This is a genomic window from uncultured Jatrophihabitans sp., from assembly GCF_964244045.1.
Taxonomy (GTDB): Bacteria; Actinomycetota; Actinomycetes; order Mycobacteriales; family Jatrophihabitantaceae; genus Jatrophihabitans.
Genome location: NZ_CAXTHK010000032.1, coordinates 1 through 41,678, shown reverse-complemented (window position 1 = coordinate 41,678; position 41,678 = coordinate 1). Strand labels below are relative to the sequence as shown.

Below are 41,678 nucleotides of genomic sequence, written 5' to 3'. Positions count from 1 at the left end.
GCTTCCACGAGTTGCTCGAAGACGATGACGCGTTCGCTCAAGCCGTAGCCGAGATCCCCGGCAGCAAGAAGGAGGGCGTCTGGCAGAACTTCTTCGAGGCCAATCCATGGATCCTGGGTCTGAGCCTCAACGGTCAACTGCTGACCAGCTGGGACGACGAGAAGCTCGAAAAGATCGTCGCTGGGCGCACCGTAGCCGGGGTCGGCAAGCGCGCGGACGCGCTGCTCGCAACATCGGGGCGAATACGCTCCATGGTGTTTGCCGAGTTCAAGACACACCAGACGCCGCTGCTTAGTACCGAGTACCGCGATGGCTGCTGGGCTCCGTCAACCCACGTTTCGGGCGGCGTGTCGCAGGCCCAGGGGACCATCCACCGCGCATCAACAGCCATCGGCGAACGCCTTGCGCTTCTGGATAAGGACGGTGCTGAGCGACTTGGTGAATTTGGCTATCTACTTCGGCCGAAGTCGTACCTAGTCGTCGGCCGCCTAGACGAGTTCGTTGGTGCCTCGGGTGGCCATCACGTTGATAAGGTCCGCTCGTTCGAGTTGTACCGTCGTCAGCTCGTCGACCCTGAGATCGCGACGTTTGACGAGTTGCTCGCCAGGGCGGATTGGCTCGTTGCCTCATGAGCCTCGGGCGTTGCCGTTCCCGAATGCGCTCCTCCCCGTGGTAGCGAACGATCCAGGAGCGATCGTCACCACCTGCACGCAAGCGATCCTTCGCCGGCACTCGTAGGACGACTGGAATCGCGTTCGGAAGTACCTGCCGTCAGCCCGCCACCACCTGCAAGTGCAGTGAACCGACCCTCGAGATCCCAGCAGCGGGGAATCGGCTGCCGGTTGTCCCTATGGTGTCCCCATGGTCCATGGCATGTTTTGCGTCGAGCACGCAAGGCACGAGCACCTTGTGGACGCGACGGCTGTCTGTGACGGCCGGAGCGTCTGCCCCGATCACGCCGAGGCTGCTCGGCACCTGGTCCCGATCGCATCGACCGAACAGTCTGGCCAGTGCCAGTGGTGCCGTCTGGCGCACCATCGTGCCTACTTCGTCGTCGATCAGCTTGCGCTGTGCGTTCGGCATGCTGCTGACGCGGTGTTCAAGGAAGACGACATGGGTGCGCACAATATGGCGCACGCGGCCTACCTCAGCCTCCGAGCTGCCGGAGTGACGGACGCCTACTAGCCCGATGGATCGAGCGCCAGCCGAATCAGCGATGACATTCCGGTAGACGATCCGCCAGCAGGACAGTGAAGTCTGCGCAGTGTGCGGCAGCTGCTCACTCGGGTGACGGGCTACGTCTGATCGGCGAGGGCTGAACCGTCGCGGCCGATGAGGTCCACACGGTGGATGTCCAGTTCGCGTGAGTGAACCAACACGGCCACTCGCGCGCCCAGCCGATCCGGATCGCCATACAGGACGAGGTCCTCCCGGGTCCCGTCCGATAGCGTGATGACTACTGCTCGGACGTCGGCTGTAACCCGAGCGATACAGATGGCAGGCGCATCATCGCTCGAGCCGGTGCAGACGTTGACACGATGGCCCGGTTCGATGGCCGGCCCTGCGCAGCCCGATCCCCATGGTGTTCGTCCGTCGGGAAGCGAAAGCTCGACGATGGTGTGCAGGTCGTCCGCGTCACCCGATACATCCAAGGAGCCACGAGGCGCCTCCTACGGCGACACCGCGAGCAAGAATCGTCATCGGCACACCACTGGCCCGACGGTCTTGGTACCACGCTGCCATCGTGTCTGACGCGCACTCGGTCCGCCACCCGCGACGACGGAGTCCGACTCTTCGGCGAGCAGCCGCCATGACGCAAAGCTGAGCTACTCAGCTGCCCGCATCACACGCAGCGCGCACCGCTGTCGATTGCCCACGTCCCATTTAGCAGCCGCACCGCATGCAGCGAAGCCGAGCCGTCGACGAGCGTCGCCTCACCGCGACCGACCTTCCCGGGGTCAGCCGCCACCCACACCGACGACTTCGTCCCAAACCCCGCCACTGCGCCGCGACGAACGAACAATTGAGCAGCCCCCACCGGATCTGGGCACCTCGGAACCCCTCGGCAAGCGATAACTCAAAGCCGCTGCCCCGCGTCCGGCATGGAAGCGGCGCAGAGCGCACCGTGGGCTCCAGCGGCTTCGACCTCGGCCGCACCGTTGTCGACAACGGCGTCGCCACCGGAGTAGTCGATGAGGCGTGGCCGACCGTCACCTCGCCCCTGCCCGCGCAACCTGACACAAGGACCGCGGCCGCCAGACCAAGAACGTCGCTCCCGCGCGCGTCCTCGACCCAGCCGTCATCGCTGCGTCCCTCCCACGCTTACCCAGACACAACTGCCGCCGGTTTTGTTGCCCAAACCGCTCACAACACCCACCTTCGAACATTCGGACTACGTAGGCCACCGGTTTGTTCACCCGAACATCGGACATCATCGTCGTGAAGGTCTTTCTGGCTGTTCTGCGGCTCGGCCCCTACGGCTTGATCAGGGTGATGGCGACCGGGGCTGAGATCACAGCGTGACGAATGTTGCTCGTGTCCAGGTGCAGGCCATACCTACCCAGGGGCAATCGCGGCATCTGGTCGTGATTGATACCGATACAGGCAGGAAAGCCTGCGGTCACCCCGGCGTGCGGGTCCTGAGAGCAGGACCGGTAGGTCGTCTCGACGGTGCGCGACAATCGCGTAATTCCCGGGTGGATCGTGTCGTTGGCGCAACCGACGGTCGAATACGCCGGGTCGAAGGGGATCGCCGCCGAGGCAAGTCCCGCGGCGAGCCAGCCACTACATTTTCCTGGAACTGGGAACGTGTGGCCGAGGCCATTGACGAGTACGACGCTGGCGATGAAGTCCCGCTCGTCAGACGCGACCCGGGCGGAAGGCACCTGGACGTAGATCTCGACCTTTCCACTGACGGATGGGTAGTGGGTCGCCAGAGCGCGAGTCGCGGTGCGGCTGGGCTCGTTCCGGGGCTCGGTGCGGGTGTTGGATGCTGACTTACCAGGGTGTGAGGACACGGTGTCCGGGGCCGAACTGCACGCGGTCGCAGTGAGTGCGAGCGCCGCGACCGAGGCCGCGATGAGCGCGACCGACTTCCTGCGGGATCCGACCTTTCGACGTCGCACAACATCCTCCCTGAGGTCTTCAGCATTATGACGTGGCGGACCCGTCGTTCGGTTCCCGCTGCGGGCACGATCGCCCTGGGTCGAGAGTCAGCCCGAGGAAGGGATTCAAGTCTTGCCTGCCGACCGCGGTTGGACTCGACCGAGGCAATGCAATTCGGCACGCTGCTTGGGGATTGGACCGTGCGCCGGAGGATGCGAGGCTTGATCAATGCATCAAGCGAAGAGCGCTGTGCCGCCCGAAGGACACGGCTCCGAGGACGAGTCGGCCGCAGCTCTTGCGCGTTACCGGGCCGCGCAGCGCAAGCCCCGCATCGTCTACGCGGCGGCCATCACTGTCGCCGTTGCCGTGCTCGCCGCCCTCGTCGCTGTCGCCTACTCCCGCGGCGAGGCCAACAACACCACGTTGAGGACGGCTGCACGCGCACCGGCTCCGGTGCGCCCGGAAGCCACCACGCCCGCCCCTCAACGCCAATGGACGAGCAGCGACACCGCTGCCTTGGGCGTCCCGATCGCGGGCGGCATCGTCGTCACCTACAGCTCTCACACGATGCGCGGGCGCGATGCACTCACCGGCCACGTCCGCTGGTCCTACACCCGCTCCGATCGCTCGATGTGTGCCGCGATCCAGGCCGGCGGCGTCGCCGTGGCCCTGTATCGGTTGTCCGGAAATTGCGACGAACTCACCGCCCTCGACGCCCAAACAGGTCAGCGGCGATGGACACGGACCCTTGACGAGGACGGAGTCCCGTTCATCGGCACCGCCAGATACCAGGTGCTGGGCCAGGAACTCATGTTCGTGTCCGACACAGCGATCTACGCCATTTCGGCCTCGGGCAACCAGTACGCCGGTAACGACACCGGAGGCGTGGACTACTGGGTGTTCAATCACCCGGGCTGCACCATCAGCAACGCCGTGCTCGGACAGAGCGGAGCGTTGATCAGCCAGACCTGCCGCGGCCAACGATGTGCTGGGCTGACGCATTGCCGCAACGGCTCCCAACTGCTGCTGCGGCCCGCGATGAATCCAACGGCGCGGCGAAAGGGCCCGCGGCGAACCCCGACTTCGTCACCTGGGACATCCCGACAGCAGCACTGATCCCCGCGACAGCCAGCAACTCCGTCACCGCCCTCGAGCCCCTCGCCGGCCGGCTCGCGATCCTGAACTCCCGGACCGGCTCGACCGAACATACAATCGCACTGCAACCCGGACGCGATCTCGCCGAACCGGTGTCGGACACCCCGACCAGCGATGCCGACCTGATCTGGGTCGGCGGAACGACCTACGCGCTCCGCGCCGGCGAATCCACCTTCGCCTGGCACGCCCGCACAGCCGGCCCCCCGACCGTCTCCCCGCCTGACACCGTCACCGACCCCAACGTATCGATCAGCCTCGCCGGCGCGCGACTGTTCGTCACCGGCACTCGCAGCGCCGTCCGACTCGACACCACCAATGGCCTTCCCGCGAGCCGATACCCGCAGCCGGTGACACCAACAGGTCGGATCTACCCGCTCGGGGACGGACTGCTCGCCTCCGGCCCCAACATCAGCTACTACGCCTAACGCCGACGTGTGTCCCGACCGCCGGTCGGGACAGGCCGATCCGCGACCGGGCGTCACGCGTAACTGCTCGCGGCAAGCACATTCGCTTCTCTATCCGCTGGTCGGTGCTAATCGCTTGATCGCGACGATCGCACCGCGCTTATCGCGGCCGACGAGCGTGCTCGACATCGATGTGACCTTGGGGGGTACGACTCCGATGGCCCAGCCGTTGGCGGGGTTCACGGTGAGTGCGTAGCTCTGTCCGTCCGGGTAAACGAGATCGATGCGGGTGATGGCCGGCAGGGTGGTGTGGGCGACCACCTCATAAGTGAGCGACGGCCAGGGCCGGCCAGCTGCGCTGAGACCACCGCTGAATTTTTCCGTCGGTGGTTTCGGATAGTTGGCAGGGCGTTTCGACTCGCACCCCACAGCGCCGTCCTCCTGCCCGTCTGGACCTACTGTGCGAACGTCTTGGCAGGTCTGGCCGGCTGAATTTCTCGCTATCCAGACCTGGTCCCTGATGCCATTGGCGCTGACGTGCTCGACGAGCATGCGCACGTCGGTGACCTTCGCGTCAGGAGCGCTGACGGAGTGAATAGCCCGGATCACCCCGGGTGGGGTCACCCCCAGCGCGACGGCCACCCCGCCAGCGATCAGAAACCCGAGTGCGCCCGTACCTACCGCGACCTTCTTTCGACGAGCCAGACCGAAGCGCGACCTGCTGACCGTCCTTCCGAGATCGGAAGCGTGGCTCAGTATGTCGTCCCGCATTGCCAGTGCCACGGGGTCCAAGGTGTCCTGCGAGTCGTGGGCCGGCATCGGATTGGTGGAGGCGATTCGGCCCAATACGGCGTCGTCTTGAATGTTCACTGAGTGCGCTCCACTGTTACGCCCGAAGTGGCAGGGTGAGGTTGGTCGTCGGCTCGGTCGGCGACTTGCAGATCGGCGGCGAGCCTGCGGCGAGCACGATGCAGGCGAACGGTTACTGCGGATTCGGAACAGCCCAGCACGAGCGCTGCGTCACTCAGCGTGACCTGTTCCCAGCACAGGAGTCGGATGACCTCTAAGTCTTTGCCGCGCAGGCGGGCCATCGCTGAACGAGCTCGATCGACCGACGTGATCAGCTCGCTCGGATCCCTTGGTCCCGATGTTGTCCTGGCATCTTCCGCCAGGCGACCCCTCAGCCCAGACCTCCGTCGGGCGCTGCGGCGATAGTTACCCACCGCGTTCCACGCCGCTCTATAGAGCCATGGCAATTCGGGAACCGGAACCTCGTCGAGCTTCGTCCAAGCCAACAGAAATACGTCCGCGACCAAATCATGTGCATGGTCGGCAGGTACGCGCCGGGCGACGTACCGGAGGAGCAACGGGTAGGTGCTTTCGAACGGTTGCTTGAACCGCTCATGTCCGTTGTCGACTTCGGCCACCATGACCTCTTTAGGTCGCCATCTGCTCGAACCTTATGGTCGAGGAGAGATTGGACGGCGGGACTCTCTGCAGGCGTGAAGTCGCAAGCGGACCCGCCAGCGGATGCTGCCGGCTCTGGCCAGCTTCTATCGGCAGCCGGTCGCTCAGCCCCGTAACCGGATCCTCTTGCGAGATCCGGCGACCACGTTCGACAGCCGGCCGCCGAGCCGTGGTCCAGTCGTTGAGCCGGGCGTCGGCGAGCCGTCGAACGGGACGTATCCAGCAGTCGTTGACCAACCCCGATTGACAGTTCCGCGTTGCTCCATACTGGCGTGGTGTCGCTGTGGCCGGTGCAAGTGGCGTCTTGGCAAATCGAGTGTTGCGGGACGCCGCCGTCGGTGGGTGACGTCGTGGAATGGCAGCTGTCCTGGCTCTCGCCACAGCCGGAGTCCGACTTCGCGGTCCGTGAGGTCACGTTCATGGAGGCGACGGCGCTGCCACGCTCCGGCGCAGTTGTCGCGGACTCTGGCGTGGTTCTGCAGGCGGGGGCGTTGGCGGCCTGGTGGGACGGCGGCACCGTCCGCACCGCCCCGTTTCAGTTGCGCGGCTACCTCGTCGAGGATCACCACGGCTCCGTGCCGGATAACCTCCCGACCACCCGCGGAGTCGTGCGCCAAATCGATGTGGCGACCTGCGCCTACCGCCGCGAGTTCGCGGGTGGCCGAAGCTGGGTGCCGGTGCCTGGCAGCGAGCGGCTCCGTCCGGTTCGGAAGAGTCCGAAGTGGTTTCGCCACGACCTGCCGCGGGATGACACAACGGCGGCTGGCGAGTTGGAAACTGGGCTGCTCATCATGCTCGACGTTGCCGACCGCGAGGTCGACGCCGACGAGCAGCGGGTCTAGCTCGGCACGTCGCACCTAAACGGAGTCACCGGAGTTCGGCTGTCACGCGTCACCAGATGAGGATCGACAGCTGGGGCAGCGCGGCCGCAGTGTGGTGGCGCCTGGCGCGGTCGGCCCTGACGAGGACGCCGCCACCCGGGCACACCGCGTGCTGATCGTCGACTCGTCGGTGACGAACGCCGTCACAGCTCGTCGCCGGTCGCGCGCGCCCGGATCGAGGCGAGGACGAACAGGGCCGCGACGACGGCCGCCAGCGGGTACGAGCTCTGCACGGGCACCCGGAAGACGGTGAACCGGTGAATCATCCCCTGCGTGACGAGGTTGATGATCACCAGGTAGGCGGTGAAGAAGACGGCCGCGGCCCGCGCGCGCGAGCCCAGCGGGGCGGCAGCCAGCCCGGCGATCCAGGGCACGAACCAGACCCAGTGGTGCGACCACGACACCGGCGAGACCAGGCACCCGGTGATACCGACGATCGACACCGCGAACGGCTCCCGGCCGTCGGCCGAGATCCGCACCGCGATGCCCAGACCCACGACGAGGATCGGAACGACGAGCGCTGCCCAGAGCGGCTTCGCGACGCCTGAGCTGGTGAGCCGTTCGGCGACACCGAGCACCGACTGGTTGCTGGCGCGGGTGATGTCACCCAGCCCGGTGCCCCGGACAAGCTGTCGGTCCAGTACTTCGTCGAGGAGTGCGGCAGCAGCAGCCACGACCCGCCGGTAACGACGGCGAACGTCACGGCCGCAGTCCCCGCGGCTCGGAACCGTCGGCGCAGCAGCAGGTAGCCGACGAAGATCGCCGGGGTCAGCTTGATCGCGGCGGCGAGCCCGACGAGGACACCTTCACCGCGGGCTCCGCGACGTCCGACGAGATCGACCATGACCATCGCCGCGAGCAGCAGGTCGACCTGCCCGTTCCACAGGGTGGTGCGGACCGGCTGGCATCCGACCAGCGCCACGACGAGCACCAGCGTCGCCACTGTCGGCGTCCGGCTCAGGCGGCGCAGCAGGTCGCCGTCCGAGAGGCCGATGAGCACGGTGAGCGAGCCGAGCGACAGCAGGGTCATCAGCACGATGTCGAGGCCGAGCGGCAGCAGCGACGGACCCGCGAACAGCAGGGCCGCGAACGGCGGGTAGGTGAAGCCGTACTGCCGCACGCCGACATCGGACGAGTACAGGTCGTGACCGTGCAGCACCGCGCGACCGCCGGCCAGGTACACCTTGAGGTCCAACACCTCGGTGCCGTTCAACAGCCGGCGACACGGCCACAGCACCGTCAGCATCAGCATCGCGGCCACCACCGGGCGGGTCACGGGACGGCGCAGGTCGAATCGCGGACGGGTCCGCGCCGACCCGGGTCGAATCACGCACAGAAGATAGCCCGCGCCTCGGCACCGGCCGCCGCTCGGCACCCCCGTTTGTACGGCGGTGGAGATCGACTGACCGCGATGTCAGAGTGCCAGGGAGGCGACCATGTACGCAGCCACGCTGGGCAGCCGAACGACGCCGTCGACCTCAAGCGCCCGAGCGCGCTCTCGCATCTCGACCTCGATGCGCGCCTGCGTCGCCACGTCCTGGGCCAGGTAGGTCTCACCGATCGACGCGACTCCGCTGCTCACAGCCGCCCACAGGTCGTCCCAGGCAACGGTCCACACCCACTCCAGTTCTCGGGCGACGACAGTGGTCAGGCCGGCCGCGGCAGTCAACGCCTCGAGCCCCGTCGGCGACCGGTCGAAGTCGACTTCGGCGGGTAGCCGCTGGCCGGACACCGGCACCGCGCCGGCTGCGGTCAACGACTCGGAGAACAGCACAGCCTGGGCGGTGCGCCTCCCGGTCCACGTGGTTATCGCCACCCGACCACCCGGCCGGACGACCCTGGCCAGCTCACGCACGGCAGCGCGCGGATCCGGCAGGTGGTTGATGACGATATTGGCGGTGACGGCGTCGTAGGCGGCGGACGGCAGGCCGAGCTCGGGCAGCGACATCTGCTCGACGTGCGCTTCGGGTGCCTGACCGCGGGTGAGCTCAACCATGTCCGGATCTGCGTCGACCGCCACCACCGACCGGCCCGCTGCCGCCGCCGCACACGCCAGCGTCCCGGTGCCGCAACCGACGTCGAGGTGATCCGGCCCGAACGTGTCGGCGAGCAGCACGTCAACGGTGCCTGCACAGAGCGTGGCGAAGGAGCGCCGGTAGGCCGCGCCGACCCCGCTCCAGCGGGAGCTAGCCGACATGGAGGGGAGATCGAGCGGGCGGCAGCACCGTCCGAGTATCCCGTGCTCCGCGGGTCACGACGCGCCCCGCCGACGCGCTTTCGTGCCTAAGATGCGTCCCGCGCGGCTCGACGCGGCCCCGGGCCGGCGCCGCGGTCCGCACCGGCGACCCAGGGAGCGTTTCGATGCCTGCACGCGACGCCGACGACTCCGCGCGGCCACGTCCGCGCCCCACCTCGGCCGAGGTGCCGACACCACCCGCGAACCCTTGCTATGCCATCGCCGCACCTACACGCGGGTGACGCCGCCGGCGTGACCCGCTCGACCGAATATGTCTTGCGTCAAGTAGTGGCAGGGACGGCTTGTGTCACAAGCGGACCCGTCATCAGGACGAGAGCGACCCCTTCGGTCGTAACCAGCTCGCTGATGATCTGGTGTCCCGTTAGCCCTGCCCGGAGGATTCCCGCACGGGTGCGCCAAGCGGGGCGGTAACTTACGCGCCGAGACAGGCCTGGCGAGGTGTCCTTGTCGTCGAGGGCCTGGTGGGGTCGGATGCGGTTGTAGATGTCGCGGAACCGGGCGGTCTCCGTGGCCAGCGCACTGCGGTCGTCTATCGGTGCGTGAACTGGTGCCCGTGCTCAGCGGGCCGACGAATTGTTCAATGACGCCGTTGGTCTGCGGCGCGCGGGTACGGGATGTGGCGCAGCATCGGGCCTTCGCCGGCGAACGCGGTTTTGGTAAGTCTCGCCCCGGAAGCACGAGCCGTTTTCGGGCACGACGCCATCGGTGCCGAGACGACGTCGAGGACCTCACCGGTGGTGGCGTCGACCAGCTCTAACTCGCCGCTGTCCTCGCGTAGATCATCCAGGTCTAGGACACCTTGAGCTGAGCGTCGGCGACCACAGCGTGCAAACAGGCAAGTGCATCCGAGCCGCGTCCTGTCGGGGTGCGAGCACGGCAGGCACAAGCAGCAGCCGCGCCTCCACGGGCACCGGAGAACAAGCCCTGAATTCACTTCTTACTGCGCCGTCGCGCCGTCTGCCTGCGCCCAGATCGCGGGCGTGATGCGGTCGACGCGCCAGCCTGCCTTCGCCAAGGCCGCGGTCACCGTCGGCTCATCATCGGCCTCGACGAGGGCGAGAACGACGTCGTCGGCAGGGACGACCACAGCGCAGACAACGTGCACGTCCGCCGGCACCGCGGGCAGTGGCTGCGCCCGCCCGGGGGTCCCTGTGTCGTCGTACCGCTCGACGACGAACAGTTGGCCCGTCACCCGCCCTACTTCAGCTTCGGGATCATTGCGCGTATGAGGGCGACGGTGAAGCTGTCGGGGAACGAGTTGTCGGTGGCGGAGATCGTCACGTTGCCCACCCGAACCACCGGGTCGTCGCCGTCGTCGTACGCCTCATCGCCGAGTCCGGTGGTCCTCGTGTCGTTCGGACCCACATGGAACGATGCCGCCGGCTGGAAGCGGAAGGTGGCGACGCCCTCCTCGACGCCGTCGGCGATCCCGAACTTGCAGCTCGGATCAGTGCCGGACTGCAAGGTCGCCGTCAGCTTGTAGACCGTGGACGCGTCCTGGAGCTGGTCGAACCCCTCGGCGTGCCCGACGCGGTTCGCGTCGGCCGGGGTGAGCAGGGAGCAAGGGTGCAGGGCGGCGAGGTCGATCGACGGGCCTGCCGGGGCGGACGACGTCGGGCTCGGCGCGGTCGCGGCCTTGATCTTGGAGTACTGGGCCTGGGCCGCGGAGCTGCCGCTCGAGCCGCTGCTGCTGCAGGCGGTCAGTACAACCGCAGCGGCCGCCAGCACCGCCAACGCGCAGGGCTGGGTGGTGGACATGGTTCGTGTTGATCTCGTGGTCACGAAGTCAAGCTAGGTCGAGCCACACCTTTGACGAATCAGTCGGTTCCCTACGTTTGCCGCGGCGTCGGTTGAGTTGCAGCCGGGGCGACCCGCGTAGGGAAACGCCCGATTCATCGGGGCTCCCGTAGACCTAACTTTCTGACGTGGTCGACAACCGAGCGACGCTGCGCCGACGCTGTGCGCGTTTGCCAAAGCTGCTGGTGCCCGTGGTGACCGCGGTGGTGATGCTGGCGGGCTGTACCGGCGGCCAGGGGCATCCCTCGTCCTCGCGCGCCGTGAAAACCGACGGCGGACACAGCGGTCGCGTCGTCCAGCTCCGACCGGCCGCCACGCCCACCGGAGCGCAACGGCACTACGGCACCACCATCGGGCGCATTCCGGGCGTCACCTACCAGTCCGACGTGGTCGTGCTCGGCGGCGGGGCGTCGTCGATCCAGTCCGCTGACGGCAGCGGGTACGTGTGGACCGTCGACGACTCGGCGCCCGGCGCGGGCAAGCTGCGGGTCGGTTCGGTCATGATGGCGACCACGCTCGCGACGGGCCGGGTCCTCGCGATCAAGAACGTCGCGGGCGGCGGGCGGCAGGTCGTCCTCGGGCCGGTCGCACTGACCGACGTGATCAAGGACGGAAAGTTCACCACGACGACACCGATCGCGGTCGACAATCCGCTCGCCTACACCTTCCCGTCGGATCCGACGGCCCGACAGATCCCGGACACCGACGCCCAGGCCGGACCGCACTCCGTTCGCGAGCACAGCCTGACCGGGGCCGGTGAGAAGAAGCCGCCCACACCGCACCTGTCGCAGATCCCGCACGACGTACCGTCCGGTCTGCCGTCCGAGGGAGGGGCGGCCGGCTCGGTCGGCGTCACCCTGCCGCAACCGACCAGCCAGCCGACGCCCATCAACGAGGGCGACGTCAAGCTGACCCCGAGCTGCTGTTCGCCAATTCACGTCCTGGTGGATTACCAGGGCAACAACGGCAGGATGCACGGCGATCTCGGACTCGACGTCGGCCACCCGCAGATCCAGGCGTCGGTGACGATCGGCGGCTCACACCTGCTCGACGCCTCGGTCAAGCTCTACGACGCGGCAGCAGTCTTCTTCGACTTCAACGCGGCGACGCGCAACGTCGACGGCAACAAGCCGAGGACGATCTTCCGGCTGCCGGTCGAATTCACGATTCCCGTGACGCCGTTCTCGGTGTCGGTGAGTTTCAACCTCAGCATGGCGATCCAGCTCGCCGGCCAGGCCACCCTGGCATCGGACGCCAAGTACGCGTTGGACGGACCTATCGGCGTGTCGTTCGTCGATGGCAGCCTGAAGACCTTCACGCCCACCGTCAAGACCGTGACGAGCCTGTCGAAAAGCGCCTTCTCGGCCGGGGTGTCGGTCAACGCCATCTCGCTGGCCTTCAACGCCTCGCTGAGCATCGGCTTCGGCGTGCCCGGTCTGCACGTCGGCCCGTATGTCGGGATTACCGCGTCGCTCGCTTTCGACAAGGACGGCAGTCCACCGCTGACGTCGCTCACGCTCGGTTGCTCGGTCGCAAGAGTGCTGATCACCGGGGTCGTCGGCGTCGGTTACTCGATCTCCAAACCGATCGCTAAGGCGATCAACTTCTTCTTGAAGATCTTCAATGTGAAGCCGATACAGCCAACCGCAGGGCCGAGGTGGCCGTTCACCATCTGGGATCCGGGGCAATCGCAACGCTGTCTGAAGCGAAAATGACGCGCTCAAAAGCTGGAGGATCCGTGCACCGCACCATGCTGCCCATCACTGTCACGCTGGGCCTGACGCTGATCGTCGCGGGCTGCTCGTCCGGAGGCGCGACGGCGACCCGCACGGTCACGGTGACGCGCACCGTCACCGCCCCGGCGTCCCAGTCAGGGGCGTCCCAGCCGGTGCCGACGGACGCCGAGTTGACCGGCGTACCGGCAGCGCCAACTGCGTCCGCCGCCGCCCTGCCGGACCCGTGCACGCTGCTCCCGTTGGCAGACGCGACGAAGCTGGCCAACACGAAGTTGAACGCACCAACCAAGGCCGGAGCGCCCGGAGCGCCGACCCTGTGCCAGTACGTCGGCCCGACCTCCGGCCCGACCGCGCAGGTGGAGGTGTTCGTCGGCGACGGCGCGAAGTCGCAGCTGCACATCGACCGCGACAACCTGCACCACAAGTTCGTCAGCATCGCCGGCATCGGTGACCAGTGCCTGGAGGAGGACGACGATGCATTCGTCCTGAAGAATGGGCTCCTCGTGTCGATCAACCTCGTCCGGTTGAACCCCGCCGCCCAGAACAAGGCGCGTCTGACCGCGGCCGCCCGCACGGTCGCCGCCAACATGCCCTGACCGAGCTGAAAGGCGTTCGAGAGCTACCTACGTCTGAGCGTGCGCGCGGGCCCGGAGTGCCGCCGCGAGCTCTACCCGCCGCCCGATCGCGAGCTTGCGGTAGGTGCGAGCGAGGTTGGCCTCGACAGTCTTGGGGCTGATGAACAGGGCATCGGCGATTTCGCGGTTCGTGGCTCCGGTCGCGGCGAGTTCGGCGACCCGCAGCTCTGAGGACGAGAGCTCATCAGGTGTCCCGATCCGCCCTCCCGTCCGGTCGGCGTCGGCCCGGGCGCGGGCGGCGAAGGCCGGGGCGCCGAGCGCGTCGAACTCGGTAGCCGCGGCAAGCAGAGCGTCACGCGCGGCACGCTTGCGACGTGCTCGCCGGTGCGCAAGGCCCACGACGAGCAGACAGCGGGCCCGGTCGAACGGCACGACATCTGCGGGTGTCGCGTCACGGGCGGCCAGCAGCGCGTCGACGAGCGGCGTGGTGTCCTGGCCCGCCGCACTTGCGATCAGCACTCGCGAACGGGCGAGTGCGAGCGTCGTCCACGGCCGGGGCAGGCGGTCGTGGCGTCGGGCGAGTCGGTCGAGGGCGACCTCGGCCGTAACCAGGTCGCCAATGCCGACGCAGGCCTCAAGCCAATCCGGTTCGAAGCGTGACGCCAGCGGTTCGGCGAGACCGGTCGCATTCATCGCCGCGTTGAGCTCGGCATATGCCGCCGCGGCATCGCCCGCGCGACCGTCGGCCAACGCTACGAAGGCGGTGAGCTGCAGGCTGATCCGATGCAGCCACGGGTCGCGCGACACCGCAGCCTCGGCCAGGCCGGCCTCGCCCGCCGCCCGGGCCTCGTCCGGCCTCCCGCGCAGCGCGTCGAGTGTTCCACCCAGCCAGCGTTCTGCCGCGACACCCGCACCTAGCTGGGCCGCGAGCTCGCGCGCGCTGGCGATCCACGTCGCGGCCCCCTCGTAGTTGCCGGCAAGTGTCTCGGCCTCGGCGAGGTGTTCCATCAGCTCGTGCTGCAACGGTTCGTCGCCCGCGCCGATCGCAACCTCGAGCATCCAGTGCAGTCGCTCCCGGGCCCGCTCATGCTGATCGGTGCCCTTCCACCAGATCGCCGGGATCGTCCCGGCCAGCCAGGAGGGGTTGCCGTCCTCCATCGCAAGGGCACGGTCCAGCAGATCCACCCTTGGTGGAAGACCGGTGCGCACCTCGTTGAGGAAAACCAGCATCAGCACGGACGCAAGCAGCGCGCGGTCGGTGCGACCCAGGACGCCGGCGCCGCGCAGGTCGCGCTCGCCGGCTACTGGCTCGTTCTCGAGCAGTGCGAGGGCCGCTTCGGCGTGCTCGCGCGCCGGCGCCGCCAAGTCGACGAACACCGCGAGGTGGGCGTGGATCCGGCCGGCCAGTCGTGACGAGGGCGTCGCCGAGGCGAGTGCGCGCTGCGCCGTCGACGCCGCGAGTGGCAGGTCGTCGGTGGCGAACGCGATCGCGGCGCGCAGCAGCAACGCTTCGGCGAGCAGGTCACCGTCGAGGTCGCCGGCCACGGCGTCGACCTGCTCGGCGGCGAGACGGTAGTTGCCGCAGTCGAACAGGCAGTACAGCGCTCGCAGCCGAAGGGCCACGGCCCCGGAGCCGTCGACAGTGAGCGCGCCGGCCCGCTCGTAGAAGTCCGCAGCCAGGTCCGGGGCTCCTCGCGCGCGGGCTCGCTCGGCCGCCTCGGCGAGCTCGAGCGCAACCTCGTCGTTCGCTTCGGTGGCGCACTGGGCGAGGTGTCGTGCCCGTTCGTCGCGGTCGGTGCTCGACCGCGCGAGCACCTCGTGGAAACGCCGCCGGACCCCGGGCGGGATGCTGGCCCGGACGGCGCTCGCGTACACCGGGTGGACGAAGCGGACGTAGTCAGCGTCGTCCACCGTCACCAGGCCGACTTCCTCCACCGCGTCGAGTGCGTCGGCGGCAATGCCAGCGGCCGCCAGCTCCGACACATGCGGGGCTGACAGCAGCGCCGCCAGGCGGGCGGCCCGGACACTGTCGGGACGCAACGTGCCCAGCGAGGCGTCGACCAGTTCGTACATCGACGCGGGGACGGGGAAGTCACCGCCGGGTCCGGGCATGCGAGGCAGGCGAAGCGCGGCTCGGGTGAGTTCGATCGCGAGGAGGGGATTGCCGCCGGACTCCCGCGCCAGCCTCGCGACGATTGGCCGGCTCAGCGAGACGCCGAAGCGCTGCGCCAGTAGGCGATGCAGCGGGCCGACCCCGAGCGGCGTCAGCCGCAGCCGCTCGACCGGGTACCGAGCGTCCAGCTCGAGCGGGACACGCGGGTCAAGACGGTCGCCCGTACGTCGGGCGACTGCGACGCGAACCCGTGGCGACACTCGACGCAGTGCAAACTGAAGCGCACGCTCGGTGGGCGGGTCCAGCCAGGGAGCGTCGTCGATCGCAACCAGCAGGCCGGTCGAACTGCGGTCGGCGACCGTATCGAGCAACGAACGGACCGCCGCCGCCAGTGCCCGCTCGTCGACGGGCGCAGAGTCGTGCTGCAGGAGCAGGGCCGAGCATGCAGCGCGCAGTTGTGGCGCAGGCAGGCTGTCCAGGTCGCCGACGAGGGGTTGCAGCAGGTCACCGAGGGCAGCGAGTGGGAGCGCGGCCTCGGTCTCGGTCGGAGCGCAGCGCAGAACAACCGTTCCGCGCTCCTGTGCCTGCCCGACCAGCGCCGTCAGCAGGGCGGTTTTACCGATCCCGGCCGGCCCTTCGATCAGTACCCTGCCGGCGGTGCCCAGGGTCGAGACGGCAAGCTCGAGCACTGCGTCGCGCCCGACCAACGTGCCGCGCACGTGCGCCAGTGTCGCACGGCGTCACGGGTTGCCGTGGGCCGGATCAGCGACCGAGCAGCCGGTTCACCTCCGCGATGTAGCTTGTCTTCGCGTCGTCGGCAGATGTGCCCGCGACCTTCGTCCATGCCTCGTACTTGGCCTTGCCGACGAGGTCGAACCGGCCTGGCTTCTTCGCGCCTGTCGCGTCACCGGCGGCGCCCTGCTTGAACAACGCGTACAGACGCAGCAGGTCGTCGTTGCTCGGCTTGCTGCTCAGCGTTTTGACGTCGACCTGCGCCTGCTGGAACTGCGCATCGAGATCCGTCATGGTGTCTCCCGCTCGTCGGCGGCTGCACTGCCGCGGTCGTGTTCCACCGTAGAGCGCCCACCCGGTTCACGGGCGGCCCGTCCGTCCCGCCGTGGTCAGCGCGGTCGGACGAAACGCTCGTGCCATGCCACCGCCGAGGTATCAGTCAGCTGGGCGACCTGGTCGATCACCACGCGCAGCCGGTCGGGGTCGGACTCGGCCGCCTGCCAGGCCGGCGCCAACCCGCGGTCCAGCGTCGCGGGCGCGCCGTCGACGAGCGCGGCCACCAGCTCGCCGAGCAGCCGCCGCTGGCCGGCCTGCCGGTCGGTTGTGCCCTCGCGACGCATCACGAACAGCACGGCGACGGCTTTGAGCAACGCGCATTCGGCTGCCACCCGGTCAGGGACGATCAGGTCGGCCGCATAGCGCGAGAGCGGCCGGTCGCCATCCCGCGATAGCGGCTCAATGCCGTAGCGGTCCTGGGTTGCCACGACGGCCGCCCCGACGAAGCGTCCGGTCAGCTCGCTCGTCGCCCGCTTGGCCGCGACCTGCGAGCGGTACGACCCGTCGTAGCCCGCGAGGTCACGCAGGGTCGGCAGCTGCAGCAGGTCGTCGAGCACCGGCGCCAGCTCGTCGGGTCCGGACGTCGAGTACTGCGTCGCGGCGATCCCGCACAGCGCTGCTCGGTCGTCGTCGTCCAGAGCGCCGAGGCGGATGTGCCCGGCGTGCACGCCGTCCTCGACGTCGTGCACCGAATAGGCGACGTCGTCGGACCAGTCCATGATCTGCGCCTCGAGGCAGCGACGACCCTGCGGCGCGCCCGCTCGCAGCCAGTCGAACGCCGGCCGGTCGGCGTCGTAGACCCCGAACTTCGGGGTGTCCGCGCGACGCGACCACGGGTACTTGCAAGTGGCGTCGAGCGCGGCGCGGGTCAGGTTCAGACCGGCGGCGCCATCGGGGCGCAGCACCTTGGCCTCGAGGCGGGTGAGCACCCGCAGCGTCTGGGCATTGCCCTCGAACCCGCCGCACGGCTGGGCCACCGCGTCCAGCGCCGTCTCGCCGTTGTGCCCGAAGGGCGGGTGCCCGATGTCATGGGCCAGGCCCGCAGCGTCGACGAGATCGGCCGAGCAACCCAGCGAGTCCGCAATCTCGCGACCGATCTGGGCCACCTCGAGGGAATGGGTCAACCGGGTGCGCGGGAAGTCGTCCTCGCCCGGAACGACCACCTGCGTCTTGTCGGCGAGTCGACGGAACGCGTAGGAGTGCAGCACCCGTGCACGATCGCGGGCGAAGTCCTCACGGTCCCGCGCCCCACGCTCGGCTCCCGCCCGCTTAGGCGGCTCGTCGACCCAGCGGGCGCGGGCGTGCGCGTCATAAAGAGCCACAGCCCGGGTCAGATCTGCTCGTCGATCCAGTCGCTGAACCGCAGCAGGATGTCGATCCACATCGCCACGGCGTACTTGACCTGCGCACGAGTGGAGCCCTCGAAGTCGTGGCACTGCTCCGCGCACACGCTGACCATCCCGTCGTCGGGCAGGATCGTGTACGCCTTCGCGAACAACCGGGTGCGGTTCCACTCGTCCAGCAGGACAATCAACGCATTGCGGTCGTCGACATCAAACCTGCGGGTGAGGTAGAGCCGGGCCTGCAGCACTTCGTTCTTGTCGCCGTAGAAGAAGAAGTACACCGTGCACTTCTCCCACCGCACAATGAGATCGCCGTCGGAGTCGATCGCGTGGCGCAGCCCGAACTCGTCGAGCAGTTGCTGCACGAGTCCCACGCTGGGCAAAACCTGGGTACCACCGTCAGGCAGTCCGCGACGGGCGAGCGACGGCATCGCTGGTTGGTTTCCGGCAACGGCATCGACGTCGGACGGGTTGCGAGGCCGGCGGCGGAACACGCCTCGACCGTACCGGGTGACGAGCGTGCCATCCGGTGTGCTCACGACAGAGAGGTCAACCGATGAGAGTCGCGCTGATCGGCACCGGGACCATGGGGGCGGGCATGGCCCGTTCCGCCGCCCGAGCGGGCCACGAGGTTGTTGCTTGGAACCGCACGAAGGCGAAGGCCGAGCCGCTGGCCGACGACGGCATCGAGGTCGCCGACTCGGTTGCCGCGGCAGTCCGGGGCGCAGATGCCGTCGTCTCCATGCTCTTCGACGCGGCTGCGGTCCTCGACATCACCGCCGAGCTGACCGACGCCTTGGGCGCCGACGGTGTCTGGCTGCAGTCGGCCACCGTCGGGCCTGCTGGCATCGCCCGCATTGCTCAGGCCGCCGGTACTGACCAGCTGCTCGACGCACCGATGCTGGGCACGAAGCAACCGGCCGAGCAGGGCAAGTTGGTGCCGCTCGTATCGGGCCGGCAGGAGCTGATCGCGCGAGTTCAGCCGGTGCTCGACGCTTTCGGCGCCAAGACCGTCGTGGCCGGTGCCGAGCTGGGCAAGGCCAGCGCGCTGAAGCTGGCCTGCAACGCGTGGATCCTGTCGATCACCGCCGCTACTGCCCAGTCGGTGTCCTTGGCCCAGGGCCTCGGGGTCGACCCGCAGCTGTTCCTGCAGGCCATTGCGGGCGGCGCGTCGGACACGCCCTACGCCCAACTCAAGGGCGCCGCGATGATCGACGGCGACTTCGCGCCGTCGTTCGGGCTCGACGGCGGTCGCAAGGACCTCGGCCTGATCGACGACGCAGCCCGCGTGGCCGGCGTCAACGTTGCCCTAGTCGACGGGCTGCGCGCGCTGTTCGACGCGGCCTCGCAGGGTGGGCACGGCGACGACGACCTGGCCGCCGTCTGCACCGCGTTCTGAGTGGGTGTCGTCAGTCCTGCGTCGGTCCCGCCACCGAACGCCCGGCCTCGAGGCGGGCCACCGGAACGCGGAACGGTGAGCACGAGACGTAGTCCAGCCCGACCTGCTCGAAAAAATGCACCGAGTCGGGGTCGCCGCCGTGCTCGCCGCAGATGCCGAGCTTGAGCCCGGGACGTCGGGACCGGCCCTTCTCGACCGCGGTCTCGATCAACGCACCGACACCCTCGACGTCTAGGGACTCGAAGGGGCTGACACCGAAGATGCCCTTCTCGAGGTAGGCGGAGAAGAACGCGGCCTCGACGTCGTCGCGGCTGAAGCCCCAGGTCGTCTGGGTGAGGTCGTTGGTGCCGAAGGAGAAGAACTCGGCCGCCTCGGCGATCTGGTCAGCGGTCAGCGCAGCGCGCGGCAGCTCGATCATGGTGCCGACGAGGAACTCGAGGTGCACGCCGGTCTCGGCCCGCACGTCGCGCGCGACCTCGATGATGGCGTGCTTGATCGTCTCGAACTCCTGGACGTTCGCCACCAGCGGCACCATGATCTCGACTCGCGGTACCCCGCCGATCTTGAGCCGAGCCGCTGCTGCTTCCAGGATCGCGCGGGACTGCATCTCGAACAGTCCGGGAATAACGACACCGAGACGGACGCCGCGCAACCCCAGCATCGGGTTCTGCTCGTGCAGCCGGTGCACGGCCTGCAGCATGCGCAGGTCGTTCTCGCGTTCCTCGCCCCTGGCCTCGGCCACCGCGACGCGTACGGACAGCTCGGTGATGTTGGGCAGGAACTCGTGCAGCGGCGGGTCCAGCAACCGGATGGTGACCGGCAGGCCGTCCATCGCCTCGAGTATGCCGACGAAGTCCTCGCGCTGCATCGGCAGAAGGTGAGCCAGTTCCTGGTCGCGGTCGTCGTCGGTGTCGGCCAGGATCAACCGCTCGACGAGGTGTCGCCGCTCGCCCAGGAACATGTGCTCGGTCCGGCACAGCCCGATACCTTGTGCGCCGAACCGCCGGGCGCGGGCGGCGTCCTCGGGGTTATCGGCGTTGGTGCGCACGGACATCCGACGCACGCCGTCGGCGTGGTTCATGATCCGGTCGACGGCCCGCACGAGGTCATCGGCGTCCTCGCCCAGGGCGTCCAGTCCCTCCTCGAAGTAGCGCACGACCGGGGAGTCGACGACCGGTACCTCGCCCAGGTAGACGTCGCCGCTGGTGCCGTCGATGGAGATGACGTCGCCCTCGCGGATGGTGCGCCCGCCAGGAGCAGTGACGACCCGCTGCTTGGTGTCGACCTTCAGCGCCTCGACACCGCAGACGCACGTCTTGCCCATGCCGCGCGCGACGACCGCGGCGTGCGACGTCTTGCCGCCCCGCGAGGTCAGGATGCCGGCGGCGGCGATCATGCCGTCGAGGTCGTCGGGGTTTGTCTCGCGACGTACCAGGATGACCGCCTCTCCGGAGCGCGCCCACTTGACCGCGGTGTAGGAGTCGAAGACGACCTTGCCGACCGCCGCGCCGGGCGAGGCGTTCATCCCGCGCGCGATCGGCTTGGTGCCGGAGTCGTGATCGAAGCGCGGGAACATCAGCTGGGCCAGCTGCGCGCCGTTGACCCGCGAGATGGCCTCGTCCATGTCGATCAGGCCCTGATCGACCAGCTGCACGGCGATGCGGAAGGCCGCGGCCGCGGTGCGCTTGCCGACACGGGTCTGCAGCATCCACAGCTTGCCGCGCTCGACGGTGAACTCGATGTCGCACAGGTCGCGGTAGTGCTCCTCGAGCGTCTTCATGATGCCCATGAGCTCGTCGTAGGAGGATTTGTCGATGGTCTCCATGTCGGCGAGCGGCACCGTGTTGCGGATGCCGGCCACGACGTCCTCGCCCTGCGCGTTCTGTAGGTAGTCGCCGTACACGCCCTGCGCGCCGCTGGCCGGGTCGCGGGTGAAGGCCACGCCGGTGCCGGACTCCATGTCGAGGTTGCCGAACACCATGGAACAGACGCTGACCGCGGTGCCGAGGTCGCCCGGGATGCGCTCCTGACGGCGGTAGATGACGGCACGCTTGGTGTTCCACGAGTCGAAGACGGCGCGCACGGCAAGGTCCATCTGTTCGCGCGGATCCTGCGGAAACGGCCGGCCGGCGTGCGTGATGACGACGTCCTTGAAAGTCTCGACCAGCTTGCGCAGGTCCTCGTCGTCGAGATCGAGATCGCTCTCGATGCCCTTGGCCTCCTTGGCCGCGTCGATCGCGTCGTCGAAGTGCTCACCGGCGATACCCAGCACGGTCTTGCCGAACATCTGGATCAGGCGGCGGTAGGAGTCGAAGGCGAAACGCTCATTGCCGGCCTGGGCCGCCAGACCGCGCACCGACTGATCGTTGAGACCGATGTTGAGAACCGTGTCCATCATCCCGGGCATCGAGAACTTCGCGCCCGAGCGCACCGACACCAGCAGCGGGTCGTCGGACTGCCCGAGCTTCTTGCCCATCTCCTTCTCGAGCGCCTCGAGGTGCTCGGTGACCTCCTCGTCGAGCCCGTCCGGGATCCGGCCGCTCTTGAGGTAGGCGCGACAGGCCTCGGTGGTTATCGTGAATCCAGGCGGCACCGGGAGCTTTAGGTTGGTCATCTCGGCGAGGTTCGCGCCCTTGCCGCCGAGCAGGTCCTTCATGTCCCTGTTGCCTTCGGCGAAGTCGTAGACGAACTTGATGAGTGGCGGCACTGGGGTCTCCATCCGTCCGGATCCGGTTGGATCCGATCAACATCCGAGCAACGTCCGAGCAACATCCGATCAACATCCGAGCAACGCGGTGGCCGCAGCTTAAGCCGTGCAGGTTACGGGTAACACTGCCGGTACCCTTAGCCGGGTTTCAGTTGACACCTGTGCACTCAAACTGACACCGTGGTTTCGCACCGCGGCAGCGACGAAGGAGACTGCATGGTCGAGATGGGCGCCACCCCGAAGGTGTCTCTCGTGCGCCGCCAGGTGTCGAGGATCGGGCGAGCGATGACCACCCCGTTGCTGCCCGACGACTACTTCGCCCTGGTTCGTCCGACCTGGTCCACGCGGGAGTCGACCGGCACCGTTGTGCGCACGATCCGCCACCACGGCAACGCCGTCACCGTCGTCATCAAGCCCGATTTCGCGTGGCCCTCGCACCAGCCGGGGCAGTATCTGCGCATCGGGATGGAGATCAACGGCATCCGCCACTGGCGGGCCTATTCCATCACCTCGGACCCCGACCACCCGTCGGGCCTGGTCAGCATCACGGTGAAACACACCGAGGGCGGTCGCATGTCGCCGGTCTTCAACACGAAGGTCGAACCCGGCCAACGCGTGTACCTCGGTGAGGTTGAGGGCGAGTTCGTCCTGCCTGATCCGCTGCCGACGCGCACCCTGTTCATCTCGGCAGGAAGCGGCGTCACCCCGATCATGGCCATGTTGCGTGAGCTCGAGCGCAAGCACGCCCTTGACGACGCCATCCATCTGCACAGTGCCAAGACGAAGGACGACGTCATCCTCGGCACGCCGCTGCGCTCGCTCGCCGAGCGGGAGACGGGGTATCGGCTCGTCGAGCTCTACACCAGCGAGCGTCCCCGACTGACGCCCGAGGGCCTCGACGAGTTGTGTCCCGACTGGCGTGAGCGCGAGACCTTCCTGTCCGGCCCCCGCGACCTCATCGACGCGATCGAGAAGCGCTTCGCCGACGAGGGTCTCGCCGAACACCTGCACCTCGAGCGGTTCCAGCCGGTGATCGGTGTCGGCGGTGGCTCCGGCGACGGCGGCACCGTGCGCTTCCGGGTCACTGAGCTGGAGGCCGAGTGCGAGGGTGGGGTGTCCATCCTCGTGGGCGGCGAGCAAGCCGGCGCGAAGCTGCCGTTCGGGTGCCGAATGGGCATCTGTCACACCTGCGTGGGCCGGCTGCGCGACGGCGCCGTCCGCGACCTGCGCACCGGCTCCATCACCGAAGCCAACGGTCAGATGGTGCGCACGTGCATCAACGCCCCGGAGGGCGAGATCGAGATAGACCTCTGACCGTCCGCTTGATTCGAAGACACGACTACCCGAAAGGATGCGCATGCCCGCAAAGTTCGCGCTCCCGTACAACCCCGAGAACCCGCTGTACCGCCTGTCGCCCGAGCAGATCGAGGAGCTCGGCAAGGAATTCGACACGCTGCACGACGAGATCTTCAATACCCTCGGCGACACCGACGCGCAGTACATCCGCAACATGATCACTTTGCAGCGTCGACTGATCGCGATATCACGCGGGGTACTGCTGTTCTCCCGGTTCAAGCCGGCATGGGTCCTCGGCACCACGGGGCTGTCCGTGGCCAAGATCCTCGAGAACATGGAGATTGGCCACAACGTCATGCACGGGCAGTGGGACTGGATGAACGACCCGAACATCCACTCCTCCACCTGGGACTGGGACACCGCGTCTCCGGCCGCGGCCTGGAAGCATTCGCACAACTACGTCCACCACACGTTCACGAATGTGATCGGCAAGGACAAGGACGTGGGCTACGAGATCATGCGGATCGACCCGCGCCAGCCCTGGAAGCCGTCGTTCCTGCTGCAGCCGATCTACAATCTGCTGCTGATGGCGTTCTTCGAGTGGGGCGTCGCCGTGCACGACCTCGACTTCGGCGCGGTACGAAAGGGCAAGAAAACCCAGAAGCAGTTCAACGACGAGCTCAAGGCCATCGGCACAAAGGGTGTCCGGCAGATCGTCAAGGACTACCTGGTGTACCCGGGCCTGTCCGCGGCCGCGTCCGGCCCGGCCAACGCCAAGGCCGGTTTCAAGTCCGCGTTCTGGGCCGACTTCACCGCCAACATCGTGCGCAACGTGTGGTCGAACGCCATCATCTTCTGCGGGCACTTCCCGGACCAGACGTTCGTGTTCACCGAGGACGAGGTGCAGGACGAGAGCCGCGGCGCCTGGTATGTCCGTCAACTCGTCGGCGCAGCCAACATCGACGGCGGTCCGTTCTTCCACGTCATGAGCGGCAACCTGTCCTACCAGGTCGAGCACCACCTGTACCCGGACATGCCCAGCTCCCGTTACCAGGAGATCGCGCCGAAGGTCCGCGAGATCTGCGAACGTTACGGCCTGCCCTACAACACCGGCCCGATGCGCAAGCAGTGGGGCGGCGTTCAGCGCACGATCCTGCGCCTTGCCTTCCCGGGTGGTCAGCGTCGTCCGAAGGGCGAGCCGTTCGTCGAGGCGCCCGAGGTCAAGGCCCAGCGCGAGCACCAGGACGACCGCGTCCCGGCGTTCCCGTGAGTCGCGTTCCCCTGGGTGGTCTTTCCCTCAGCGGCCTTTCGATCAAGGCTGTGCTGAGCCACCTGAAGCCGACGCCGTGGGGGGAACTCAGCACGCCGCGCAAGGTCCGCCGGGTGGTCGGGATCGTGTCGCAGATCGGCGCGCTCGGCATGGTCGCCTCAGCTCTGACCTCGGAATCTGAGGTCGGGCTGCGGGCCGACGGATCGACCCGCAAGGAACACAAGGACGACGAGTCGGTACAGGGCGACGCAGTACAGGGCGACCCGAAGGTGAAGGCTCAACGCGATCAAGCCGGCGAGGAAAAAGACAGCACCGGCTCCGGCGATACCGAGGCCCAGAGCGGCAACGCCGCCGAGGACACCGAGAAGGCCGCCGACTCCACGTCCTGACACACTCCAATGATCAACAGCGCCGAAACGTCGGATCCCGACGTTTCGGCGCTGTTGATCACGAGGGGGTGCTCCGCCTGAGGCGGTCAACCGCCGCTGTGCTCGGTCTCGGCGCCCGCCGGCACCTCGCAGGACTCACGCGTCTCGAGCCAGCCCTCGGGCAGCGAGACCCCGTGCCCCGCCGTCGTACGTCCGCGCGGCTGTCCCAGCACGACCTCTGGGAACGGTTCGGAGTGCTCGAGCTGGGCGAGCAGGCCGTCGAGTTCGGCCAGGCTCGAGCTCTGCGCCAGCGCTCGACGCAGCGTGCCGCCCGCACTGAAACCCTTCAGGTACCAGGCGACGTGCTTGCGGAACTCGGTGACGCCGCGCTGCTCCCCCAACCATTCGCCGAGCAGCTCGGCATGCCGATGCATCATCGTCGCGACCTCGCCGAGGCTCGGACGGACCCGCTCGGCGTCGCCGGCGAACGCGGCAGCGAGGTCGGCGAACAACCATGGCCGCCCGAGGCAGCCACGGCCGACGACCACGCCGGCGCAGCCGGTCTCGCGCACCATGCGCAGGGCGTCGTCGCCCTCCCACACGTCACCGTTGCCGAGGACCGGGATGTCCAAAGCGTCGACGAGGTCGGCGATGCGCGACCAGTCGGCCTGCCCGCCGTAGTACTCCTCGGCGGTACGCCCGTGCAGAGCCACGTAGGCAGCGCCGGCGTCCTGGGCGCGTAGCCCCGCCTCGCGGTACGTGATGTGTTCGGCGTCGATGCCGACGCGCATCTTCACCGTCACCGGCACCACGTCGCGCGCCTCGCGGACCGCGGCCTGCACGATCGACTCGAACAGCTGGTGTCGCCACGGCAGCGCGGCTCCCCCGCCCTTGCGGGTCACCTTGGGCACCGGACAGCCGAAGTTCATGTCGACGTGATCGGCGAGATCCTCCTCGACGATCATCCGCACCGCGGCGCCAACGACGCCCGGGTCGACGCCGTAGAGCTGCAGCGAGCGTGGTGACTCGTCGGGCGCGAAACGGATCAGCTGCATCGTCTTCGGGTTGCGCTCGACCAGCGCTCGCGAGGTGATCATCTCGCTGACGAACAGCCCGCCACGCTGTCCCGGCTCCAGCTGCATCGACATCGCCTCGCGACACAGCCGCCGGAACGCGGTATTGGTGATGCCGGCCATCGGGGCGAGTACCACCGGCGGGTCGGCGACGACGTTCGGCGACAGCACGAGCGGCGCAGCGGCGAGGGTCTTCACGAAGCAACTCGGAGGTCGGTGTAGCGAGCCATGACGTCGAAGTCGCGGTCGTCGTGCAACACGGCGACACCGTGACGGATCGCGATCGCTGCGATCAGACAGTCATTGAGCGAGCGGATGGTCTCACCCGAGCGCCGACACACGTGATAGATGTCAACGGCCGATTCGACGTCGTTCCTTGCCGATTGTGAAAGATCGATACAACCGTCGAGGAATGCGGTCAGGTCCGAGCGACCGGGCTCTCGGTACGAGCCGGCCAGCACTTCGAGCCGTACTGCGTCGGTGGTCGCCGCTTCGCCGCCGTCGATCGCGCGCCGCACGGATCGACCGACCTCGGCCCCTGTCCCACGAATGAACTCGATCCACGCCGACGAATCAACCAGCAAGGTCATTCGCCTGCGGGGCGGAAGCCGCCCTTGATCTGGTCGAGATTGCCTTCCCACCCGATGCCCTCCATGGCCAGCATTTCCTGGCGGGTCATCGGACGACGGCGACGGGCCTTACGTAAGGCGAAATCAACGGCCTCGCGCTTGCTGTTCAGGCCGTACGTCGACATGATCTCGCCGATCAGCTCGTCGTCGATATCGACGTTCGTACGGGTCATGCACCTACGATACCCATTGATGGTGTACTGATCAGGCTCCGACGAGGCGCAGCGCCAGGTACGCCTCGACCTGGTCGATCCCGACCCGCTCCTGGGTCATGGTGTCGCGCTCGCGGACGGTCACCGCGTCGTCCTCGAGCGTCTCGAAGTCGACGGTGATGCAGAACGGCGTGCCGATCTCATCCTGCCGGCGGTAGCGCTTGCCGATGGCCTGCGTCTCGTCGTAGTCGACGTTCCAGCTCTGGCGCAGGGCGGCCGCGAGGTCGCGGGCCTTCGGCGAGAGGTCGGCGTTGCGCGAGAGCGGCAACACCGCGGCCTTCACCGGCGCCAGCCGCTTGTCGAGACGCAGCACCGTCCGCTTCTCCATAACGCCCTTCGCGTTCGGCGCCTCGTCCTCGGTGTAGGCGTCGAGCAGGAAGGCCAGCACCGCACGGGTCAGGCCGGCCGCGGGTTCGATGACGTAGGGCGTGTAGCGCTCGTTCGTCACCGGGTCGAGGTAGCTCAGGTTGGTTCCGGAGTGCTTGGAGTGCGTCGAGAGGTCGAAGTCCGTGCGGTTGGCGATGCCTTCGAGCTCGGCGAACTCGCTGCCGCCGAAACCGAAGCGGTACTCGATGTCGACGGTGCGCTTGGCGTAGTGCGAGAGCTTCTCGGCCGGGTGCTCGAAGCGGCGCAGGTTCTCGGGGTCGATACCCAGGCCGACGTACCAGTCCCAGCGCTGCTCCAGCCAGTACTCGTGCCAGGTGTCGTCGGTGCCGGGCTCGACGAAGAACTCCATCTCCATCTGCTCGAACTCGCGGGTGCGAAAGATGAAGTTGCCCGGCGTGATCTCGTTGCGGAAGCTCTTGCCGGTCTGCGCGATGCCGAACGGTGGCTTGCGGCGCGAGGTGTTCAGGACGTTCAGGAAGTTGACGAAGATGCCCTGCGCGGTCTCGGGGCGCAGGTAGTGGATGTTCTCCTCGGACTCGACCGGGCCGAGGTAGGTCTTGAGCATCATGTTGAAGTCGCGCGGCTCGGTCCACTGCCCACGGGTACCGCAGTTGGGGCACGGGATGTCCGTCAAACCGTTCTCGGGCAGCTTGCCGTGCTTACTCTCGTAGGCCTCTTCCAGCTGATCGGCCCGGTTGCGCTTGTGACAGCTGAGACACTCGACGAGCGGATCGGTGAAGACCTCGAGATGGCCGGAGGCCTGCCACACGTCGGTCGACAGGATGACGGCCGAATCGAGTCCGACGACGTCGTCGCGACCCTGCACCATGGTCTTCCACCACTGCCGACGGACGTTCTCCTTGAGCTCGACGCCCAACGGGCCGTAGTCCCATGCCGAGCGGGTGCCGCCGTAGATCTCGCTGGACGGAAACACAAAACCACGGCGCTTGCTCAGGTTGACGACGGCATCGTTTCGGGCTGAAGACACTCGGACAGGGTATCCGGGGTGTGGTCGGCCTGGTCGGGACGTCGGCGCCGTTCGATGCGGTTGCCCACCTTGTGGATCACCAGCGCGACCAGCGCACCGGCCAGGCAATCGGTCACATAGTGCTCGGCGGTGTAGACGAGGCTGAACGTCATGACCAGCGGGTAGGCAACGAGCATCGGCCGCCACCAACGATTCAGTCGCGGCCACATGAACAGGACGAACAGCACCGTGCCGCCCAGGTGCAACGACGGCACCGCCGCCACGGCATCGGCGCTGACCCGGCCCTCCTCGAGCACTCGGGTGGCCACGTGCAGGTGCAGGTCGGAGAACCCCCGGGTAATCGTGCGTTCGACGTAACGGTGCGTGCCTGGCTGGCCGCCGGTGTAGCGACCCAGGATGCCGCCGCTCGCGGTTTTGCCGGAGGACCCCAGGCACGACGGGTTGCTGGGGTGGCCGGCGATCACGCGCGCGGTGCAACGGGCCGCCGCCCACGGCGGGGCGGCCGGGATCAGCACGAAGAGCAGGAAGCCGGCAAACGACAGCGCCACGAAGCGCAGCGACCACCGGTAGAAGTCGGTGCGGCTGCGCAGCCACATCACACCGGCGGTGAGATAGGGCAGGAAGAAGAACGTGTAGTAGCACGCGCAGACGGCCACGTCGTACCAGCGCACGTCGGCGTGCTTGAGGTGCTCCTGCAGGAACACCGTCGGTTCGTGACCGAAGAAGAGCGCCCGGTCGATGTCGCGCTGCGGGTGCCACCACGTCGGCAGCCCGACGGTGTCGGCGATGCCGCGCAGGTGGTCGTAGACGATGAGGACGGCGACCAGTGGTACGAAGTCGAGCAGCACCCACAGCAGCCACACCGGGTGTCGACCGATGCAGCCGCACGCCAGGCCGATCGCGATCCACAGCAGCAGATCGGTGCGTGCGAACGGCACTCCGTTACGTGACCAGTTGACCACCAGGATGAGGAAAAAGGTGATGACCCCGCCGATGCGTAGCCCGCGCAGCACCTGCCCCATCGTGGTGTCCGGCGGCAGCCAGTCGGTGCGCTCACGCCAGGCCGACGGAAGCCTCAGATTCACGCGTCGGGTTCGCGATCACTGGCGTGCGCGGTGGTCTCGCCCCCCGCAGCGATCTCGACGAGACTCTCGAAGCCGCTGGGCAGGTCGCGGGCCAGGGCCAGCAACGGGGTGGCATGCAGCTTGACGTCCCACGTGCCCAGCGCGCGCCGGTAGGACCCGACGTTCGCCCACTCGGTGATCAGCACCCATGCGTCGGTGTCGTCGGTGCAGCGGCCGATCGAACCGCGGCGATAGCCGACGCACTTCGACAACGCTTCGAGCGCCGGCCGGGCCCGCGGCAGGAACGCGTCCCCCTCATCGGTGAAGTGGGTGATGGCGATCATCCGGGGTCCCCGCGGAATCGAGGAGCGCGAGCGGAGCGATGTCGTGGGGTGGTCATGACGTCGGGGCCTCAACCGGACCGGCCGCACCGAACCTTCGATCGCGCTGGGCGTACTCGAGGCACGCCTGCCACAGGTGCCGGCGGTCGAAGTCGGGCCACGGCGTGTCGACGAACGCCAGCTCGGCGTAGGCGGACTGCCACAGCAGGAAGTTCGACGTGCGCTGCTCGCCGGACGAGCGGATGAACAGGTCGACGTCCGGCAACCCCTGCTCGTCGAGGTACGCGCCGATCGTCCGCTCGTCGATCTTGGCCGGATTGAGCGTCCCGGCCTGCACGTCCTTGCTGATCGCCCGGACGGCGTCGACGATCTCGGCGCGGCCACCGTAGTTCACGCAGAACTGCAGGGTGAGCCGGTCGTTATCGACGGTGTACTGCTCGGCATCCTCGAGTTGACTGATGACACTGCGCCACAGCCGTGGCCGGCGGCCGGCCCAGCGGATGCGGACGCCGAGCGCGGCGAGTTCATCACGTCGGCGGCGGATGACGTCCTTGTTGAACCCCATCAAGAAGCGCACCTCCTCCGGCGAGCGCCGCCAATTCTCGGTTGAGAAGGCGTACGCCGAGATGGTGCTGACGCCGAGCTCGATGGCCCCGTGCAGAACGTCCATCAGGCTGGCCTCGCCGGCCCGGTGCCCCTCGGTGCGCGAGAGTCCGCGCGCATGGGCCCAGCGCCCGTTGCCGTCCATGACGATCGCGACGTGCTTGGGCACCAACGCGGCAGGGATCTCCGGCGGCCGCGCGCCGGACGGATGCGCGGGCGGATCGGGCCACACCGGGCGGGTCCGACCGAGCAGGCTGCGCTGGGTCGGAAGGCTCATCGGATCAGGCTATCCCGATACGCTCTACTCCCCGGTGATGCTGCCCGTCTGCCACTTGGTCCACGGAACGCTCCAGTCGCCGCCCTGCGCGACGTCGATCGTCGGGCCGTGCGTGCCGGAGATCTGGACCGGGTCGCCGATCATCGAATGGTCGAAGTACCAGACCGCGTTCGGATGATCGAGGTTCAGACAGCCGTGCGATACGTCGATGCCGTTGTCCTGGGCGTAGATCGTGTCCAGGTAGTGCAGGTAGATGCCATCGGTGCTGATCTTGGTCGAGTAATAGATCGGCTCGGGCGCATAGCCGCCCGGATCCTTGGGCGACAACCCGTAGCTCTGGGAGGACATGATCGCCGGGTTGTCGTGCTCGAGCACGGTGTACGTGCCCTGCATGGTGTGGAAGTCGATGTAGTTGCCACCCGAATACGTGCCGGAGTGCATGCCCATCGAGGTGTTCATCGTGCGCACCAGGGTGCCGTTTCGGTACACCCGTACCTTGTCCACGCCCTTGGGGGCGTTGTCCTCGGCGATGGCAATCTCCTTGCGGCCGATGGTGAACGAGGCCTGGACATCGGCGGAGCCGTACACGTCGTGCCCGAGATCCTTGCCGTAGACCTTGGCCGCGACCGTCACTTTCGTGCCGCTGGGCCAGTAGCTCTGCGCACGGAAGTGGACGTCCTGGGTGCCGTACCACGCCCAGGCGCCGACGACGTGTGGCGACGTCGTCACCGACAACGTCTTCAGGACGGCGGCCCGCGCGGCCTTGCCGGTGATGGCGTTGTCGAAGTGCACGATCGGGACGATGCCGACTCCGTAGGTGGCGCCGTTCGTGAGCGCGTAACCGCCGATGCGGTCGATGGTGGCGTGCACCTGCGCGACCGGGTTGACGGTGGTGAAGCTGCTGCGCTCGGTCACCGCGTGACCCTGCGCGTCGGTGCCTACGGCCGCGACGGTGTACCGACGGCCGTAGCCGAGGTCTTCGCTGCTTCGCCAACTCGTGCGGCCGGCGCCGAGCGCGCCGGTGACGACCTTGCCGGCCGGGTTCGTCATCCGCACCGACGTCAAGGTGCCATGGGCGATGCTGACCGTGATCGGCTGCGATGGGTCGACCCTCGTGGCACCGGTGGCCGGCGCGGTGGTGATGACCGCCCGCTGCACCTGCGTGACGGCGTGCGGCTGAGCAACGCCGTTGCGAACGCTGGTGCTTGACTTGACCGTCGCCCCCACGTTGTGGGCAGCACTGCAGCCAGCGACGACGATTGCGACGATCAGTGCTGGGACGAGATACCTGGTTGCCTTGCGGGTGGCACGCAGAGTCGGGCGCGTCTGCTCATCTCTCACATAGCAAAGACGGCTCAACCCGGTCGGTCGTTGCCATCGATATCGAATCGTCATCTGGATCGAAGCCCGTCCTCAGCCAGTGGTAAGTCGGTGGTCAGCAGAACTGCGTATCAGGTGCGGTCGACGAGCGGCAAGGAGCGCAGCCCGCGCTCGAGGTGCCACTGCAGGTGCGCAGCGATGAGCCCGCCGGCCTCGCGGCGTGGCTCCGCGGCCGCTGCGTCGGCCACCGTCCAGTCGCCGCCGAGCAGCGCGGCCATGAGTTCGACGGACTCGCGTTGTGGGCGCGCGGACCCCGCGGGTCGGCAACCGTCACACACCGCACCGCCGGCGGCCACGTTGAACGCCGCATGCGGCCCGGGCGCCGAGCACTTCGCACACTCGAGCAGGGCCGGTTCCCAGCCGGCGTTGGACATGGCCCGGATGAAGAATGCGTCGAGGACCAGGCCGGCATCGTGCGCGCGCACGGTCAGCGCCCGCAGGGCACCGACAACGAGCAGGTACAGCCGCAGCGCGGGCTCGCCCTCCTCGGTCAGTCGCTCGGCCGTCTCGCAGATCGCTGAGGCCGTTGTCCACCGTCCGTAGTCGTCGGCCAGGCGGGCCCCGAACGGGTCTATCGATTCGGTCTGCTGGACGACATCGAGCCCGCGGCGCCCGCCCGGTGCGGTCTGTCCCTCAGGAAGGCGCGAGTACAGCTGGACGTCGATGTGGCTGCCCGGCTCGAGGCGAGCCCCGAACCGCGACGACGTGCGGCGCACGCCCTTGCCGACCGCCCGCACCCGGCCGTGCCGCCGGGTGAGCATGGTGACGATCCGGTCGGCCTCGCCGAGCTTGTGCACGCGCAGGACGACCGCGTCATCGCGATAGAGCGGCACTCCTCCATCAAAGCACCGTCAACCGACGGTCACCGGTTTCGACGCGGTCATGCGCAGCCGGCGATGCGCGACGACGGCGAGTCCTGCCATCAGCACTCCCGCAGCGATTGTGACGCCGAACGCCGTCCGGGCGCCGTGCGTGTCGGCGATGCGACCGACCAGCGCGGCGCCGGCACCGTAGCCGACGCTGAGACCTGTGATCAACCACGCCAGGCCCTCGGTCAACGACGCAGCCGGGACGATGCGCTCGATCAACCCGAACGCCGTCGTCAGGGTGGGCGCGATGCCGGCGCCGACGACGAAAGCGCAGGCCGCCAGGACGCCGATATTTACCGCGGCCAGGAACAGCAACGGCAGCAGGCCGAAGAGCAGGGCCTGCAGGCGGAAGCGGTCGAGCAGGTCGGCCCGCCAACGCCGCGCGCCGTAGAGGAAACCGGACGTCGCGCTGCCGAGGGCCAGGCAGGCGAGCACGGCGCCGCTGAGACCGCGGTGTCCGTGCTGGCCGCAGAAGGCCACGATCGTGACCTCGGCGCTGGCGAAGATCATGCCCATCGCCGCCGCGAACGCAGTCAGCAGCGGCATGCCCGGCTCGAGCACCGCGGGGCGGCGTCGGGCCGCGTCGGCGTGTTCCGCCGGCGGTTCGCTGTCACGGCGGCCGGCGAGCCACAGCGCACCGCACAGCACGAGCACCGCCGCTACGTAGAGCACCAGCACCGGGTCGACCTGCGTGGCGATCACGGTCGCGACGAGCGGCCCGAGGACGAAGATGACCTCGTCGAGCGTGGACTCCAGCGAGTAGGCGGTGCTGAGCTCGGGACGGTCGGCGAGCACGAACGACCACCGGGCGCGCACCAGCGACCCGACGGACAAGAAGGCGAAGCCAACGATTGCCGTGGGCGCAATCAGCGTCCAGTCCGGCCAACCAGCCTGGAAGCAGGCGGCGAGGGCGACCGCCGCGAGCGCGTGCACGAGTGAGGCCACGACCAACAGGCGTCGTTGCCCGAGGCGGTCGCTGACGCGGGCGAGCGCCGGGTTGCCGACCCCGTTGGCGACGACATAAATGGCGCTCAAGACGCCGGCGAAGCCGTAGCGGCCGTCGCGCGAGGACACGATCAGCACCAGCCCTATCGGGTACATGGCGATCGGCATGCGCATGATGAAACCCGCGGCGCAGAAGGCGGCGGTACCAGATGTGCGGAAGACCGAGCGGTAGGTGTCCAGCACTCAGAACCCGAGCCGATCGAGCTTCTTCGGATCCCGCTGCCAATCGCGCTCGACGGCCACGTGCAGGGCCAGGTGCACCTTCTCGCCGAGCAGCGCCTGGATGCCGGCGCGGGCGTCGATGCCGATGCGTTGCAGCCGCGAGCCCTGGGGGCCGATCACGATCCCCTTTTGGCTGTCGCGCTCGAGGTGGATGGTGGCAAAGACCTCAAGCAGCCCCGAGTCGCGCCGGGTGATCTCGTCGATGGTTACCGCGATCGAGTGCGGGAGCTCGTCGCGCACGCCCTCCAGCGAGGCCTCGCGGATCAGCTCGGCCAGCCGGGTCTCGTCGTCGTTGTCCGTGATGACGTCGTCCGGGTAGAGCATCGGTCCCTCGGGCAGCTTCCCGACGACCAGATCGGCAAGCAGGTTGACCTGGCTGCCGTCGACGGCCGAGACCGGGACGATGTCGACGAAATCCCCCAGCTTGGACAGCGCCAGCAACTGCTCGGCGACCTTCGACTTGGACGTCGTGTCGGTCTTGGTGATGATCCCGATGACCGGTGCCTTGAGCTCGGCCAGCTCGGCGGCGATGAACCGGTCGCCGGGGCCGATGCGTTGGTCGGCAGGTACGCAGAAACCGATGACATCGACCTCGGCCAGTGTCGAGCGCACCACGTCGTTGAGCCGTTGTCCGAGCAAGGTGCGCGGGCGATGCAAACCCGGGGTGTCGACAAGCACCAGCTGCGCATCCTCGCGGGTGAGGATGCCGCGCACCGCGTGCCGGGTCGTCTGCGGCTTGTCGCTGGTGATGACGATCTTGCTGCCGACCAGCGCGTTGGTCAGCGTGGACTTGCCGGCGTTCGGGCGGCCGACGAAGCAGCAAAAGCCCGAGCGGAAGGTCACAGGCACATTCTCCCACCCGGCCGGACGCCGTTTGACACCACGACTCCGTGCTGCGTTCCCGCTCCCGCTTGCTTGCCGGGCTGGCGTCGACGGCGCTCCTGCTCGCAGCCTGTACGTCCGGGTCGAGCCCAGCTTCATCGCCGTCGACTCCAGCGGGAGCTTCGACGAGCGCAACCGCCGCGTCGACGCCACCAACGCCACCAACGCCACTGTCGAGCGGGCCGACAACCGTGGCCCGATCGGCGTCGTGCCCGTTGGCCACCCAGAGCTTTGTCCGCAACACGATCGGCATGCGACTGGGCCGGATCACCCAGCTGCGCGCGGGCGGCAGGACCGTCGGTTGCCGCTTCTACGCCTACCAAGGCGGGGCGCTACACGCCTCCGAACACCTGCCCGGGCCGAACCAGCCCGCCGTCGAGATCACCACCCAGCGCTACGCGTCGAGCACCGCCGCCCACAACGCTTTCGTGCTGCGGGCGGGAAGGTCGGCCAGCGTCACGCAAACGGACCTCGGCGGCGCCACCGGGCTGTGCTTCCAGAACGAGTTCGACCCGCAGGACAAGGGCGCCGACTGGGCGTGCACGACGAACAAGGCTGCGGTGCTGGTGCTGGTACGCACCGTCGACACGACCGGGACGTTCAACACCGCACTGGTGCTGAAGACCGTCCTGCGCGCCGTCACCGCCTGATGCCGGCAGCGTCGCGGCGAGGGTTTCTCGCTGCGCTCGCGGTCGCGCCCGCTGGTCTCATGGCCTGTTCCGGCGGCACATCGCCCGCGGCTCAGAATGGGGACGTGCAACCCACCCGCAGCAATTACGGCACAGACCAATCCCAGTTCGGCGAGCTGTACCGCCCGGACGACGTCACGCACAAGGGCACCGTGGTGATCGTGCACGGCGGATTCTGGCGCGCGCAGTACGGCCTGGCGCTCGGCCGGCCGTTGGCGCGTGATCTGGCCGAGCGCGGCTACGTCGTCTGGAACCTGGAGTACCGGCGGGTCGGCGACGGTGGCGGCTGGCCGGCCACGTTCGACGACATCGCCCGCGGCGTCGACCATCTGTCGACGCTTGCGGTCGACACCGCCCAGGTGGTGGCGGTCGGGCACTCTGCCGGCGGGCAGTTGGCCGTCTGGGCGGCCGGTCGCCCCACGCTGCCGGCCGGGTCCCCCGGTGCCGCGCCTACCGTCCGGCTGACCGGCGCGGTGTCGCAGGCCGGCGTGCTCGACCTGACGGTAGCCGAGAACACCGGAGTAGGCGCGGGCGCAGTGGCCGACCTGATCGGCGGCACGCCGGCGAAGGTGCCTGAGCGCTACCGTCTCGCCGACCCGATCCAGCGCCTGCCACTGGCCGTCCCGGTGCTGTGCGTGCACGCGCGGGGCGACGAGAACGTACCGTTCGCCCAGAGCACGGCCTATGTCGCGGCGGCGCAAGCGGCCGGCGACAAGGCAGCGCTACATGAGGTCGCCGGCGACCACTTCACCCTCATCGACCCGACGACACCCGCCTGGGCCGTGGTGCGCGACGCACTGCCCGCGCTCCTGGACGGCCGGCTGCCCTAGCCGGGTGGAACGAGGGTGCCGTCGGCCGCGGCGTGGTGGATGACGGCTGACGGGGCGACGTCGCGGACGGCCTGCTCCCCCGCCGCGTCGCTCGGGTCGTCGCCGAGAACGACCGCGGCCTCCAGTCCGGGCGCGCCGGACGAGACAGCCATGGCCACCGCGACCTGCAGCGCCGACAGTGACAGCGACGGCAGCGATACCGACGACGCGACGTACGTGCGGCCGTCGCCGTCGCGCACGGCAGCACCCTGCGTCGCACGAGTGCGGGCACGGGCCGAGCGAGCGAGCGTCACCAGCTTGGCGTCCTCGGCGTCGAGCTGCGGGTCAGTCACGGGCGGCCACCTCGGCGTCGCGGATCTCGGAGTCGGCGTCCGCGTCGTCCTCGTCGGGCACCCGGGTGACGAGAATGGTGTCGACTCGGTTGCGGCGGCCGCCGATGTCCTCGGCCGTCAACTCCAGACCGTGCACGATCGCGTGGGAGCCGGCGATCGGCACGCGCCCCAGCGCCTCGGCCAGCAGTCCGCCTACCGTCTCGACGTCATCACGATCGGGCAGCTCGACGCCGAACAGCTCCCCCAGGTCCTCGACTGCCAGGCGGGCCGTGACCCGCGCGGTGTCATCGTCGATGCGTTCGATGGGCGGCCGTTCGTTGTCGTACTCGTCGGTGATCTCACCGACGATCTCCTCGAGGATGTCCTCGATGGTGATCAGGCCTGCCGTGCCGCCGTACTCGTCGATGACGATGGCGATGTGCGAGCGGGCGGCCTGCATCTCGCGCAGCAGCGCGTCGACCGGCTTGGACTCGGGCACGTAGGCGACCGTGCGCATGACGTCACCGACGTTCGTGGTGTGCGCGGCCTCTGCGTCCTGCCCGCGACGAACGAGATCCTTGAGGTACGCAACCCCGACGACATCGTCGAGGTTCTCGCCGGTGACGGGGATGCGCGAGAAGCCGCTGCGCAGCGCGAGCGCGATGGCCTGGCGCAGGCTCTTGCCGTTCTCGATGAAAACGACCTCGGTGCGCGGCACCATGACCTCACGAGCGATGGTGTTGCCGAGCTCGAACACCGACTGGATCATCTGTCGCTCGCCGTGCTCGACCACGCCGCGTTCCTCGGCCATGTCCACGAGCTCACGCAGCTCGACCTCGGACGCGAACGGCCCTTCGCGCAGACCGCGTCCCGGCGTGATCGCGTTGCCGAACAGCACCAGCAACGCAGCCAGCGGATTGAAGAACGCACCCAGCACGCGCACCGCGGGCGCGCCGGCCAACGCCACCCGGTTGACGTGCTGACGACCCAGCGTGCGCGGGCCGACGCCGATGACCGCGTACGCGATGACGATCATGAGCAGGACGGTCAGCACCGGCACCGGCCAGGCCGACCCGAATTCGCGTCTCGCGCTGATGGTGACGATGACGGTGGCGGTGAGCTCGCACGTCATGCGCAGCAACAGCAGCAGGTTCGTGTACCGGGCGCGATCGGCCATGATCACGGCCAACGCCTTGGCGCCGGGCACGTCCTCGCGCAGGAATTCGTCGGCCCGTGCCTTCGACACCCTGGACAGCGCCGAGTCGACGCAGGCGAACAGGCCGGCAACCGGCACGAGCACGATCGCGACGACGAGCGCAACGATGTCGCTGGTCATGCGACGACGCAGTCGGAGCAGGACAAAGCGGAATGGCCTTCGGCGCCCGCAGCGCGGCGGAGGGCGGCCATCAGCCCCGGACCTCGCCCTTCGTGCCGGGCAACGGCGCACGAATCGGCCCGCGCTTGCTGGCGCGCGACCACTCGCGAGTGAGCTGCGCCTGCAGCTCGAACATCTCGCGTTCCTCTTCCGGATCGCCGTGGTCGTAGCCGAGCAGATGCAGGATGCCGTGCGTGCACAGCAGGTGCAGTTCGGCCTCGGTGCTGTGCCCAGCGCTCTTCGCCTGATCGGCTGCGACGTCCGGACACAGCACGACATCGCCCAGCATCGTCTCGCCGGGATTTTCGTCCGTTCCAGGCGGCGCCGACGGGTCGACGCGCTCGGCCGGCCCGTCGGCGCCGTCCATCGGGAAGGCCATGACATCAGTGGGGCCGGGCAGGTCCATCCACTGTTGATGCAGCCCGGCCATCGTGTCGATGTCGACGAGCAGCACCGACACGTCCGCCAACGGGTCGATGCCGAGTGCGTCGAGGACGAAGCGCCCGAGCGCGGTCAGCGCGACCTCGTCGACATCGGCACCGGATTCATTGTTGACCTCGACGCTCATTCCCTCACCGACGAGGTTTCGAGGCGCGCTCACTGGCAGCGCTGGTCCGCGCATCGTGCCGCTCGTAGGCGTCGACAATCTCGCCGACCAGCCGGTGCCGCACGACGTCCTTCGACGTGAGGTTCGCGAAGTGCACGTCCTCGACGTCGCCGAGGATGTCGCGCACGACCCGCAGCCCGCTGTGCGTTCCGCCGGGCAGGTCGACCTGCGTGACGTCACCGGTGACGACGACCTTCGATCCGAAGCCCAGTCGGGTCAGGAACATCTTCATCTGTTCGGCGGTCGTGTTCTGCGCCTCGTCGAGAATGATGAACGCGTCATTCAAGCTGCGGCCCCGCATGTATCCGAGCGGCGCGATCTCGATGGTGCCGGCCTGCATCAGGCGGGGCAGTGAGTCAGGATCGAGCATGTCGTGCAGTGCGTCGAACAACGGCCGTAGGTAGGGATCGATCTTGTCGAACAGCGTGCCGGGCAAGAAGCCGAGCCGCTCACCGGCCTCGACGGCGGGACGGGTCAGGATGATGCGCGTTACCTCTTTGGCCATCAAGGCCTGCACGGCCTTGGCCACGGCGAGGTAGGTCTTGCCGGTACCGGCCGGGCCGATGCCGAAGGTGATTGTGTTCCGGTCGATGGCGTCGACGTAGTGCTTCTGGTTCAGCGTCTTTGGCCGGATGTTCTTGCCGCGCCGCGACACGATGTTGAGGCTGAGCACCTCGGCCGGGGTTTCCGTCGTGTTGGTGGTGAGGATGCCGTACGCACGCGACACGGCGTCGGCGGTGAGGTTCTGGCCGTGTTTGATCAGCTCGAGCAGTTCCTCGAACAGCCGGACCGCCGTGGCGTTGTCGGCTGCGGCACCGGTGATGGTGATCTCGTTGCCGCGGACGTGGATGTCACTGTCGAGCTTTGCCTCAATGACCCGTAGCAGCTCGTCGCGCGAACCGAGGAGCGCGACCATCGCCTGCTCACCCGGGACAACGAGCGTGGTGGACACGCGGTCGGCGTGTGGTTCCGTACTGGAAGACGTATCGGTCAACGCGGGCTTTCTGATCGGCGGTGTGTACACCCCACTGTACCGGCGCAACGCCCCCCGATAACGGCTGATTCCGCTCCGCGTCAGCCCGGCGGCCAGCCCATCGGGCGCCCGGCCAGCACGTGCGCGTGGACGTGGAAGACGCTCTGCCCCACGCCCGCGCCGGTGTTGAAGACCGTGCGGAAGTCGGTCAGGCCCTCCTGCGCGGCGAAGCCGCGGATGCCGGCGAGCAACCGGCCCGCCGCCGAACCGTCCCGACCGAGGTCCGCGATGTCGGTGAAGTGCTCGCGCGGCACCACCAGCGCATGCACCGGGGCCTGCGGATTGGTGTCGGCGAAGGCGTAGGTGAACTCGTCGTCGTAGAGCTTGGTGGACGGCACGTCCCCGGCCACGATCGCGCAGAACAGGCAGTCGCTGGACATGCGGCGAACTCTAGCGGCGTGCAACGTTTGCCCCGGTGGCCGCGTAGGGACGGGTGACCGGGTTCGATCGAGCGAAGGGGTGCAAGGTGAACGACGCCGCCGTGCGCGCCGACTTCGAGGCCTTCGCCAGGGACAACTGGTCGACGCTCATGAGCATCGGGCTGGCCGTCGCGGGCTCGCGGGCCGAGGCCGAGGACCTGGTGCAGACGGCTCTGACCAACGCGTTCGTGCGGTGGCGGCGCATCCACCGCGACCAGGCACTGGCCTACCTGCGGCGGTCGATCCTCAACGCGAACGTGAGTCGCTGGCGCCGGCACGGGGGTGCCGAGCTGACGGTGGCCGACGTCCCGGAGGTCGAGCCCCCGCGCGCCGTTCACGACGGCATCGACGACCGGCAGACCCTGCTGCCGTTGCTGCGCGCGCTACCCCCGCGCCAGCGCGCCGTTCTCGTCCTGCGCTACCTCTGCGACCTGCCCGACGCCGAGATCGCCGAGACGCTCGACATCTCCTCCACCACCGTCCGCAGCCAGGCCTTCCGCGGCCTGGCCACGCTTCGCACGCTTGCCACCCTCCCTACCTCTGAGGTGACCCGATGATGGATTCCGACGACTTTGCCGACGCCCTGCGGCGCGAGCTGCACGGCGCAGCCGTCCCGCACGACGACGACCACGCCGACGCAATGATCCGCACTGCAATTGCTGCAAATCCGGTCGGCGGCCGCAACTGGGCGGCACCGCTCGCGGCTGCGGCCGCGGTGGTGGTCGTCGGCGGTGGTGTCGCAGTGGTCGCGGCGTCGCACGACGGAGGTGGCTCGCCCTCCGGCGGTGGACCCGCCGCGTGCCCGACCGTCCAGCCAGCAGGCACCGTTGCGCCGTCAATCAGCAGTGCGACGCCCAGGCCATTCACCGGCACGTCGCGTGGTCAAGATCAGTCCGGCGAGATCGGCCCCCCTGCCAGCTACCTCCCTGTGCAGACTGTCCCCACCGCGAGCGCCTCCACGCAGGCGCCCGCGCCGTCAACACCCACGGCGGCGCCGTCGGACTACGACGCTTGCACTGCGGCCCCGACTTCGTCGGCTGTCGACCCGCTCCCAACGACGACCGCACCGCTTAGGTCAGCCGTGCCTCAGTCGACAACGATCAAGCTGCATGCCGGCGCAGGTGTGCGAGTGACCGTCCCGATCGAGTTGCGGGAGTCCAGCTCGTCTCTCTACGTGGTTCAACTCATTCGGCTTTCTGGGCAGGAGGGCACTATTGCGGCCTCGGACGGGCCGAGCACTTACTTCGTTCAGGACATCGCGAAGATTGCTCCTGGCCACGACATTGGATACACCCCGCGGAACCCAACCCAACTCACGCTCAACTGCTCCGGCACGACCGCCTGCAGCATCGTGGTAACCGTGTCCCCCACGGTCGCAGTGGGTAGCGGCATCGCAACAGCAACAGCATCAGCATCGCCATCGCCATCGCGTTGACGAACCCCACCGAGGCAAGACTCAGGTCACGTGCTGATGGGTCGTTGCTCCGGATCAAGCCATTTCGGCGGGATCCATTGTGGTCGACCGTTGCTCATGACAACCC

Annotated in this window: 43 protein-coding genes; 13 read left to right on the top strand and 30 right to left on the bottom strand. The window is 68.2% G+C overall.

Annotated features, from left to right (window positions below):
- Nucleotides 1-632: Shedu immune nuclease family protein (locus tag ACFFC4_RS18680; protein ID WP_375503653.1), on the top strand; the 632-nt coding region annotated here is incomplete at its 5' end.
- Between the two features lie 139 nt (nt 633-771).
- On the opposite strand, the gene ACFFC4_RS18675 is transcribed toward ACFFC4_RS18680, so the two are convergent.
- Together ACFFC4_RS18675 and ACFFC4_RS18670 are read right to left on the bottom strand one after the other, a co-directional pair.
- Complete coding sequence (locus ACFFC4_RS18675; protein ID WP_375503651.1) at nt 772-1,137, bottom strand: hypothetical protein; 366 nt, start codon at nt 1,135-1,137, stop codon at nt 772-774.
- 1,337 nt (nt 1,138-2,474) lie between these two features.
- Nucleotides 2,475-2,885, bottom strand: coding sequence for a hypothetical protein (locus tag ACFFC4_RS18670; RefSeq protein WP_375503649.1), 411 nt, complete (start codon nt 2,883-2,885; stop codon nt 2,475-2,477).
- Nucleotides 2,886-3,333: 448 nt separating this feature from the next.
- Here ACFFC4_RS18670 and ACFFC4_RS18665 point away from each other — a divergent pair, with 448 nt between their 5' ends.
- Together ACFFC4_RS18665 and ACFFC4_RS18660 are read left to right on the top strand one after the other, a co-directional pair.
- The gene (locus ACFFC4_RS18665) at nt 3,334-4,221 is read left to right on the top strand and encodes a PQQ-binding-like beta-propeller repeat protein (protein WP_375503647.1); all 888 of its coding nucleotides are present in this window, start codon (nt 3,334-3,336) and stop codon (nt 4,219-4,221) included.
- Nucleotides 4,107-4,685, top strand: coding sequence for a hypothetical protein (locus tag ACFFC4_RS18660; protein ID WP_375503657.1), 579 nt, complete (start codon nt 4,107-4,109; stop codon nt 4,683-4,685). The genes ACFFC4_RS18665 and ACFFC4_RS18660 overlap by 115 nt, the downstream gene beginning before the upstream one ends.
- A 90-nt stretch (nt 4,686-4,775) precedes the next feature.
- Here ACFFC4_RS18660 and ACFFC4_RS18655 read toward each other — a convergent pair whose 3' ends face one another.
- Nucleotides 4,776-5,216, bottom strand: coding sequence for a hypothetical protein (locus ACFFC4_RS18655; protein WP_375503645.1), 441 nt, complete (start codon nt 5,214-5,216; stop codon nt 4,776-4,778).
- A gap of 314 nt (nt 5,217-5,530) precedes the next feature.
- Nucleotides 5,531-6,094 (bottom strand): RNA polymerase sigma factor, encoded by a 564-nt coding sequence (locus ACFFC4_RS18650; protein WP_375503643.1) that lies wholly within the window; start codon nt 6,092-6,094, stop codon nt 5,531-5,533.
- Between the two features lie 309 nt (nt 6,095-6,403).
- On the opposite strand from ACFFC4_RS18650, the gene ACFFC4_RS18645 reads away from it, so the two are divergent.
- Nucleotides 6,404-6,973, top strand: a complete 570-nt coding sequence (locus ACFFC4_RS18645) for a DUF6578 domain-containing protein (RefSeq protein ID WP_375503641.1) — start codon at nt 6,404-6,406, stop codon at nt 6,971-6,973.
- Between the two features lie 182 nt (nt 6,974-7,155).
- Here the strand turns inward: ACFFC4_RS18645 and ACFFC4_RS18640 are convergent, their stop codons facing one another.
- The 5 genes from ACFFC4_RS18640 to ACFFC4_RS18620 all read right to left on the bottom strand — a co-directional run bounded on the left by ACFFC4_RS18640 (nt 7,156) and on the right by ACFFC4_RS18620 (nt 11,027).
- Nucleotides 7,156-7,305 (bottom strand): hypothetical protein, encoded by a 150-nt coding sequence (locus ACFFC4_RS18640; protein ID WP_375503639.1) that lies wholly within the window; start codon nt 7,303-7,305, stop codon nt 7,156-7,158.
- Nucleotides 7,302-8,258 carry a glycosyltransferase family 87 protein gene (locus ACFFC4_RS18635; RefSeq protein WP_375503655.1) on the bottom strand — a complete coding sequence of 319 codons (957 nt, stop codon included), beginning with the start codon at nt 8,256-8,258 and terminating at the stop codon, nt 7,302-7,304. The genes ACFFC4_RS18640 and ACFFC4_RS18635 overlap by 4 nt, the downstream gene beginning before the upstream one ends.
- A 168-nt stretch (nt 8,259-8,426) precedes the next feature.
- Entirely contained in the window at nt 8,427-9,209 is a 783-nt protein-coding gene (locus ACFFC4_RS18630; RefSeq protein ID WP_375503637.1) for a class I SAM-dependent methyltransferase, read from the bottom strand.
- A 997-nt stretch (nt 9,210-10,206) separates the two neighbouring features.
- Nucleotides 10,207-10,461: a hypothetical protein gene (locus ACFFC4_RS18625; protein WP_375503635.1), complete on the bottom strand. Its 255-nt coding sequence runs from the start codon at nt 10,459-10,461 to the stop codon at nt 10,207-10,209.
- Between the two features lie 5 nt (nt 10,462-10,466).
- Complete coding sequence (locus ACFFC4_RS18620; protein ID WP_375503633.1) at nt 10,467-11,027, bottom strand: hypothetical protein; 561 nt, start codon at nt 11,025-11,027, stop codon at nt 10,467-10,469.
- A 209-nt stretch (nt 11,028-11,236) separates the two neighbouring features.
- Here ACFFC4_RS18620 and ACFFC4_RS18615 point away from each other — a divergent pair, with 209 nt between their 5' ends.
- Together ACFFC4_RS18615 and ACFFC4_RS18610 are read left to right on the top strand one after the other, a co-directional pair.
- A complete protein-coding gene (locus tag ACFFC4_RS18615) occupies nt 11,237-12,781 on the top strand; it encodes a hypothetical protein (protein ID WP_375503631.1) in 1,545 nt (514 codons plus the stop codon).
- A 23-nt stretch (nt 12,782-12,804) separates the two neighbouring features.
- A complete protein-coding gene (locus tag ACFFC4_RS18610) occupies nt 12,805-13,398 on the top strand; it encodes a hypothetical protein (protein ID WP_375503629.1) in 594 nt (197 codons plus the stop codon).
- Nucleotides 13,399-13,425: 27 nt separating this feature from the next.
- Here ACFFC4_RS18610 and ACFFC4_RS18605 read toward each other — a convergent pair whose 3' ends face one another.
- The 4 genes from ACFFC4_RS18605 to ACFFC4_RS18590 form a co-directional block, all read right to left on the bottom strand.
- Nucleotides 13,426-16,209, bottom strand: coding sequence for an AAA family ATPase (locus ACFFC4_RS18605; RefSeq protein WP_375503627.1), 2,784 nt, complete (start codon nt 16,207-16,209; stop codon nt 13,426-13,428).
- A 43-nt stretch (nt 16,210-16,252) separates the two neighbouring features.
- Entirely contained in the window at nt 16,253-16,516 is a 264-nt protein-coding gene (locus tag ACFFC4_RS18600) for an acyl-CoA-binding protein (RefSeq protein ID WP_375503625.1), read from the bottom strand.
- 95 nt (nt 16,517-16,611) lie between these two features.
- Nucleotides 16,612-17,880 carry a deoxyguanosinetriphosphate triphosphohydrolase gene (locus ACFFC4_RS18595; RefSeq protein ID WP_375503623.1) on the bottom strand — a complete coding sequence of 423 codons (1,269 nt, stop codon included), beginning with the start codon at nt 17,878-17,880 and terminating at the stop codon, nt 16,612-16,614.
- Between the two features lie 8 nt (nt 17,881-17,888).
- Complete coding sequence (locus ACFFC4_RS18590; RefSeq protein ID WP_375503621.1) at nt 17,889-18,440, bottom strand: YbjN domain-containing protein; 552 nt, start codon at nt 18,438-18,440, stop codon at nt 17,889-17,891.
- A 17-nt stretch (nt 18,441-18,457) separates the two neighbouring features.
- On the opposite strand from ACFFC4_RS18590, the gene ACFFC4_RS18585 reads away from it, so the two are divergent.
- Entirely contained in the window at nt 18,458-19,300 is an 843-nt protein-coding gene (locus tag ACFFC4_RS18585; RefSeq protein WP_375503619.1) for an NAD(P)-dependent oxidoreductase, read from the top strand.
- A gap of 10 nt (nt 19,301-19,310) precedes the next feature.
- On the opposite strand, the gene ppdK is transcribed toward ACFFC4_RS18585, so the two are convergent.
- Complete coding sequence (gene ppdK, locus ACFFC4_RS18580) at nt 19,311-22,007, bottom strand: pyruvate, phosphate dikinase (protein ID WP_375503617.1); 2,697 nt, start codon at nt 22,005-22,007, stop codon at nt 19,311-19,313.
- Nucleotides 22,008-22,223: 216 nt separating this feature from the next.
- On the opposite strand from ppdK, the gene ACFFC4_RS18575 reads away from it, so the two are divergent.
- Genes ACFFC4_RS18575 through ACFFC4_RS18565 form a run of 3 tightly spaced genes read left to right on the top strand, consistent with a single transcriptional unit; the run spans nt 22,224 to nt 24,962 of the window.
- Nucleotides 22,224-23,321: a ferredoxin reductase gene (locus ACFFC4_RS18575; protein ID WP_375503615.1), complete on the top strand. Its 1,098-nt coding sequence runs from the start codon at nt 22,224-22,226 to the stop codon at nt 23,319-23,321.
- A 43-nt stretch (nt 23,322-23,364) separates the two neighbouring features.
- A complete protein-coding gene (locus ACFFC4_RS18570; protein WP_375503613.1) occupies nt 23,365-24,573 on the top strand; it encodes a fatty acid desaturase family protein in 1,209 nt (402 codons plus the stop codon).
- A gap of 50 nt (nt 24,574-24,623) precedes the next feature.
- Nucleotides 24,624-24,962 (top strand): hypothetical protein, encoded by a 339-nt coding sequence (locus ACFFC4_RS18565; protein WP_375503611.1) that lies wholly within the window; start codon nt 24,624-24,626, stop codon nt 24,960-24,962.
- 86 nt (nt 24,963-25,048) lie between these two features.
- On the opposite strand, the gene dusB is transcribed toward ACFFC4_RS18565, so the two are convergent.
- The 11 genes from dusB to era form a co-directional block, all read right to left on the bottom strand.
- Entirely contained in the window at nt 25,049-26,212 is a 1,164-nt protein-coding gene (gene dusB / locus ACFFC4_RS18560; RefSeq protein WP_375503609.1) for a tRNA dihydrouridine synthase DusB, read from the bottom strand.
- Nucleotides 26,209-26,604 (bottom strand): PIN domain nuclease, encoded by a 396-nt coding sequence (locus ACFFC4_RS18555; RefSeq protein WP_375503607.1) that lies wholly within the window; start codon nt 26,602-26,604, stop codon nt 26,209-26,211. Before ACFFC4_RS18555 ends, dusB begins: the two co-directional genes overlap by 4 nt.
- A complete protein-coding gene (locus tag ACFFC4_RS18550) occupies nt 26,601-26,816 on the bottom strand; it encodes a type II toxin-antitoxin system VapB family antitoxin (RefSeq protein WP_375503605.1) in 216 nt (71 codons plus the stop codon). The genes ACFFC4_RS18555 and ACFFC4_RS18550 overlap by 4 nt, the downstream gene beginning before the upstream one ends.
- A gap of 31 nt (nt 26,817-26,847) precedes the next feature.
- A complete protein-coding gene (locus ACFFC4_RS18545; protein WP_375503603.1) occupies nt 26,848-28,230 on the bottom strand; it encodes a glycine--tRNA ligase in 1,383 nt (460 codons plus the stop codon).
- Nucleotides 28,194-29,315 (bottom strand): phosphatase PAP2 family protein, encoded by a 1,122-nt coding sequence (locus tag ACFFC4_RS18540; RefSeq protein WP_375503601.1) that lies wholly within the window; start codon nt 29,313-29,315, stop codon nt 28,194-28,196. Before ACFFC4_RS18540 ends, ACFFC4_RS18545 begins: the two co-directional genes overlap by 37 nt.
- A complete protein-coding gene (locus ACFFC4_RS18535) occupies nt 29,312-29,638 on the bottom strand; it encodes an antibiotic biosynthesis monooxygenase (RefSeq protein WP_375503599.1) in 327 nt (108 codons plus the stop codon). The genes ACFFC4_RS18540 and ACFFC4_RS18535 overlap by 4 nt, the downstream gene beginning before the upstream one ends.
- A 52-nt stretch (nt 29,639-29,690) precedes the next feature.
- Nucleotides 29,691-30,515, bottom strand: coding sequence for an isoprenyl transferase (locus ACFFC4_RS18530; protein WP_375503597.1), 825 nt, complete (start codon nt 30,513-30,515; stop codon nt 29,691-29,693).
- Nucleotides 30,516-30,539: 24 nt separating this feature from the next.
- Complete coding sequence (locus ACFFC4_RS18525) at nt 30,540-31,742, bottom strand: Ig-like domain-containing protein (protein WP_375503595.1); 1,203 nt, start codon at nt 31,740-31,742, stop codon at nt 30,540-30,542.
- 224 nt (nt 31,743-31,966) lie between these two features.
- Nucleotides 31,967-32,728: a DNA repair protein RecO gene (recO, locus tag ACFFC4_RS18520; protein ID WP_375503593.1), complete on the bottom strand. Its 762-nt coding sequence runs from the start codon at nt 32,726-32,728 to the stop codon at nt 31,967-31,969.
- An 18-nt stretch (nt 32,729-32,746) separates the two neighbouring features.
- Nucleotides 32,747-33,952 (bottom strand): MFS transporter, encoded by a 1,206-nt coding sequence (locus tag ACFFC4_RS18515; RefSeq protein WP_375503591.1) that lies wholly within the window; start codon nt 33,950-33,952, stop codon nt 32,747-32,749.
- Nucleotides 33,953-34,834 carry a GTPase Era gene (era, locus tag ACFFC4_RS18510; protein ID WP_375503589.1) on the bottom strand — a complete coding sequence of 294 codons (882 nt, stop codon included), beginning with the start codon at nt 34,832-34,834 and terminating at the stop codon, nt 33,953-33,955.
- A 254-nt stretch (nt 34,835-35,088) separates the two neighbouring features.
- Between era and ACFFC4_RS18505 the strand changes: the two genes are divergently transcribed.
- A complete protein-coding gene (locus ACFFC4_RS18505) occupies nt 35,089-35,523 on the top strand; it encodes a hypothetical protein (RefSeq protein WP_375503587.1) in 435 nt (144 codons plus the stop codon).
- Between the two features lie 104 nt (nt 35,524-35,627).
- Entirely contained in the window at nt 35,628-36,392 is a 765-nt protein-coding gene (locus ACFFC4_RS18500; RefSeq protein WP_375503585.1) for an alpha/beta hydrolase family protein, read from the top strand.
- Here ACFFC4_RS18500 and ACFFC4_RS18495 read toward each other — a convergent pair.
- The 5 genes from ACFFC4_RS18495 to ACFFC4_RS18475 form a co-directional block, all read right to left on the bottom strand.
- The gene (locus ACFFC4_RS18495) at nt 36,389-36,724 is read right to left on the bottom strand and encodes a cytidine deaminase (RefSeq protein WP_375503583.1); all 336 of its coding nucleotides are present in this window, start codon (nt 36,722-36,724) and stop codon (nt 36,389-36,391) included. The genes ACFFC4_RS18500 and ACFFC4_RS18495 overlap by 4 nt on opposite strands.
- Nucleotides 36,717-38,039: a hemolysin family protein gene (locus tag ACFFC4_RS18490; protein ID WP_375503581.1), complete on the bottom strand. Its 1,323-nt coding sequence runs from the start codon at nt 38,037-38,039 to the stop codon at nt 36,717-36,719. Before ACFFC4_RS18490 ends, ACFFC4_RS18495 begins: the two co-directional genes overlap by 8 nt.
- A 70-nt stretch (nt 38,040-38,109) precedes the next feature.
- Entirely contained in the window at nt 38,110-38,646 is a 537-nt protein-coding gene (ybeY, locus tag ACFFC4_RS18485; protein ID WP_375503579.1) for an rRNA maturation RNase YbeY, read from the bottom strand.
- Nucleotides 38,647-38,650: 4 nt separating this feature from the next.
- Nucleotides 38,651-39,637: a PhoH family protein gene (locus ACFFC4_RS18480; protein WP_375503577.1), complete on the bottom strand. Its 987-nt coding sequence runs from the start codon at nt 39,635-39,637 to the stop codon at nt 38,651-38,653.
- A gap of 122 nt (nt 39,638-39,759) precedes the next feature.
- Entirely contained in the window at nt 39,760-40,098 is a 339-nt protein-coding gene (locus tag ACFFC4_RS18475; protein ID WP_375503575.1) for an HIT domain-containing protein, read from the bottom strand.
- An 86-nt stretch (nt 40,099-40,184) separates the two neighbouring features.
- Here ACFFC4_RS18475 and ACFFC4_RS18470 point away from each other — a divergent pair, with 86 nt between their 5' ends.
- Nucleotides 40,185-40,694, top strand: a complete 510-nt coding sequence (locus tag ACFFC4_RS18470; RefSeq protein ID WP_375503573.1) for a SigE family RNA polymerase sigma factor — start codon at nt 40,185-40,187, stop codon at nt 40,692-40,694.
- Nucleotides 40,695-41,678 lie beyond the last annotated feature (984 nt).

Coding starts and splice junctions, on each gene's coding strand:
- ACFFC4_RS18665 (WP_375503647.1), top strand. CDS start 3,334: ATGCATCAAGCGAAGAGCGCTGTGCCGCCCGAAGGACACGGCTCCGAG.
- ACFFC4_RS18655 (WP_375503645.1), bottom strand. CDS start 5,216: ATGCTCGTCGAGCACGTCAGCGCCAATGGCATCAGGGACCAGGTCTGG.
- ACFFC4_RS18650 (WP_375503643.1), bottom strand. CDS start 6,094: ATGGTGGCCGAAGTCGACAACGGACATGAGCGGTTCAAGCAACCGTTC.
- ACFFC4_RS18635 (WP_375503655.1), bottom strand. CDS start 8,258: ATGCTGACGGTGCTGTGGCCGTGTCGCCGGCTGTTGAACGGCACCGAG.
- ACFFC4_RS18630 (WP_375503637.1), bottom strand. CDS start 9,209: ATGTCGGCTAGCTCCCGCTGGAGCGGGGTCGGCGCGGCCTACCGGCGC.
- ACFFC4_RS18620 (WP_375503633.1), bottom strand. CDS start 11,027: ATGTCCACCACCCAGCCCTGCGCGTTGGCGGTGCTGGCGGCCGCTGCG.
- ACFFC4_RS18600 (WP_375503625.1), bottom strand. CDS start 16,516: ATGACGGATCTCGATGCGCAGTTCCAGCAGGCGCAGGTCGACGTCAAA.
- ACFFC4_RS18585 (WP_375503619.1), top strand. CDS start 18,458: ATGAGAGTCGCGCTGATCGGCACCGGGACCATGGGGGCGGGCATGGCC.
- ACFFC4_RS18575 (WP_375503615.1), top strand. CDS start 22,224: ATGGTCGAGATGGGCGCCACCCCGAAGGTGTCTCTCGTGCGCCGCCAG.
- ACFFC4_RS18570 (WP_375503613.1), top strand. CDS start 23,365: ATGCCCGCAAAGTTCGCGCTCCCGTACAACCCCGAGAACCCGCTGTAC.
- ACFFC4_RS18555 (WP_375503607.1), bottom strand. CDS start 26,604: ATGACCTTGCTGGTTGATTCGTCGGCGTGGATCGAGTTCATTCGTGGG.
- ACFFC4_RS18550 (WP_375503605.1), bottom strand. CDS start 26,816: ATGACCCGTACGAACGTCGATATCGACGACGAGCTGATCGGCGAGATC.
- ACFFC4_RS18535 (WP_375503599.1), bottom strand. CDS start 29,638: ATGATCGCCATCACCCACTTCACCGATGAGGGGGACGCGTTCCTGCCG.
- ACFFC4_RS18530 (WP_375503597.1), bottom strand. CDS start 30,515: ATGAGCCTTCCGACCCAGCGCAGCCTGCTCGGTCGGACCCGCCCGGTG.
- ACFFC4_RS18490 (WP_375503581.1), bottom strand. CDS start 38,039: ATGACCAGCGACATCGTTGCGCTCGTCGTCGCGATCGTGCTCGTGCCG.
- ybeY (WP_375503579.1), bottom strand. CDS start 38,646: ATGAGCGTCGAGGTCAACAATGAATCCGGTGCCGATGTCGACGAGGTC.
- ACFFC4_RS18475 (WP_375503575.1), bottom strand. CDS start 40,098: ATGTCCAGCGACTGCCTGTTCTGCGCGATCGTGGCCGGGGACGTGCCG.